General features: G+C 35.7%; 63 protein-coding genes and 2 tRNA genes (1 of these 65 only partly in view). 32 read left to right on the forward strand and 33 right to left on the reverse strand.

Going from position 1 to position 57,462, the window contains the following annotated elements; all coding sequences use genetic code 11:
• The 5 genes from Q0W04_RS01220 to Q0W04_RS01240 form a co-directional block, all read left to right on the forward strand.
• On the forward strand, positions 1-485 hold a 485-nt coding region (locus Q0W04_RS01220), incomplete at its 5' end, for an LLM class flavin-dependent oxidoreductase (protein ID WP_298499210.1).
• 138 nt (positions 486-623) lie between these two features.
• Positions 624-1,706: an archaeosine biosynthesis radical SAM protein RaSEA gene (locus tag Q0W04_RS01225; protein ID WP_298499213.1), complete on the forward strand. Its 1,083-nt coding sequence runs from the start codon at positions 624-626 to the stop codon at positions 1,704-1,706.
• A gap of 31 nt (positions 1,707-1,737) precedes the next feature.
• Positions 1,738-3,558 (forward strand): C69 family dipeptidase, encoded by a 1,821-nt coding sequence (locus tag Q0W04_RS01230; RefSeq protein ID WP_298499216.1) that lies wholly within the window; start codon positions 1,738-1,740, stop codon positions 3,556-3,558.
• 125 nt (positions 3,559-3,683) lie between these two features.
• The gene (locus Q0W04_RS01235) at positions 3,684-4,166 is read left to right on the forward strand and encodes a DUF308 domain-containing protein (RefSeq protein WP_298499219.1); all 483 of its coding nucleotides are present in this window, start codon (positions 3,684-3,686) and stop codon (positions 4,164-4,166) included.
• Positions 4,167-4,191: 25 nt separating this feature from the next.
• Positions 4,192-5,463, forward strand: coding sequence for a cytidyltransferase (locus Q0W04_RS01240; protein ID WP_298499222.1), 1,272 nt, complete (start codon positions 4,192-4,194; stop codon positions 5,461-5,463).
• On the opposite strand, the gene Q0W04_RS01245 is transcribed toward Q0W04_RS01240, so the two are convergent.
• The 6 genes from Q0W04_RS01245 to Q0W04_RS01270 are packed head-to-tail and all read right to left on the reverse strand — an operon-like array spanning position 5,450 to position 10,204.
• On the reverse strand, positions 5,450-6,187 hold the full coding sequence (locus Q0W04_RS01245) for an NAD(P)-binding domain-containing protein (protein WP_298499225.1): 738 nt from the start codon (positions 6,185-6,187) through the stop codon (positions 5,450-5,452). The genes Q0W04_RS01240 and Q0W04_RS01245 overlap by 14 nt on opposite strands.
• 9 nt (positions 6,188-6,196) lie before the next feature.
• Positions 6,197-7,057 (reverse strand): DUF89 domain-containing protein, encoded by an 861-nt coding sequence (locus Q0W04_RS01250; protein WP_298499228.1) that lies wholly within the window; start codon positions 7,055-7,057, stop codon positions 6,197-6,199.
• Positions 7,058-7,059: 2 nt separating this feature from the next.
• Positions 7,060-7,263, reverse strand: a complete 204-nt coding sequence (locus tag Q0W04_RS01255; RefSeq protein WP_298499231.1) for a MoaD/ThiS family protein — start codon at positions 7,261-7,263, stop codon at positions 7,060-7,062.
• Positions 7,264-7,267: 4 nt separating this feature from the next.
• Positions 7,268-8,185 carry a TIGR00269 family protein gene (locus tag Q0W04_RS01260; RefSeq protein ID WP_298499233.1) on the reverse strand — a complete coding sequence of 306 codons (918 nt, stop codon included), beginning with the start codon at positions 8,183-8,185 and terminating at the stop codon, positions 7,268-7,270.
• Between the two features lie 8 nt (positions 8,186-8,193).
• A complete protein-coding gene (locus tag Q0W04_RS01265; RefSeq protein ID WP_298499235.1) occupies positions 8,194-9,348 on the reverse strand; it encodes a VWA domain-containing protein in 1,155 nt (384 codons plus the stop codon).
• A gap of 1 nt (position 9,349) precedes the next feature.
• Positions 9,350-10,204 (reverse strand): MoxR family ATPase, encoded by an 855-nt coding sequence (locus Q0W04_RS01270; RefSeq protein ID WP_298499483.1) that lies wholly within the window; start codon positions 10,202-10,204, stop codon positions 9,350-9,352.
• 124 nt (positions 10,205-10,328) lie between these two features.
• On the opposite strand from Q0W04_RS01270, the gene Q0W04_RS01275 reads away from it, so the two are divergent.
• Positions 10,329-10,694 (forward strand): hypothetical protein, encoded by a 366-nt coding sequence (locus Q0W04_RS01275; RefSeq protein ID WP_298499238.1) that lies wholly within the window; start codon positions 10,329-10,331, stop codon positions 10,692-10,694.
• Positions 10,695-10,696: 2 nt separating this feature from the next.
• On the opposite strand, the gene Q0W04_RS01280 is transcribed toward Q0W04_RS01275, so the two are convergent.
• Complete coding sequence (locus Q0W04_RS01280; protein WP_298499241.1) at positions 10,697-12,298, reverse strand: dihydropteroate synthase-like protein; 1,602 nt, start codon at positions 12,296-12,298, stop codon at positions 10,697-10,699.
• A gap of 271 nt (positions 12,299-12,569) precedes the next feature.
• Here Q0W04_RS01280 and Q0W04_RS01285 point away from each other — a divergent pair, with 271 nt between their 5' ends.
• From Q0W04_RS01285 to Q0W04_RS01320, 8 genes are all read left to right on the forward strand, one after another.
• A complete protein-coding gene (locus Q0W04_RS01285; protein ID WP_298499244.1) occupies positions 12,570-13,091 on the forward strand; it encodes a pyruvate ferredoxin oxidoreductase subunit gamma in 522 nt (173 codons plus the stop codon).
• Positions 13,092-13,102: 11 nt separating this feature from the next.
• A complete protein-coding gene (gene porD, locus Q0W04_RS01290; RefSeq protein ID WP_292810361.1) occupies positions 13,103-13,345 on the forward strand; it encodes a pyruvate synthase subunit PorD in 243 nt (80 codons plus the stop codon).
• Between the two features lie 13 nt (positions 13,346-13,358).
• Positions 13,359-14,504, forward strand: a complete 1,146-nt coding sequence (porA, locus tag Q0W04_RS01295; RefSeq protein ID WP_298499246.1) for a pyruvate synthase subunit PorA — start codon at positions 13,359-13,361, stop codon at positions 14,502-14,504.
• Positions 14,505-14,506: 2 nt separating this feature from the next.
• A complete protein-coding gene (gene porB, locus Q0W04_RS01300; RefSeq protein WP_298499249.1) occupies positions 14,507-15,376 on the forward strand; it encodes a pyruvate synthase subunit PorB in 870 nt (289 codons plus the stop codon).
• Positions 15,377-15,386: 10 nt separating this feature from the next.
• Positions 15,387-15,887: a 4Fe-4S dicluster domain-containing protein gene (locus Q0W04_RS01305; RefSeq protein WP_298499251.1), complete on the forward strand. Its 501-nt coding sequence runs from the start codon at positions 15,387-15,389 to the stop codon at positions 15,885-15,887.
• Between the two features lie 11 nt (positions 15,888-15,898).
• Positions 15,899-16,141 (forward strand): 4Fe-4S binding protein, encoded by a 243-nt coding sequence (locus Q0W04_RS01310; protein WP_298499253.1) that lies wholly within the window; start codon positions 15,899-15,901, stop codon positions 16,139-16,141.
• 55 nt (positions 16,142-16,196) lie between these two features.
• Positions 16,197-18,062: a histidine kinase dimerization/phosphoacceptor domain -containing protein gene (locus tag Q0W04_RS01315; protein WP_298499254.1), complete on the forward strand. Its 1,866-nt coding sequence runs from the start codon at positions 16,197-16,199 to the stop codon at positions 18,060-18,062.
• Positions 18,063-18,145: 83 nt separating this feature from the next.
• Complete coding sequence (locus tag Q0W04_RS01320; RefSeq protein WP_298499256.1) at positions 18,146-18,988, forward strand: fumarate hydratase; 843 nt, start codon at positions 18,146-18,148, stop codon at positions 18,986-18,988.
• On the opposite strand, the gene Q0W04_RS01325 is transcribed toward Q0W04_RS01320, so the two are convergent.
• The 4 genes from Q0W04_RS01325 to Q0W04_RS01340 all read right to left on the reverse strand — a co-directional run bounded on the left by Q0W04_RS01325 (position 18,985) and on the right by Q0W04_RS01340 (position 21,049).
• A complete protein-coding gene (locus Q0W04_RS01325; RefSeq protein WP_298499259.1) occupies positions 18,985-19,875 on the reverse strand; it encodes a phosphate uptake regulator PhoU in 891 nt (296 codons plus the stop codon). The two genes, Q0W04_RS01320 and Q0W04_RS01325, sit on opposite strands and share 4 nt — an antisense overlap.
• Positions 19,876-19,883: 8 nt before the next feature.
• Positions 19,884-20,762 carry a hypothetical protein gene (locus Q0W04_RS01330; RefSeq protein ID WP_298499262.1) on the reverse strand — a complete coding sequence of 293 codons (879 nt, stop codon included), beginning with the start codon at positions 20,760-20,762 and terminating at the stop codon, positions 19,884-19,886.
• 91 nt (positions 20,763-20,853) lie between these two features.
• A tRNA-Thr gene (locus tag Q0W04_RS01335) sits at positions 20,854-20,926 on the reverse strand.
• A 40-nt stretch (positions 20,927-20,966) separates the two neighbouring features.
• Positions 20,967-21,049, reverse strand: a tRNA-Leu gene (locus Q0W04_RS01340).
• Between the two features lie 164 nt (positions 21,050-21,213).
• Between Q0W04_RS01340 and Q0W04_RS01345 the strand changes: the two genes are divergently transcribed.
• From Q0W04_RS01345 to Q0W04_RS01375, 7 genes are all read left to right on the forward strand, one after another.
• Positions 21,214-21,381 carry a 4Fe-4S binding protein gene (locus Q0W04_RS01345; protein ID WP_298499264.1) on the forward strand — a complete coding sequence of 56 codons (168 nt, stop codon included), beginning with the start codon at positions 21,214-21,216 and terminating at the stop codon, positions 21,379-21,381.
• 1 nt (position 21,382) lies between these two features.
• On the forward strand, positions 21,383-22,150 hold the full coding sequence (locus Q0W04_RS01350) for an adhesin (RefSeq protein ID WP_298499267.1): 768 nt from the start codon (positions 21,383-21,385) through the stop codon (positions 22,148-22,150).
• A 12-nt stretch (positions 22,151-22,162) separates the two neighbouring features.
• Complete coding sequence (locus Q0W04_RS01355; RefSeq protein ID WP_298499270.1) at positions 22,163-23,443, forward strand: oligosaccharide repeat unit polymerase family protein; 1,281 nt, start codon at positions 22,163-22,165, stop codon at positions 23,441-23,443.
• A 259-nt stretch (positions 23,444-23,702) separates the two neighbouring features.
• Positions 23,703-24,338, forward strand: a complete 636-nt coding sequence (gene cbiM, locus Q0W04_RS01360) for a cobalt transporter CbiM (RefSeq protein WP_298499273.1) — start codon at positions 23,703-23,705, stop codon at positions 24,336-24,338.
• A 1-nt stretch (position 24,339) separates the two neighbouring features.
• A complete protein-coding gene (locus Q0W04_RS01365; RefSeq protein ID WP_298499276.1) occupies positions 24,340-24,645 on the forward strand; it encodes a PDGLE domain-containing protein in 306 nt (101 codons plus the stop codon).
• A gap of 111 nt (positions 24,646-24,756) precedes the next feature.
• Positions 24,757-25,587, forward strand: a complete 831-nt coding sequence (cbiQ, locus tag Q0W04_RS01370; RefSeq protein WP_298499279.1) for a cobalt ECF transporter T component CbiQ — start codon at positions 24,757-24,759, stop codon at positions 25,585-25,587.
• Positions 25,588-25,595: 8 nt separating this feature from the next.
• On the forward strand, positions 25,596-26,435 hold the full coding sequence (locus Q0W04_RS01375; protein ID WP_298499283.1) for an energy-coupling factor ABC transporter ATP-binding protein: 840 nt from the start codon (positions 25,596-25,598) through the stop codon (positions 26,433-26,435).
• Here Q0W04_RS01375 and Q0W04_RS01380 read toward each other — a convergent pair.
• From Q0W04_RS01380 to Q0W04_RS01395, 4 genes are all read right to left on the reverse strand, one after another.
• Positions 26,432-26,632: a hypothetical protein gene (locus tag Q0W04_RS01380; RefSeq protein WP_298499286.1), complete on the reverse strand. Its 201-nt coding sequence runs from the start codon at positions 26,630-26,632 to the stop codon at positions 26,432-26,434. The genes Q0W04_RS01375 and Q0W04_RS01380 overlap by 4 nt on opposite strands.
• 51 nt (positions 26,633-26,683) lie before the next feature.
• Positions 26,684-26,914: a FeoA family protein gene (locus Q0W04_RS01385; protein WP_366938610.1), complete on the reverse strand. Its 231-nt coding sequence runs from the start codon at positions 26,912-26,914 to the stop codon at positions 26,684-26,686.
• A 153-nt stretch (positions 26,915-27,067) separates the two neighbouring features.
• A complete protein-coding gene (feoB, locus tag Q0W04_RS01390) occupies positions 27,068-29,122 on the reverse strand; it encodes a ferrous iron transport protein B (RefSeq protein ID WP_298499290.1) in 2,055 nt (684 codons plus the stop codon).
• A 553-nt stretch (positions 29,123-29,675) separates the two neighbouring features.
• A complete protein-coding gene (locus Q0W04_RS01395; protein WP_298499293.1) occupies positions 29,676-30,179 on the reverse strand; it encodes a hypothetical protein in 504 nt (167 codons plus the stop codon).
• A gap of 78 nt (positions 30,180-30,257) precedes the next feature.
• Between Q0W04_RS01395 and Q0W04_RS01400 the strand changes: the two genes are divergently transcribed.
• Positions 30,258-30,719 carry a MarR family winged helix-turn-helix transcriptional regulator gene (locus Q0W04_RS01400; RefSeq protein WP_298499296.1) on the forward strand — a complete coding sequence of 154 codons (462 nt, stop codon included), beginning with the start codon at positions 30,258-30,260 and terminating at the stop codon, positions 30,717-30,719.
• Here Q0W04_RS01400 and Q0W04_RS01405 read toward each other — a convergent pair.
• A complete protein-coding gene (locus Q0W04_RS01405) occupies positions 30,716-31,414 on the reverse strand; it encodes a hypothetical protein (RefSeq protein WP_298499299.1) in 699 nt (232 codons plus the stop codon). The genes Q0W04_RS01400 and Q0W04_RS01405 overlap by 4 nt on opposite strands.
• 160 nt (positions 31,415-31,574) lie before the next feature.
• Between Q0W04_RS01405 and Q0W04_RS01410 the strand changes: the two genes are divergently transcribed.
• From Q0W04_RS01410 to Q0W04_RS01420, 3 genes are read left to right on the forward strand one after another with little or no spacing between them, the layout of a single operon-like run.
• The gene (locus Q0W04_RS01410; RefSeq protein ID WP_298499302.1) at positions 31,575-32,828 is read left to right on the forward strand and encodes a tripartite tricarboxylate transporter permease; all 1,254 of its coding nucleotides are present in this window, start codon (positions 31,575-31,577) and stop codon (positions 32,826-32,828) included.
• 8 nt (positions 32,829-32,836) lie between these two features.
• Positions 32,837-33,601 carry an ATP-binding protein gene (locus Q0W04_RS01415; protein ID WP_298499305.1) on the forward strand — a complete coding sequence of 255 codons (765 nt, stop codon included), beginning with the start codon at positions 32,837-32,839 and terminating at the stop codon, positions 33,599-33,601.
• Positions 33,598-33,870 carry an STAS-like domain-containing protein gene (locus tag Q0W04_RS01420; protein WP_298499307.1) on the forward strand — a complete coding sequence of 91 codons (273 nt, stop codon included), beginning with the start codon at positions 33,598-33,600 and terminating at the stop codon, positions 33,868-33,870. The genes Q0W04_RS01415 and Q0W04_RS01420 overlap by 4 nt, the downstream gene beginning before the upstream one ends.
• On the opposite strand, the gene Q0W04_RS01425 is transcribed toward Q0W04_RS01420, so the two are convergent.
• The gene (locus Q0W04_RS01425) at positions 33,871-34,758 is read right to left on the reverse strand and encodes a methyltransferase domain-containing protein (protein ID WP_298499310.1); all 888 of its coding nucleotides are present in this window, start codon (positions 34,756-34,758) and stop codon (positions 33,871-33,873) included.
• Between the two features lie 92 nt (positions 34,759-34,850).
• Between Q0W04_RS01425 and Q0W04_RS01430 the strand changes: the two genes are divergently transcribed.
• The gene (locus tag Q0W04_RS01430) at positions 34,851-36,323 is read left to right on the forward strand and encodes a CpaF family protein (protein ID WP_298499486.1); all 1,473 of its coding nucleotides are present in this window, start codon (positions 34,851-34,853) and stop codon (positions 36,321-36,323) included.
• A gap of 4 nt (positions 36,324-36,327) precedes the next feature.
• Entirely contained in the window at positions 36,328-37,233 is a 906-nt protein-coding gene (locus Q0W04_RS01435; protein WP_298499313.1) for a type II secretion system F family protein, read from the forward strand.
• 23 nt (positions 37,234-37,256) lie between these two features.
• Here Q0W04_RS01435 and Q0W04_RS01440 read toward each other — a convergent pair whose 3' ends face one another.
• The 6 genes from Q0W04_RS01440 to Q0W04_RS01465 form a co-directional block, all read right to left on the reverse strand.
• Entirely contained in the window at positions 37,257-37,976 is a 720-nt protein-coding gene (locus Q0W04_RS01440; protein WP_298499315.1) for a DUF4012 domain-containing protein, read from the reverse strand.
• An 873-nt stretch (positions 37,977-38,849) separates the two neighbouring features.
• On the reverse strand, positions 38,850-39,119 hold the full coding sequence (locus Q0W04_RS01445; protein ID WP_292810782.1) for an elongation factor 1-beta: 270 nt from the start codon (positions 39,117-39,119) through the stop codon (positions 38,850-38,852).
• 23 nt (positions 39,120-39,142) lie between these two features.
• Positions 39,143-39,304, reverse strand: a complete 162-nt coding sequence (locus Q0W04_RS01450; RefSeq protein WP_292782670.1) for a zinc finger domain-containing protein — start codon at positions 39,302-39,304, stop codon at positions 39,143-39,145.
• Positions 39,305-39,306: 2 nt separating this feature from the next.
• Positions 39,307-39,975 (reverse strand): delta 1-pyrroline-5-carboxylate synthetase, encoded by a 669-nt coding sequence (locus Q0W04_RS01455; RefSeq protein WP_298499319.1) that lies wholly within the window; start codon positions 39,973-39,975, stop codon positions 39,307-39,309.
• A gap of 45 nt (positions 39,976-40,020) precedes the next feature.
• The gene (gene pth2 / locus Q0W04_RS01460; RefSeq protein WP_298499322.1) at positions 40,021-40,359 is read right to left on the reverse strand and encodes an aminoacyl-tRNA hydrolase; all 339 of its coding nucleotides are present in this window, start codon (positions 40,357-40,359) and stop codon (positions 40,021-40,023) included.
• Between the two features lie 5 nt (positions 40,360-40,364).
• Complete coding sequence (locus Q0W04_RS01465; protein WP_298499325.1) at positions 40,365-41,186, reverse strand: hypothetical protein; 822 nt, start codon at positions 41,184-41,186, stop codon at positions 40,365-40,367.
• Positions 41,187-41,415: 229 nt separating this feature from the next.
• Here Q0W04_RS01465 and Q0W04_RS01470 point away from each other — a divergent pair, with 229 nt between their 5' ends.
• Both Q0W04_RS01470 and Q0W04_RS01475 read left to right on the forward strand, forming a co-directional pair.
• Positions 41,416-43,194, forward strand: a complete 1,779-nt coding sequence (locus tag Q0W04_RS01470; protein WP_298499327.1) for a ribosome biogenesis/translation initiation ATPase RLI — start codon at positions 41,416-41,418, stop codon at positions 43,192-43,194.
• 153 nt (positions 43,195-43,347) lie between these two features.
• On the forward strand, positions 43,348-44,169 hold the full coding sequence (locus Q0W04_RS01475; protein ID WP_298499330.1) for a nicotianamine synthase family protein: 822 nt from the start codon (positions 43,348-43,350) through the stop codon (positions 44,167-44,169).
• Between the two features lie 655 nt (positions 44,170-44,824).
• Here Q0W04_RS01475 and Q0W04_RS01480 read toward each other — a convergent pair.
• The 5 genes from Q0W04_RS01480 to Q0W04_RS01500 all read right to left on the reverse strand — a co-directional run bounded on the left by Q0W04_RS01480 (position 44,825) and on the right by Q0W04_RS01500 (position 48,508).
• Positions 44,825-45,202, reverse strand: a complete 378-nt coding sequence (locus Q0W04_RS01480) for a putative zinc-binding protein (protein ID WP_298499333.1) — start codon at positions 45,200-45,202, stop codon at positions 44,825-44,827.
• Positions 45,199-45,936, reverse strand: coding sequence for a DUF362 domain-containing protein (locus tag Q0W04_RS01485; RefSeq protein WP_298499336.1), 738 nt, complete (start codon positions 45,934-45,936; stop codon positions 45,199-45,201). Before Q0W04_RS01485 ends, Q0W04_RS01480 begins: the two co-directional genes overlap by 4 nt.
• Positions 45,933-47,105 carry a pyridoxal phosphate-dependent aminotransferase gene (locus Q0W04_RS01490; RefSeq protein WP_298499339.1) on the reverse strand — a complete coding sequence of 391 codons (1,173 nt, stop codon included), beginning with the start codon at positions 47,103-47,105 and terminating at the stop codon, positions 45,933-45,935. Before Q0W04_RS01490 ends, Q0W04_RS01485 begins: the two co-directional genes overlap by 4 nt.
• Positions 47,106-47,159: 54 nt before the next feature.
• Positions 47,160-47,864 carry a DNA repair and recombination protein RadB gene (gene radB / locus Q0W04_RS01495; protein WP_298499342.1) on the reverse strand — a complete coding sequence of 235 codons (705 nt, stop codon included), beginning with the start codon at positions 47,862-47,864 and terminating at the stop codon, positions 47,160-47,162.
• Positions 47,865-47,926: 62 nt separating this feature from the next.
• On the reverse strand, positions 47,927-48,508 hold the full coding sequence (locus tag Q0W04_RS01500; RefSeq protein ID WP_298499345.1) for an L-threonylcarbamoyladenylate synthase: 582 nt from the start codon (positions 48,506-48,508) through the stop codon (positions 47,927-47,929).
• Between the two features lie 36 nt (positions 48,509-48,544).
• On the opposite strand from Q0W04_RS01500, the gene pgsA reads away from it, so the two are divergent.
• Positions 48,545-49,111 (forward strand): archaetidylinositol phosphate synthase, encoded by a 567-nt coding sequence (gene pgsA / locus Q0W04_RS01505; RefSeq protein ID WP_298499348.1) that lies wholly within the window; start codon positions 48,545-48,547, stop codon positions 49,109-49,111.
• Positions 49,108-49,350, forward strand: a complete 243-nt coding sequence (locus Q0W04_RS01510; RefSeq protein ID WP_292814812.1) for a DUF357 domain-containing protein — start codon at positions 49,108-49,110, stop codon at positions 49,348-49,350. Before pgsA ends, Q0W04_RS01510 begins: the two co-directional genes overlap by 4 nt.
• A gap of 199 nt (positions 49,351-49,549) precedes the next feature.
• On the opposite strand, the gene Q0W04_RS01515 is transcribed toward Q0W04_RS01510, so the two are convergent.
• Entirely contained in the window at positions 49,550-50,248 is a 699-nt protein-coding gene (locus Q0W04_RS01515) for an ABC transporter ATP-binding protein (protein WP_298499352.1), read from the reverse strand.
• Positions 50,249-50,257: 9 nt separating this feature from the next.
• Positions 50,258-51,367, reverse strand: a complete 1,110-nt coding sequence (locus tag Q0W04_RS01520) for an ABC transporter permease (RefSeq protein ID WP_298499357.1) — start codon at positions 51,365-51,367, stop codon at positions 50,258-50,260.
• 73 nt (positions 51,368-51,440) lie between these two features.
• On the opposite strand from Q0W04_RS01520, the gene Q0W04_RS01525 reads away from it, so the two are divergent.
• Positions 51,441-51,680, forward strand: a complete 240-nt coding sequence (locus Q0W04_RS01525; protein ID WP_298499360.1) for a DUF3781 domain-containing protein — start codon at positions 51,441-51,443, stop codon at positions 51,678-51,680.
• 47 nt (positions 51,681-51,727) lie between these two features.
• Here Q0W04_RS01525 and fbp read toward each other — a convergent pair whose 3' ends face one another.
• From fbp to alaS, 3 genes are all read right to left on the reverse strand, one after another.
• Positions 51,728-52,822, reverse strand: coding sequence for a fructose-1,6-bisphosphate aldolase/phosphatase (gene fbp / locus Q0W04_RS01530; protein ID WP_298499363.1), 1,095 nt, complete (start codon positions 52,820-52,822; stop codon positions 51,728-51,730).
• A gap of 833 nt (positions 52,823-53,655) precedes the next feature.
• A complete protein-coding gene (thiI, locus tag Q0W04_RS01535) occupies positions 53,656-54,810 on the reverse strand; it encodes a tRNA uracil 4-sulfurtransferase ThiI (protein WP_298499366.1) in 1,155 nt (384 codons plus the stop codon).
• Between the two features lie 150 nt (positions 54,811-54,960).
• Positions 54,961-57,462: the 3' portion of an alanine--tRNA ligase gene (gene alaS / locus Q0W04_RS01540; protein WP_298499370.1), read on the reverse strand. Its footprint extends 195 nt past the window's final position; only the last 2,502 of its 2,697 coding nucleotides appear in the window; its start codon lies beyond the right edge, outside the window — the gene reads right to left on this strand; the stop codon is at positions 54,961-54,963.

Genomic DNA, 57,462 nt, shown 5'->3' on the forward strand with positions numbered 1-57,462 from the left:
CCGCTGGAGAAATCGCAGATGGTGTATTAATTAACGCATCTAACCCTAAAGATTATGAAGCAGCTATGCCTATGATCAAAAAAGGTATTGAAGCAGCTGGTGGAGACAAAGCATTTGATGTAGGTGCATACACTGCAACTTCCATCGGACCTGACTCAGACGCAGCTAAAAACGCAGCTAAAATTGTAGTTGCATTTATTGCAGCAGGTTCCCCACCTCCAGTTATCGAAAGACACGGATTACCTGAAGGATTCAACACCCAAATGGGTGAATTCTTAGCTAAAGGTGACTTCGGTGGAGCTATCGGTGCTGTAACTGACGAAGCATTAGACGCATTCTCAGTATGTGGTACTCCTGATGAGTTCATTCCAAAAATTGAAGGCTTAGCTGAAATGGGTGTAACTCAATACGTAGCAGGTTCCCCTGTTGGTAAAAACGTAGAAGAATCCATTAAATTATTAGGAGACGTAATTGCAAGTTTCTAAACTTGCTTACTCTTTCTTTTTTTATTTTTTTAAACCATTATACACAACTTAACAACAAAACTATTTTTCAACAACAATTTTAATTATAAAAAAATCCTAATTATATAATATTATAATTATTATATTGCAGGTATTATAATGGAAATTGAAAATTTATGTAAAGACATTAGACAAAGAGCTTTTGAGAGAAAAGATCCAAAAACTCCAGAACAGGTTGGGGCAAGTTGGTATAATGATGACTTGACTTATGATGGTGTTTCAAAAACATTATTTATCATATTGCCTACACCAGGATGTGCTTGGGCACTTGGTGACAGTGGCGGATGCACAATGTGCAGTTACGTTTCAGACTGTACATTAGAGCCAATAGATACCGAAACAATTTTAAGGATTTTCAACCAGCATCTCGAAAGGCATCCAATAGCTGAAGAGGATAAGATTTCAGTGAAACTGTTTGCTTCAGGAAGTTTTTTAAACCCATATGAACTTCCAAAGGATGCTCGTGATGAAATTCTAAAAACATTGGTTAATTTAGGTAATGTGACTGAAATCATTGTCGAGTCAAGACCGGAATATGTTAAAGAGGATGTTCTGGATGAGATTTTTGAAATTATCGGAGATACACTGTTTGAAGTAAGCATTGGCCTTGAAACATCCAATGACTATACTCGTCTTAAAAAAATCAACAAAGGTTTTACCCGCCAGGACTTTGAAGATGCAGTGAAACTAATGCAGAATCTAAAGGAGACTAAAGGATACAATTTAAAATCAAAAGCATATATCTTTGTAAAACCAATTTTGGTATCTGAAAAGCAAGCCATTGAAGAAGCAATAGAAACTGCAAGATATTGCGATTCAATTGGAGTAAACCGACTTTCATTTTGCCCTGCAACAATACATGGAGGAACTGTAATTGAAAGGTTCTGGAGAAAGGGTGCATATCAGCCACCATGGATCTGGTCATGTATTGAAATAATTAATACCGTTAGGGATGAACTAGACATACCCGCCCTTTTAGATACTTCCGGATTTGGATCTAGACGTGGTCCATACAATTGTAAAAAATGTAATAAAGATTTAAAACATATGATAATAGCTAACAATTTAACTCAAAGTAAAATAGAGCATGATTGTGAATGTAAAAGAGAATGGTTAGCTGAAATAGAAAATTGCGATATGAATAATTCAACTGTTGAAATAAAGCATATCCCATTATATTAATTGATTTCTAGATTACTTAAGGAGAAATTCAATGTTGGAGTTAAAATATTCATCAAAAAAATTGATATTTTTAGTTTTATGCGTGCTGTTAATGTGTAGCATGCAGGCCTGTGCAGCATGTACTGCAGTATATGTGGGTCCAGAAGTTAGCGATGACGGTTCAATAATTGTTGCCAGAACAAATGATTATCCTCAAACTTGGGGAAATCATGTCACAGTGACTCCTAGAGTAGAGAATGAATCTGGTCGACTTATGCCCGTAAGTGTGGATGGAACCGTAAAAACAGAACTTCCTGAAACCACCTATCAATACACCGCAACACCATATATGAATAGTACAATAGCGTCCAACAAAGAGGCAGTTTATGATGCGGCTGCATGCACTAATGAATACGGTGTAGCCATGACCATGTCTGTTACAGCATTTCCAATCGATAATGCATTGGAAGCTGACCCATTAGTAGAAGATGGGCTTTGTGAAGATGCCGCTACAGATCTTGTGATTTGTCAGAGCAAAACGGCTAGAGAAGCTGTAGAGGTTCTTTTGGGAATCATTGATAAATATGGCAGTAGCGAGTCAAATATTGCTCTCATTGCTGATCAGAGTGAAGCGTGGTATGTGGAGATGTATACTGGACATCAGTATGCTGCAGTAAAATTGCCGGCAGACAAAGTATCCGTTTTTGGTAATGAGTATTGTTTAGAGTACTTATCTGATTTTGATGAATTTATTATATCTAAAGGATTAATTAGTCTTGCAGAGGAAAATGGTTTTGCCATATATGGTAAAAATGGTGAAATCAATCTGTTTGAAACATATTCCGGATTTACTCTAGATTACGGGCATCTGAGGACTTGGATTGGACACCAACTTCTAGCACCTTCAAAATTCAGTGCAGATTACAATCCTTACACCATATATCCGCTCTGTTTTACACCAGATAAGAAGGTTTCAGTGCAAGACGTCTGTCAAATTTTACGTAATAGATACGAAGGAACCGAATATTCTCCTGATGAGACCGGTAGAACCGATGTATATGCAATTGGAAATGATGTTACTCTAAGTGCCCATGTAATACAGGTGTTTCCAGACCTTCCAGCAGAAATGTCATGCGTTAGCTGGGTTAGTTCTGGTCCAGAACTTTATGGAGTGTTTGTACCAATATCCAATGCTTGTATAAATGTCAGTGAAGCTTATGGAGCTAATCAACCTGCAGAGGATATGGGAGTGTTTGATACAGATAAATACCCATATTATGTCTTTAAAGAACTTTGCACTCGCTGTATAGGACCCGACCGCTACAATATTTATGGTCAACCTGTGCAAGAGTACTGGTATAATTTTGAAAGTAATATGTTTGCTGGAATGAGTGAAGTACTCGCACAAGCGGCAGAAATGGAGGATAGCAATGCCCGAGCAATTTATATTACTTCATACTGTAATGATATGCAGACCAAAGCATTCAAAGAAGCAAAACAACTACTGAAAGTCATCCCCCCACTCGCACCTCCTGAAAAAACAATTGCTGAAAATTTAACCAGCAATTCTACTGAAATTGAATACGCTACTGCATTAAAAGACAATAATGGAATTGCGACAGCTAATGAAAGTACTACAACTGCAATTAATGATGCCAATGCCAACAGCAAAATCTATGATAAGCCGGCTAATGAAAGTACTATAACTGCAATTAATGGAGAAAATAACACACACAACCACGATGAAAATACGACTATTGCAATGAACATTAACTTAAACAATGTTGAATATATTATAGCCATGATTTCAATTATTACAATGATTATCATTGCGGCAATATTTCTTAAAAAATACAAATATTCAAGCAGTTAATGTCAATGTTTTGCCCATTTATATTGGTAAATCATTAAGAACGGATTTCATTGCAGAATTATGTTAGATTAATTTTATATAATTAAAAAATGAAATAATAAATTAAATACTTTGGAGAGAATTACATGAAAACTAAATTCATTAGTTTACTGGCAATACTATTAGGAATGGTAATTATCATATTTCCAGTGCTCGGAGTTATTGGGGTAAGTTCGTTAATTGGATTATCCGTATTGTTAGTATCCATTTATTTACTTGTATTAGGAGTATCCATAATAGACTATAATACAAGTGGTGCCATAATTGATTTGATTTTAGGTTTGCTGCTATTATTCTTAAGTATCGGTTTAATATTCAATCCAACACTCCTTGGATTTTTAACTGAAATCTCATTATACTTTGCAGGAATAATGTTAATAATCGTTGGACTAGCTTCCCTTATTAACAACCGCAGCAGCAGATATGGATTTTACATTGGCATATCAGGAATAATTCTTGGCGTATTATACATAATTATTGGAACCTACCTCGCAAATCCAATTATTCTCGGCTCATTAATTGGAATATGGTTGGTAATAAGCGGTATATTAAAATTAATGGATAGATAAACTATCCTTCTCTTTTTATTTTTTGGTGTTAATATTGATTGGAATTAGTGCAGATTTTGACCCCGTGCATAAGGGTCATGAAAGATTAATCAGAGAAGCTCAAAAAATTGCGGCTAAAGAAGATAAAAAAGTTGTTGTGTATTTGAACAAGGGCTATAGTGCAAATCATGCTCCATTTTTTGTTGATTATGAAGCTCGTCGTGAAATGGTGCTGGCTTTAGGTGTTGATGAAGTCAGGTCTTTTGAAGGCCTTCACCACAGGCTTGTTTTGTCATATAGCGTTCCAATCAGACTTAAACAAATGATTGATGATGGAGTTACTGACTACATCACCTCAGCAAGCATATCTCTAGATGAAATCAAATCAAAGGCCCAGAAGTTTATTGATGAGGGAAATTTTGTCGGAATGCCTAAGCACTACACAAATAGAAATGAAATTCGTTGGTATGCATTAAATGAATTTTTAGGCTCTAAACTAAAGTTTCACATTGTCACGGAACTTGACAAATCCAAATACTCCGGAAGGCTAATCAGGCAATCAATCATAGATAATGGAATGGCAATCCCCTCAAATGTTTATAAGCTAGTTCCAAAAACTACCATCGAAATTCTCGAACGCGAAATTGCTTTAGGAAATATTCCCGGCCAGAGGAACTGGAACGAGATTTACAAAAGAATGAATACCTACTCAAGAGGAAATCTCGAAAAGATAGCTTACCTTAATGGAAAAACGATTAATGAGATTATTAAAAGAAGAGTATATAGAGACCCCGAATCCATTTGGGCTGTTTTTAGAAGATCTGATTACGGACCAGTAATGACCCGTCTTGCAATCAGTGCAATTGAAGAAAATGTTACAAAAAGGGAAGTAATGGATTTGATGAAAAGCTATGAGGATAAAGGAGTAATTCCAGATAATCAAAAAGTTCAAAGGGTAATCGATAGAGCCTGGTATGTCTCAAACAGTGAGCTTCCAGCCAAAGAAGCAAATGAAAAATTTAGAAGTGAAAGTATTGTTGTTGATAATGCCCCTACAAGAATCGAGGCTGGATTGAATCTGACAAAATTTGAAACCAAAATTACAAAAGAAGGCATTGCTACCGATCTTTATGTTGATAAAAATGGTAAAATTTCCGTCCAGTTTAAAAGTGAGGGTAAAAAAATTAAAACTAACCTAAGATTGCCTGCAAAAGAAGTTACTTATTTAAGGTATATTATGGATTCCCATTTCATTCCGGTTAGCGGATTGATAAAACAAGCAAAAAGAGGATTTAAAGTTGAAGTTACAATTGGTTGAATTTTTCCAATGCGGCTTTAACCATTACCAAATTTTCATCATCAAAATAGTTAATTAACTCTTCTAATTCTTCAGACTTTCTTTTTGGATTATCTAAAGTGTTTTTAATCCTTGATAGGGAGTCATCTTTAAAATTATCTCCTTCAGTTATAGAAACTATATCGAAAAATTCATTTTCCAGATTATTATTTTTAGCAATGTCAAAGCTTTCGATTAAAAGTGCAGTAAGTGTTTTCGTATAGCTGCTTCTAAGTAATTTTAAAAAGGCTGCATCACCAACATTCTCACTGATTATATTTACATTTAAAAACTCATTCAAAAATAGCAATTTCGAAGCAGAAACTCCAGAAATATATAATGTAGGATTATCCGAATCTATTTTACCGATTATGGCCCCATCCACCAAATCATCAACATATTCATTGATTTCCAATGTGGTTTCAGGAGAAATGTTATTCAAATCCAAATATATTCCATTTGAGAATTTCCCATATCTTTTAGCTATGCTTAATGCTGTTTTGGGTGATGCTGCTGAAATTAAAATATCCGATATTTTGGCAACTTCTTCAAAGGTAGGCGCCACTCCAATATTGAAATCATCGATAGCTTCAATTGTTGATTTTGATCTATTCTCCGTAGAAGTGACAAATCTTATATCATTGGATTTTATTAATTGTACAATATTTTGAGAAACTTTTCCAAATCCAATCAACCCTATAATCATAAAATCACTTTATTTTTTAAAAAGAAGCATATCTTTTAAATCAACACCAATATCACGGGCAATAGTATTGCATTTTGCACATAACAAGAAATAAACATCCTTATCAGATAAATCAATTTCTGTTAATCCTTCATAATTTCCCATGCCTTTTGAAATTATGAATTCATGGGATTTGAAGATTTCTCTAAATTCATCTGAAATCTCACTATCAACATAACCTACAGTTCCGGCACCAATTTCAACAATTTCACCAAGCTCGTCAAGCCCGGCTTCCAATGCTTCAGCCATGCAGGCATCATTTAAAATCGGTTCTGATTTAACTGCAATTGTAATGTCCAAATCATATTCCTTGATTTTTGCCATTAATAACTTATCAAAAACGATCTCCCCAGTATTATCAACTAAATATAATACCTTATCATGTTTTTTAAGTGAATTTTCAAACTCTTCAATATCCTTAACAGCTAAATCATTGCCTAAAGATTCATTAATAATTGAATCGATATCATCATCAAGAGTAAATGCTCCGAAGTCCAGAATATTTCCAATAATAGCTATTTTTACATAATTTTCCAAACTGTCGTTTTCTTTTAAAATCTCCTTGACGTGAGGTAAATATTTTAGAGCTATTTCGTTTCCTTGAATCTTTTCTTTATAATACGGGTCTTCGCAACCAGTTTTGGTTTTGATAATATTGTGCATTATGGAACCTGTTTTATTAGAATTAGTGTCCTTTGAAAAATTATCCGCCAGAAAATCAAAAATATCATTCATGATTTCAATTTTAAGCAGATCATCGTCACAAGCCAAATCCATTGCCTCACGGGCCTGTCTTAAAAAGCATGCCCCACATTCATAACTAATTTTCAAAATTAGCCCCCATAAATAATTTGAACTAACTGAATTTCATCATCCTCATCGATTACAGTATCTTCAATTACAAGTTCCCCATTCTGTTTAGAGACAATTGTCTGAGCGGATAACTCCAAATCATTGAGCAAATCTTTAATAGTATAATTTTCACTGGGAATTTCCCTTTCTTCATTAATGTTTTTATATTTTAAAGTAAATGACATATAATCACAATCCTAATTCTTCTAAAAAGGAACATGCCTTGCAAAGCTCATTGGCTGAAGGTTCACCGCATATTGCGCATCTTCCATGGGCATAATCCTTTTTAAGTTCCTTTTTCAGAATGTTTTTAATTTTATCATAACCCCTAAGGGTTGAGTATTTAATTGTAGGATGTTTTTCTGAAAGCTGATTGATTAGTTCAGAAACCTCTCCTCTAAAAGACTGCATTGCATATGGGCAGCTGTCAAAGTGAACTTCCAACTCCTTTGCAACAACGTAAAGTCCGATTTCACGTTCAGGAATTTCTCTTAAAGGTTTGATTTTAACTGTGAACTCCTCTGCTTTTGACTCCGTTTTGGCACCAAGTTTAGTCAGATTATCAGTATTTCCTTCAAGATAATTCATCATGATTGCCTGGACTTCGTCATCAAGGTTATGGCCTGTTGCAATCTTTGTAGCTCCCATCTCACGGGCTGCCTTGTTAATGATGGTGCGTCTGAATACTCCGCAGTATGTGCAGGATCCCTTATGGTTATCTTTCTGCATTATCTCATCTAGAGTGATTCCATATTCGTCCTTAAGGGATACCACCTTATGTTCAATGCCCAGCCTTTCGGCATGCCTGAGAGCAATATCCACACCGTCCTGGCGGTAATTGTCAATTCCTTCATCAACAGTTACAGCGCAAATATCTATGATGTTTCGCTTTCTGTAGGAGTTTAAAATTTCCAAAACTGTCACGCTGTCTTTTCCGCCTGAAAGCGCTACCAAAACCTTATCTCCTCTGTTAAGCAACTTTTCTTTTTTGATTGTTTTTATAACTTTTTTTTCAATAGATTCAATGAAACAGTCTTTGCATAACAATTGCCCTGACTGCTGCTTTTTGATAATGACTTTAGGATTTCCACATTTACTGCACTGCATAATAATACCTACATCTGTTCTACAAATCTTGCCAACTGGTTTAGGGTGTTGACTTCAAAAACCTGTGCTCCCGCATCCCTATACAATGAAACACAACTGTCAACTACATCCCATTTATTTCTGTCTTCAGGGTTTAGAATAATAAGCTTTTTGGAATCTCTCACCATTTCCTCAACGAGTTCCACACTGGCAGGAACACCATGGACCTTCGGACCTGCCCAGTCCCTGCAGTCAGATAAAATAATTATATAAGACTTATTGTTAATATTTGCAACCTCCTGAAACTGCTTGAATGCGGAATACATATCGGAGGTACCATGAACCATCATGTTTTTTACACGCATATCCTTAACTTTTACAAATGAATCAATCAAGTATTCTTCCTTTAAGGCTTTGGTAGTTTCAATTACCTTATTGTCAAATTCGAATGTTCTTGAACGCTTAAAAGCAGTTTGCGCTGAAAACATCAGCATGAAAAACCAGCTACTGATCCATTCGCATGACCCGCTGATGTCATTTAAAAACAAATGCTCATTTTTATGAGGTCTAGGTTTCGCCTTTACAAGCTCCAACGGCACTCCACCATATTTTAAGTTAGCTCGGATGGTTCTTCGAATATCAATCTTGTTGGAATGGGTTTGAGTTTTTCTTCTTGAACGTTTATTTGCTATTTTTTTACCCAACCTTTGACATATTTCAAGCATTCTCGGGTCGAATCTATTCAGCTTTGTCAAATCCTTATTCATCAGCTCGCCGTCACGTTCAAGCTGCTTGACTTCATCCAAAAGAGGCTGGCCGGAAAGCATTTTTAATTTTTCATTTTCTGCCTTTTCCTTATTGATTTTTTGAAAAGTATTATTTTGCTTTTTGATAATATATTTATTTGATTTAGGGCCTCTTCCCCTATATGCTTTACCCATCTCCAGTTGCTGGTCAGATTCTTTTTTAACTTCCTTTTTAAAAATTTCTTCAAAAACCTTATTGAATTTAGGGATGTCATATCTGTCTTTAACATATATTGCCATCAAAGCTGTTTTTAACAGCTGCCTGTCATCTTCACCTAAATCCATATAAATCCTAACAGCTGATTGTGTGCTTCTAACACTTACTGGCAAACCTTCACTTCTAAGCTGAGAGGACAAATTTGCAATTTTTGAAATCATCTTATCGTTTATTTAAAATGTCCTTAATGACTCTTTTTTTATCACTTTCGGTTTTAATTGCCACACCAATACTGCTTTCCAGTGATTCATCCATGTTTTTAGTTCCCAAATTAGAAACTGATTTAACCCAATCAACAGTTCCTCTTACAGAAGGTTTTTTCATTAAATTAAGATTACGTATATCATGAACCAATCTAACAATCTTTGAGACAACTTCATCATCCGCTTCAGGTATTTTAGATTTGACAATTTCAATTTCCCGCTCAACAGTAGGATAAGGAATATATAAAAATAAACATCTGTCTTTGGTTTCATCAAGAAGAGACCTTTGTGAATTTGAAGTTAAAATCACTATCAAATCATTTTGAAGCTGGAATGTTCCGAGGTCATTGATAGTAATTTCCTGCTCACCCAATGCCTGAAGTAAAAAGCTTTCCACTTCCTCATCAGCCTTATCAATTTCATCTATCAACAATACTGAATCAGCATCATTTAAAAACGCATTAAGCAAAGGCCTTCTTATAAAGTATTCCTCATCAAATATTTTTTCTTCAGTGTTTGATTCATTTCTAGCGGCTTCAAGATGCAGCAATTGCTTTTGGTAATTCCACTCCCCTACAATCTGCTCAAATGTAATTCCCTCATAACATTGAATCCTGAAGAAATCTCTTTCAAATGCTTTAGCAATTACTTTTGCAAGTTCAGTTTTTCCAACACCCGGAGGCCCTTCAATAAGCATAGGTTTTCCTAAAAGAAAAGATAAATAAACTGTAGTTGATATCTCATTATTTGAGACATAATCTGAGTTTAAAAGTAATTTATCTATGTCTTTTATTGTCATGTTTTCTGTCTGCAAGATTTTACCTTCCATAATTTTATTGTTAAAATATAATTTAACACAGTTAAATATAAGATTTATGTAATTAGTTATATATTAGTTAATGATTAATATATTATTAATTCAAGGAGGTTAAAAATATATGGAAACTGATAATGCAATCATAATAATATTATTAATTCTTATTGTATTAGCATTAGGAGCATATTTAGTTATAAGTGGAACCGGATTAACATTAGTGCATAATGATGATCCTGTTGTAAATAATACCACCTATACAAATCATACTTCAATAAACAATAGTTCAACAAATTCAACTCAAACCCACGATACCGGAGCCACTGCACCAACTTCATCCGAAAGTAGCAGCAGTTCAAGTTCCAGCGCATCTGTTTCCCAGAGCAGTTCTCAGAGCAGCCAATCCAGCGTTGACACTTCAAGCCAATCCCAAGGCGCACAACAAGCCGGACAGGCCGAAGGAACTTATGACCCAAGTGACTTTGATTAGAACTAATTTTTAAACTCATCAGGATTTTTGAACAAATCAAAATCCTGAACATATTCTTTACCTGTAATCATTGCAATTTCTGCTTTTTGTAGTTCGGAACCAAGATAGGCGGCATGCTCCATTCTGGTTACCAACTCTTTTATTATTATTTCTTCATAAACTTCTTTTGCAGATTGCCCTACAATAACCAAATCCGCTTTATTTTTCTTGAAATGAGTTGCAATAATCCTACTGTCTTTTACAGTAGTTCCATAATCAACACTTATCTTAAAACTACCTGCCTTATCCCTTATGAACTTCAAAGGTTTTTGAAGCCTTGTTTCCTCAACACCATCCGTTTCATTTAAAATAATATCATTCCGTTTGTGCTTATCTTTAAATGCAACTAAATTTATTCCCAAATCTTTCGGAATTGATTTTCTGTGTTTTGCTAAAAACATCATTTTTGATGCTGTGGATAACTCATAAACACTGCCCCTTGTTTTACCACTTTCTTCAGGAGTAAATAATATGCTGACTCCCAATTCCATACCAATTCCAGCTAAAAGCACATTAACACCACCAGAATCAGCATCCATCAATTCTGTTACATTTCCAACGCCAAAAAACATCGGTGCAGGATTAACTTTATGAAAATCATGGCATGCTATAATTGACTCGACTATGCTGGAACTGTTCACCGGATCCAAAATCAAATCTGCAACATATCTCAATCCTTCGGTATCCTTAATTAGCTGATGCATTGATTCGACTCTCTGAGCAGGAGTTTCCGGAGAAATTCCCTGGGAAAAATTTGTTGGAAGCAAAACTGCAGGAATGTCTTTTTCTTTTAGAATTTCCTGAACTTCACCATTGTTACCCAAATCCAAACTTAAAACAAAATCAATTCCATTTTCTGCTGCGACTTTAATTTCCTTGGCATTTAACGTGTCTATGCTTAATGGCCTATCTCCAACAATAGGCCTCAATGTTTCGATTAACTCGGGAATTTTATCTGAAAAATCTTCACCTGCAGCCATACCTATATCAATCATGTCTGCTCCGGAGTCAACAAAATATTGGCATTTGTTAATCAGAGCTTCCTTTGATAAGAATGGTGCATTGGCAATTTCAGAAAGAACTCTCATTGGAAAATCTTCACCTACCGGGAGATTTCTTATTAGGATGTTATTAGGTTTTTTAAGAAGTTCTTTGATATGTTCTTCATCGTTTTCAAACTCTTCAATAAACTTGAATGCTTCTTTTCTTTTTTCTTCTTCAATCAATTTATCTGCAGGCTTGTCTTCCGACAGGGTTATGTCTTCTATTAAATTCAAAACCATTGCAAGGTCAGCACCGTCAGTGGATCCCTTGAATGTAGGAATTCCCAATTCTTTTGTGATTTCCCTTGTGCCTTTTTTAATTAAACCCGGAACCAAAATCAAATCGATTTCATCCAGTTTATCTTGAAAATGAGTTTTCACTTCTTTTATAATTTGTCTAGGAGTTAAAAATGCGGCAACCTGTGTTTCTGCAACATGTACAATAATGTTTTCTTTGGAATCTGCAACCACATCCTTTATTAAAGGATAAGCCAAGTTACCGGTAATAATCAAAACATTCATAATAACCATCAATTAAAGTCAATATATTAATTATTATATGAATTAATTAATATTTAATCTTTTTAGAAAAATTTGATTAAAAAAACATCTATTAAATCTTATTAATTGTTATTAATTAATCTGAATGCTCCGTTGAAAAAATAAACAAAAAACAATCAACTTAAACAAAATAATTTAAACAAATTTCTCAAATAATTAAAATTTAACATAAGATTTATATATTTTGTAATTTATAATGATTATACATGATAAATATATGGAGGAAAAATTAATGATTGAAATTCGTTTTCATGGAAGAGGCGGACAAGGTGCTGTAACTGCTGCTGAAATTTTAGCAAAAGCAGCATTCAAAGACGGCAACTATTCCCAAGCTTTTCCATTCTTTGGAGTTGAACGTAGAGGAGCTCCAGTTATGGCTTTCACAAGAATTGATGACAAGCCAATTGATTTAAGATATCAAGTCTATAATCCAGATTATGTACTTGTTTTAGATGATGGGTTATTAAATGTAGTAGATGTATTTGCAGGTATTAAAGACAATACTGAAGTAACAATAAACACCCAAAGCTTTGAAGGCAGTGGAGAACATGAAGTCTACAGTATTGACGCAACCGGAATTGCATTAGACATGTTAGGACGTAACATTGTTAATACTATTATTTTAGGATATTTCGCTAAGAAAACCCAAGCCGTGACAATCGATTCACTTCTTGAAGTGATTAAAGAAACATTCCCAGGCAAAGTAGGAGAACTAAACGTCGAAGCTACTAAAAAAGCTTACGAAATGGGATGAGGGTGATTATAATGGTAAGTATAGGATGTGTAATTAAAAACCCAGGCAATAGTAGAAATAACAAAACTGGAAGCTGGAGAACATTCAAACCTATCCTAGATAAGGAAAAATGTATTGATTGTGACAACTGTATTCTGTTTTGTCCAGATGCCAGTGTAAACAAACAACACGATATTGATTACGATTACTGTAAAGGATGCGGAATTTGTGCATACGAATGTCCTTCCGATGCAATCGAAATGGTAAAAGAATAGAGAGAGTGATGAAATGGTAAAAGAAGTAATGACCTCAAACAAAGCAGTTGCAGAAGCTGTAAGATTAGCTAAACCACAAGTTATTCCTGTTTATCCAATTACTCCACAGACTACAATCTCTGAATACTTAGCACAGTATGTTGCTGATGAAAAAATTGATGCTAAATATGTTAAAGTAGAATCCGAACACAGTGCAATAAGTGCTGCTGTCGGAGCCAGTGGCGCTGGAGTAAGAGTATTTACAGCAACATCTTCACAAGGATTAATGTTAATGCACGAAATTTTATTTGCAGCAGCAGGTATGAGAACCCCATTCGTATTGGCTGATGCAAACAGAGCAATTTCTGCACCATTAAATATTTGGAACGATCAACAAGACTCAATCGCACAAAGAGATGCTGGATGGTTACAGATTTATGTTGAAAATGCTCAGGAAGCATTGGATACCACATTAATGGCTTATAAAATTTCAGAAAATCCAAATGTTTTACTTCCATCAATGGTCTGTTTAGATGGATTTATTTTAACTCACACCGTTGAACCTGTGGAAATTCCAGATCAAGAAAGTGTAGACAAGTTCTTACCTCCATATGTACCAGAACACGCCTACCTTGATCCGAAAGAACCTATGTCAATCGGTAACTTCGCTGATCCGGATTACTATACTGAAGCAAGATATGCAATGGAAGTTGCAATGAACAATTCCATTGACGTCATCCAAAAAACCTGCGATGAATTTGCAGAAATATTCGGAAGACAATATGGTCTTGTGGATGCATACAAAACAGAAGATGCTGAAATAATATTCGTTGCAATGGGATCACTTTGCAGTACAATCAGAGTTATTGTAGACCAGCTAAGAGAAAAAGGTGAAAAAGTAGGTTTACTTAAAATCAGAGCTTACAGGCCTTTCCCTGTAGAAGCAATTAAGGAAGCTGTTGCAAATTGTGATAAAATAGCTGTAATCGATAAAAACTTCTCATTCGGAATTGGCGGAGCGCTTTATTCAGACATGAAAGTTAAAATCGATAAGGAAATCTATGGATTTATTGCAGGTTTAGGTGGAAGAGACATCACACCGGAATATATCCTGGAAGCTTACGAAAAAACCAAAGTGCCAGAAAAAGATGTCACATGGATTGGACTTAAGGAGGAATAGATATGGTAGATATACCTGATAAAGATTTATTAGCACCGGGACACAGAGGCTGTGCTGGTTGTGGAGCATCCATTGCTGTAAAATTAGCTCTTAATGCTTTAGGCGAAAACACTGTAGCTATTTCTGCTACCGGTTGTCTTGAAGTTATGACCACCCCATACCCAGAATCTTCATGGGAAGTCCCATTTATACACGTTGCATTTGAAAACTCAGGAGCAGTAGCATCCGGTGTTGAAAGTGCATTAAGAATTCAAGGAAAAGACGATGTTAATGTTGTCGCATTCGGTGGTGACGGAGGTACTGTAGATATCGGTTTACAATCATTATCCGGAGCTATGGAAAGAGGACACAACATGCTTTACATCTGTTACGATAACGAAGCTTACATGAACACAGGTATCCAAAGAAGTGGAGCAACACCATATGGTGCAAGTACAACCACTTCACCGCAAGGTAGTGCAAGTTTTGGAGAAGACAAACCTAAGAAAAACATGCCTATGATTATGGCAGCCCACGGAATTCCATATGTGGCTACAGCATCAATCGCATATCCTGAAGATTATGTCAACAAAGTGAAAAAGGCAGCTTCAATCAAAGGACCTGCATACATTCACTTGCAACAACCATGTACTACAGGTTGGGGATATCCTTCCGAAAGAACTATCGAAATGGGCAGATTAGCTGTTGAAACTGGATCTTGGATTTTGTATGAAATCGAAAATGGTGAATTTGAAATTACATACAGGCCTGAAGAAAGAAAACCTGTAAAAGAATACTTGGCACCACAAAAAAGATTCAGACACCTAGACGAAGAGCACATTGAAAAAATCCAAAAATATGTTGATGCAGAGTGTAAAGAACTAGGTTTATAGGAGGAGAACAATGGAAAGTATTCTTGTAAACAGCAATTTATGTGACGGATGTCTTAACTGTGAAAACATGTGTGCATCAGTCCATAGTGCTAGTAGGATAAAAATAATAGAACATGATTCTTCCTTTTATGCCATTGTATGTCAACACTGTGAAAGCGCACCATGTATAAAAATCTGTCCGACTGACGCTATTACCGACGAAGGTGTCGATAAAGAAAAATGTATCGGTTGCGGATTGTGTGTAATGGTATGTCCATTCGGTGCAATGACTTTCCAGTCAAAAATTGCTGAAAAATGTGATCTTTGTGCTGACAGAGAAGAAGGTCCTGCTTGTATAAAAGCATGTACCAAAAGAGCCATCAGCGTTGCCGACCCTGAAAAGGTCCGCGCTAAAAATCAGGAAAAATATCTTGCCAAAATGGCGGGATTATACGAACCTAGTGGTGGCAAAGGTGGATTTGTTCATGTCATTACAGGTCAAGCAAGAGCAAGACTCGTTTTAGACGAATAAAAAAAAGAATTATGTATAATATTAAAGGAAGTTGTACTGACTGTACAACCTGTGGAAGCTGTCAACAAACACCAGATGTTGACACTCCTATTTTATTTTGTATGCACTGCCAACCATCAGATGCCCCATGCATAAAAGTTTGCGGGGAAAATGCTATTTTTGTATTGGGCGGTGCAGTCACACTAGATTATGAAAAATGCACTAAATGTAGGGAATGTGTAGAAGTCTGCCCAATTGAAATAATCAAAATTTAAATATGAATAAAACCATATAAATATATTAAATATGTGAATAAAATGGGATGTTTAGATGAGAGTTGAAAAAGAATATAGGCATTTGGAAGGTATTGATGAAGTTCGAATTTTTAATGCTGCAAAAAAAGATTTCTACAAACCAACTCCAAAAGAGTTTGATCTAGAAGACATTACAGTACAAAATCTCATAAACAATATCCCTGTCGAAATTCATACATTGATTCCATATGAGGACGGGAAAGATTTTATTATTAACGGCATAGGCAATTTTACCCTTGAAAGATATGGTAAAACTCAAGAAGACGCGAAAGGCAGATTGTTAAGCAAACTTTCCCCATTATACTTTAACATATTATATGATTATTTATTTGATGTCTATACAAGCCACAACACCAAAAATATAAGATTTGTTTATTATAACAACAACAAAGTAACAAAAGTAAATACTACAAAAATAATTTATGATGCGAAAAGAATATTTATAACTGTCCATAATGTTGATGCAACAGTGAGTAAACGTATCGATGCAAATCATAGGACTTTTGATGAAGATAAAACTAATGTAATGGAAAGTTTTTCTCAAACCGGAAGTTATTACACAGTAAATGGAAAATATACCTGGTCACAAGGAATATATAATATCATCAACCGTGCAAAAGAAGAAGCCGATGAATACTACAATATCGTTTTTGATTTGGTGATACCGGAAGATAAACATATAGTCGATAAAATTTTCAATATTACCAACAACGAAACTGCAGAATGCGAAGAGGTTATTCGTATTCAAACTATGAATGGTGTTTTAAAAGTAATAGAAGTAAATATATATTCTTATTTTGATGAAAGCGGAATCATTATTCGTCAAGGATTAATAAATGACATTACAAAGTACTCCGATGATGATACTACCAAACCGGTTGATTTTTTATTGAAAGGGTTTAAAAACAGTAAAAAAATTGCTTTGTTAATTGAACCCCTAAACAGAAGACAATATGAATACTCCAAAGGATTTTATGATATACTTGAAACAGACCGCGAAACATATTATAATTCCCCAGGCATTATAACCAATATTGTTGAAAAAGACTCCTCTAAAATACTTAAAGATTTAATCGACAGAAAATCAACAAAAATCGATGAAACATTTACATATGCAGTCAATGGAAATCCGCATAATAAAAAAATTCTCAACTTGTACATTGAAAGCTTTGAATATAATAAAAGAAGACACAGTCTTGGATTTTTAACAGACCTTACCGATGATATGAAAAAACAAGATGAATTGGTTGAGTCAAATGAGCAAAAACTGATTTTAATTAAAGAAATACACCACAGAGTTAAAAACAATTTGCAAGTCCTTAACAGCTTTTTAAATCTTGAAAAGAAAGCTTATAAAAATAATCCTGAGTTAATTATTGAACATATGCAAACACGCTTAAGTTCACTTGCATTGCTTCATGAAAAAACATACAGAGCCAGGGATTTCAAAAATATTAATCTAAGTGAATATCTGATTGACCATGACAGGCAAACAAAAAATCTGGTTGATTTGCCTGTGGAAGTCGAGTTTGAAACATACGTGGATAAGGATTTAAATTTAAGTGTGGAAGTTATGACCCCATTACTTTTAATTATAGATGAATTAACCATGAATGCCGTCAAACATGCATTCCCAGACAAGACAGCACCAAATAAAAAAATAACTAAAGAAATAAAGAAATTAGATAATAATACTGCTCAGTTAATAGTTAAAGACAATGGTGTTGGAATTAAAGATACTTCAAAAATTACTAAAAATCTGGGATGTGAAATAATTAAAAGCCTAAGCAGGCAGTTAGGCGGAAACATCAGCTTAATTGAAACTGATAATGGAACCGCTTATAAACTAATTTTCCCAATTGAAATGGTACACACAATATAATCAGCCCAGACTTTAACATTTAATCAAAATTTAAATATTTTGAAATCAAAAATAAAATTAATTAAATTTTAAAGGGTTTTATTTTGATTACTAAAGATGTTATTAAAGATAGTGTTTATGAACTTTACAAACAGGCGGCTATCGTTTTAGGCAGTGACGTAAGAAACGCGCTTGAAGATGCATTAAAAATAGAAGAACATGACCTTGCAAGACTAAATCTTGAAGCTATTTTAAAAAATATTGAACTTGCAGAAGAAAAAGGCATTCCGATGTGTCAGGATACCGGTCTGCCAGTAGTTTTTGTTAAATTAGGGAATGTCGAAGTTGAAGATCTGCGCGGTGGAATCGAAGAAGGAATTAAAAAAGCTACAAAAGAAATTCCAATAAGACCAAATATTGTAGATCCAATAACCAGGGAAAATACAAACATTAACATTGGAGATTACATTCCACCAATCGACATTGAGCTAATTGATGAAGATTATATCGAAATAACAATATTACCAAAAGGATTCGGTTCTGAAAACAACAATGCTTTAAAAATGGCTTTGCCTGCTGAAGGAATCGAAGGAATAAAAGAGTTTGTTGTCGAATCCGTTCTTAAAGCCAAAGGCAAACCATGTCCTCCAACAGTAATCGGCGTGGGAATTGGCGGAACATCAGACCTATGTCTAAAACTCGGTAAAAAAGCATTGCTTGGAAAAGTGGGTGAGAGAAACCCCGATCCGGAAATAGCTAAACTAGAAACAGAAATATTGGAAGAAATCAATGCCTCCGGAATCGGCCCTATGGGATTGGGCGGGAAAACCACCGCACTTGATGTGAAAATCCTAAAGGCACATACACACACTGCAGGCCTTCCGATTGGCGTTTGTGTCCAATGCTGGGCTGACAGGCATGCCACAACAAAAATCTATGACAACTAATATCTGAAAGTCCTTGGAGTTGTTGGTCTTGGAATATTGTCATGAAACTCAATGGCCACATCCATCATTTCAACAGAAATATCTCCAATTCTTTCAAATGCCTTGATTACCCTAAACAGATATATGAAATAGTTTGACCTTTCCTTTTCATCAAATGAAGTTTCAGCCATTTGGGTTGCAATCAAATTAATTGCCTTTGATTGAAGAATATGAATTGAATCTTCAAGCTCCATCAAATCATCCTTAAGTTCAGTCCTGTTTTCAATGAAAGCATTCATTGACAGACGAATCATGTTTTGAGCTGTTTTATACATCTTTTTTAATTTTTTTAAGACATTCTCATCAATCTCATAAACATCATTTATAACAAATTTTGCAATATGGCCACAATAATCCCCAATACGCTCCAAATCATATGCCATTTCACTATAGAGCATTGATTTTGAAAATTCAGAATGCTTATTGATGCTTAAGATGGTTTCAACAGATGTCCTGATTTTTTCAACCATATTGTTTGTTGCAAAATCCATTTCCAAAGCCTTGTTTGCCTTGTCTTCGTCATATTCCAAAATGGCATCAAAGGAAGTTTCAAGCTGAGAGTGAACGTGCTTGGCCATATTGGCAAGCATGTCATTAACCAAAACATTGCCGGAACTGTTTCTAGACCGGGAGTAGTTACTGTCTAAAGACTCATTGAATTTTTCATAGCTTTTCAAATCAATCATGTATGCCCTTTTTACAGTACCGTCCTTAACCAGAGGCTGTAACAGTTGAGTTACATATCTGCGAGATATTCCTAATTTTTCTGCTATTTCCTCCTGAGTGGAGGGGTTTTCGTACAAAATGAAATCCAATATGTCCTTTAATGTCTTGTCCTTTTTACTCATTTTATCAACTATTTCCTATATTCATCCAAAAGATCATTGGATTCGAATTGGATATTTTGTGAAGATTCATTTATTTTGGCTGAACCGTTACCAACGTCAGACCTGAATTTTACGTTATGCTGTTCATGATTATTTACACGTTGAGGATTTCTGTTGTTACTCTTGCGGACAACCCTCCTAGGCTTTTTAACCCTCATGGATTGTCTGAATCTGTCATAATTTCCATCATCATTGTGACGATGAATTCTAGGATTTATTTCCTCATTTGATGACATCCTAACAACTTTCGGTTCAGTTTCATTCTTATTGGCTGACATTAAAATTCTAATTATGACGAATATCAATAATAACAATGCAATTATCGCTATCGGCAAATCAAAATTGGCAAATATCGTATCATATATGTTTGTAATTCTGTTTCCCAAATCTACAAAACCTCTTGCCAAAAAGATTAATGCAACAAATACCAGTATTACCCCATGTTCCTTTTTTACGAAATCCGGTTTTAAAACCAAAGGATATGCACTGATTACCAGCAAAGCCAATCCCAAAATCCTATATAAGTTATTGTTGGCCAAATCCTGAATTGAAAGGTAAACATTTACAAATGTGCCCGGCAAAAATCCTGATTCTGACAATAATGCAAAAATCAGCAATAATTGAATTAAAGCTATTACTGCCAACGGAAACACATATGCAATGTCCCACTCAAAATCGTGACTGAATGTTGCTTCAGATACTGGCTTTTCCAATGCTTCAGAAAGCATATTATAAAGAACAGATGAAATAACTGAACCTATAATAGTACCTGCCACTCCTAAAACAGAGGTTAAAACTGCAACAAAAGCAGAGATGAATCCGACTAGTATTAGCTTTTTATAATTCATTTTTTCACCTTCAAAAATAATTTTTTATTTTCTAATTAATATTATATTTTCAAATATTTAAAATTAGCAGTTGTTAAAAAAAATAGTTAAGAGCTTTAGGGGGGATTCGAACCCCCGACTTCCACCTTACCAAGGTGGCGCTCTACCGGCTGAGCCACTAAAGCTAAAATAGAGATTATAAAAATTTGATAGATACATAAAAAGTGCAAGGGAAGGGATTCGAACCCTCGAAGGCCTATGCCAGAGGATCTTAAGTCCTCCCCCTTTGGCCGCTCGGGCACCCTTGCATACAATAGTAATGTTTGATAACATAATATATAAATGTTACCCTTTTTCAAATATTTTTCGCAAATATGAAAAAACTATATTGTAATATTATTTAACAAACTATATAAATATTTAAGGTTATAAATAATCATATTCTATAAATTGATTTTTAATGGTGAATTAATTGCAAGTTGATATGGAAGAATGCGGAGTTTGTGAAGACTGTATTGATGTATGTATGGAAGAGGCAATTGTTAAGAAAGCCTATACAATTGTAATAGACAATGATAAATGTGATTCCTGCGGCGAATGTGTTGACGTTTGTCCGGTAGGTGCTATTTACGAAGATTAAAATGAAAATTAAATTTACTTTAATAGATTACATCATAATAATTTTAGTGATTTGTACTGTTGCATTTGCGTTTATCCACATCACAAGTGATGATTCATCAAATATTCAAAAAACTGCTTTTGATGCTTCCACAATAAATAAACTTCCCGAAACATATCTAAACTACTACAAAGATGGGCAGATAGTTAAGGCAACAGTGAACGGATTCAACTCCAGTACAGGCGAAGAGATTACAGTAAACGGTACTGTGAAGTGGGTTGATGAAGGATCATCGGTCAAGGTTTTGCTTGAAACCGAAAACGGAACATATTTAACCGGATTATATAAGAATACTCCTAATGCAGACATCTACCTGAAAACAATATCTATTGAAACAGATGGAAGCACTTATGACAATTCCGTTGAGTTTAAAATCAAACCTATGAATATTACATCCATTAATGATTTGAACAAAAATCTGACAGATGTTGACTATGAGATTTCCACTACTATTTCTCTTGATTCATTTGATACTAAACTACTCCAAGAGATAGAAAACAAGATTTTATCAAACAACAAAAGATTATCCGTTAAAGGGTCAAATAGTGAACTTGCAAATCAGATAGTTATTTCAAAGGCCAACAATCAAAACTTAATTGATGCTGATGCAATTTTAGGTTCAATTAATGGAATTACTGATGAAATCACCCTCAGGATTTATAATTGTAGCGATACGGAATTGAATAACATTAAAAATAACTACGAAGTTACAAATATCAGAAATTTTTAAGTTGGGCAATCTATGAGCGTAATTTATTCAACAATAACTTCTCTTGTAAACAGGATAAGTGATGAATTCCACAAATCCTTTTTATTTACAATAATTTTTACCATTCTTGCATTTATAGAGGACCAATGGGTCAATGGCTTTTTTAAAAAATTATATCCCGGCGAAAATTTTTTAAGCTTTTTGAATAAAAATGAGATTTTAAAAAGCCATATCTTTAATCCGTTGATTGTGCTGTTCCTGTTTGCGGCTTTTCTGTTGTTATCCCTGAACACACTTTCAGCCAGCCTGACTATAACACTTCTTATTGCATTTGCTGCATTTTTTATTGGAAGTACAGTTCTGCCAAGGTTTTTTCTAAACAAATCAACCGATAAAATCCTCAAATTTCCGGATGATGACATTTATTCACTTGGTTTCTGTTTGATATTGATAAGCATTGTATTTTTCTTCATAAGCATTGCAACCGTTGGTGGAATTCCTCTTTTAAAACCATCAATCAGATATCTGCTAAAACCAGTATTTACAATGCCTGTATTTTTAATAATACCTGGAACATGTCTGCTTGCAAGCGCATATCTGAAGGATTTTCAGGGCGAAAAAATCACCCGTTCACAGGCAAGATTCAGATTCCTATTTTTACTTGCAATGGACTGTGCATTTTTATTGCTTCTAGGTTATAGGACACCACTACTTGCAGCATTTCTCATCATAATTATCATAGGTTTCTATGGAAATATTGTTTCTCTATGGGAAGTTGTAATTGGTGCTCTGATTGGTATAGGTGCAATCATTGGAATTGGATATTTTCGATCACTTGGTGAGCTGACAATCACATCAGCAACAAATCCATTCTACACGCTCCAGTCCAGAGCTGATTTTACACTGCATGTTCTCGATTTGCTTGACTTCATTGGAGGAAACTTCGGCCTGACCCACGGCAAACTGCTGGCAAGCTCAATTCCGGGAAGTGATTTAGGTCCAAGAATGATGGTTGGAAAACTCATCGCATGGAGAACCGAAGTTACTGTCACACCGACACTGATAGGTCAGATGGTGGTTGATTTCGGAAAAGTCGGTGTTGCAGTCGAGATGTGCATTCTAGGTTTCATCTTAGGAATCGGATTTAAATTAATGAGAATTACCAAAGATTATTTCTATACTGGAATTTACTCCCTGATTTTAACATACTCCATTTTAGGCATTGAAACAGGAATATTGGACATTCAAGTTCTTCTATACTTCGCAATAGCCATTATCATCTATTTAACAATACTTGTAAAATCAAGAAATTAGCTGCTTTTTTTGACAATAAGTATTACAATAAACCTTGAATAATACTAATTTGTATTACTTTAATAACCTTTATATATAAATATACATTTAAAATATTAAATGTCAAGGAAAATCTCGGATTTATTAACCATTAAACTTAATAAAACTCCAAATTAACTTGATATTACTAAAAATAAACTAAAATAATACAATAAAGTAATACCTAGTTTATAAATAAAAACTAAAAAAGTATTACTTTTAGGAAAATGGAGGAATTTAATTGCATATACCTGATGGATTTATACCTATTGCACAGTGCCTCATTTACTATGTAATCTTAATAGTTGCATTGTATTTCTCTGTGAAATGGGCAAGATCTAACTTAGATGAAAAACGTATCCCTCTTTTAGCTGTGCTCGCTGCAGGTATCTTCGCAATCATGTCCATGAACATGCCTATCCCATTCGGTACAAGTGGACACATGGTTGGTGGAGCACTCGTAGCAATAGTATTCCTAGCTCCTGAAGCCGCTGTTTTAGTATTTACAGTAGTATTGCTAATCCAAGCATTAATATTTGGAGACGGAGGAATTACCGCTCTTGGAGCAAACGTATTGAACATGGCTATTGTTGGAGGATTTGTAGGATTATACACCTTTAAAGCACTACAAGGAATAGTTGGCAAATACCCTGCAGCAGGTATTGCAGCATGGTTGGCAACTGTTATCGCAGCTCTCGCCTGTGCTATCGAAATGGCAATTGCAGGAACTTTCCCAGTAAATGTGGGTATCCCTTCAATGGTATTATACCACTTCTTTATTGGAATAATCGAAGCAGTTTTAACTGTAATCGTCCTTGTAGCATTAGACAAATTTAGACCAGACTTACTGGCATGGAACAGTGAAGGAGATGCATAATATGGATAAAAAAGATACTTATTTAATCGCAGTAGCAGTAATCATTTGTGTCGTAATTTGCTGTCTTTCACCATATATTGCATCTGGTGACCCAGACGGTCTTGAAAAATCTGCAGAAGACTCCGGATTAGCTGAAGATTTTGCTGTTGAAGAAATCAATGGAATTCCCGAAGCAATCTTCCCTGATTATGCATTTGCAAATGACCCTGATAATCAAGTATTACAAATTGTAGCGCTGATTCTCGGAGCTATAATTACTTTAGGATTAGGATATGGAGTTGCTGCAATTTTAAGAAGTAGAAATTAAATCTTTTTAATTTCTACAACCCTTTTTTTAAAAAGAAATTGAAATTAGATTAAAATTAAATGAGCAAATAATAATATAGTACTATTTTTAATATTAAATTAGTGAATTGACATGGCAGACATAACACAGATAATGAGATTTGATGATTTGGCATCAAAAGACAGTCCCATCCACAACCTGGAAGGGAGAATTAAACTGATTTCAACATTGCTAGTCATTATTGTCTGTGTAGTATCAAAAGAACTTTTTATACCAATAGCATTGGAAATAATGCTGTTAATCATATTGAAAATAGCAAAATTATCTTATTTTGATTCATTCAAACGATTATTAATGCTTTTGCCTTTCGGTGGAGCAATCATTATATTTCAGCCTTTCATCCAACCAGGAAATATAATCTGGAGCTATTCCTGGCTGCACATTACCGATTTTGGACTTAACTGGGCAATTCTTTTGCTAGTCCGCTTAATCGTATCCCTTACTGCAATCATCATTTACTCATCAACAACACCCCTTCAGGAAATGGCAAGTTCATTTAGAAAACTGAAAATGCCAAGGGATCTGGCAATGATACTGTCGATTATGGTGAGATTTTTATTTTTATTCGTTGATGAGCTTGCTGCAATCAGGAAATCCCAAAAATCAAGAAATTTCAACATACACTCCAAAAAGGTTCCCTACAAATGGGTGGTAAAGCAGGTAGGATATACAATAGGAATGATGTTTCTAAAAGCATATGAACAGGGAGAGCGAGTCCACAGAAGTATGGTAAGTCGTGGATTTTCAGATGCTTCGGAAATGTTTAACGAGAAAAAATCACCTGCAAAAAGTGATTATCTCTACATAATTACAATCATAATCATCATAATAATACTTGAAATCATAATATTTAAATATTCAGGACAGTTAGGCTATTTCGGTCAAAACTTTTCAATTAATTAGGTGGGAAAATGACAGACATACATTTAGAGACAAAAAACTTATCTTTCACATATCATGACGGTACTCAAGCTTTAAAAAACGTGAATATCCAAATCAAAAAAGGAGAAAAAATAGCTATAATGGGGCCTAATGGTGCAGGAAAATCAACATTGTTTTCCCATTTCAACGGACTCTCCGAGCCAACATCAGGCCATGTTGAGATTGACGGTGAAAAAATCATATTTGAAAGGGAAGAACTGCTTAAGGTAAGGCAAAAAGTAGGAATAGTATTTCAGGATCCCAATGACCAGCTATTTGCACCTACCGTTAAAGATGACGTTGCCTTCGGACCAATGAATCTTGGTCTGGACTATGATGAAGTTGAAAGAAGAATCGCTGAATCGTTAGAGATGGTGGGAATGAGCGGCTTTGAAGATAAAACACCGCATCATCTAAGTGGAGGTCAGCAAAAAAGAGTGGCCATTGCAGGTATTGTTGCTATGAGACCTGACATAATGATTCTTGATGAGCCAACAGCAGGCCTTGACCCTGAAGGTGTTGATAAAGTTTTAGACATCTTAAATAAACTCAACAGTGAAGGAATGAGCATAGTAATTTCATCACACGACATAGAAATGGTAAATGAGTTTGCTGATAAGATATTTGTTTTATATAATGGAGAAATAATAGCTCAGGGAGACAAACACCAGATTTTTTCCGACAAGGAACTGTTAAAAAAAGCTCACTTAAAAGCACCGGTTACAACCGAAATACTGTATAAACTAAAAGAAAACGGATTAAATGTTGATACTGAAAAATTAAGCATTGAAGAAACAGTTGAAGAAATATTAAAAGCAACAAAAAATTAATTTGTAGCTTTTTTTCTATTTTTTAATTTTTCCTTGAGTTTTACAATAAACTCAAACTCATCGTCCAACTCAGGAGAGTTTGCAAATCCGCAGTTCGGACAATGTACGCTGTTACAGCCATGTTTACCACAACTGGAACATCCACGATTTTCCAATGCGGTTTCGTCAAATTCAAAACCACACATACGACATTTCATAATAACACCGCAAAAAAATTAGTTTAAAAAAAATAATAAAAACATTGAAGCTTATTCCACTTCAATATTTTTAGCTTCTTCTTTACGAAGACAAATATCATACCCTTTTACACTCATTTCAATAGGATCACCTAAAGTTGCAACCTTTTTGACTTTGATTTCTGCGCCTTTAACGAATCCCATGCCCAATAAGTGTCTTCTTAAACCTACATCACCTGAATCATGGTATTTTACCAATGTGACTGTTTCACCAGGTTTTACATCATTTAAGGTTTTCATAATATCACCATATATTAAAAATAAATTTTTAGGCATGCTAAAAATTATGTAATTAACATTATGTCAATACTCATATATAAATATTTAGTCATGACTAAAAAAAATTGATAAAATGAAGATTTTTCAAAAATCCCCATTTTCTGAATTGAATTTCAACTATCCGAATCCTGCTAAAAGACCAATGTTGTATACAAGGAATGATACAATGTAAGCAGTGACCAATGTTATTGCAGACATTATCAAAGGCCATTTGAAACCGTTGGTTTCCTGTTTGATTGCACCTATTGCTGCGAAACATGGGATGTAGAGAAGTGTGAACACCATGAATGCAAATGAAGATAATGGAGTGAATAAATCATGAACCATTGCATTCATTCCAGCTTCGTCATCCTCTTCAACACCAGCCAATGCACCGAATGTGGATACAACGACTTCTTTTGCAACCAAACCTGTGAGAATTGCAATACCCGCTTGCCATACGCCGAAACCGAGCGGTGCAAATATTGGTGAAATAGCAGTACCTATCATTCCTAAAACACTGTCGGCGGATCCGTATTCAACACCGAACGGCAAAATACTTAAAATCCAAATGACGATAGATGCACCGAGAATAATGGTTCCCGCTTTTCTAAGGAATCCTTTGGTTTTCTCCCAGGTATGCAATAACACACCTTTTACAGATGGTATTTTATATGTTGGAAGTTCCATAACAAATGGAGCTGACATTCCCTTAAACATTGTTCTTTTAAGAATCGCAGCTACAATTAAAGCAACGATAATACCAATTACATACATTGAAGTTGTTACAAGAGACTGTTGGGTTACAACAATCGGTCCGAGTACAAATACAGGAATTGCTGCGAAAAACACAGCTGTAAACATGGAATAAATAGGCATTCTTGCAGTACAGGACATGAAAGGAATGAGCATCATTGCAAGAATACGGTCTGATTCATTTTCCATTGTCCTTGTTGCCATGATTGCAGGCACACCACATCCGAATCCTAAAATCATTGGAATGAATGCCTTACCGTGAAGACCTACAAGCTTGTGCATGATGATATCCAATGTAAATGCTGCTCTTGCCAAGTATCCGCTGTCTTCCAAAATACTTAATAACAGGAACATGATGATAATCTGAGGCAAGAATACAAGTACTCCACCTACACCACCAATGAGCCCATTACAAACAAATGAAGCTAATGTCGGATCAGAAATTGCTGTTTCCGCCCATTCAGATAACATTCCAAATCCTACATCAATTGCATCACAGAACGGTGCTGAAATTGTGAATGTCAACTGGAACAATAAGAATATTACAAATAAGAATATAAATGGTGCTAAAAGCCTATTGGTTACAATCTTATCTATTTTATCAGTAGTTGTTTCTTTTTCTACAGCAGGCCTTTTGACAGCTTCAGCCATCAATCCGCCAATAAATGCATATCTTGCATTAGCAATAACTTCTTCTGCACCTTCTTTATAAACATCATGAAGGTGTTTTGCTACTTTATCGACTTCAATCATAATTTTAGAACCATTGCTGGATTTTTGAACTTTTTCTATTACGATTGAATCTTTCTCTAATAATTTGACTGCAGTCCAGACTGACGGAACGTCCAATAAATTTTTATCCTTTTCTATTTCTGCTTGAATTTCAGACAAATGACCTTTGATGTCATTTCCGTAGGACAATTTTTCACTGGAATCAACCGGTTTTTTGGATTGCTTTTCGACGGTTGTCAATAATTCGTCAAAACCTTCTTTGGTTTTTGCGTTTACTTCAACAACCGGAAATCCTAAAAGTTCACTCATTAAATTTATATCTATTATATGATCCTTTTTCTTTGCAAAATCATTCATGTTGAGAGCCATTACCAAATTGGCACCGAGCTCCATCATTTGAACTGTTAAATACAAGTTACGTTCTAAATTAGCAGCATCAACTACATTAATAATCACATCAGAGTCATCATCCACAATGAAATCCCTTGAAACGATTTCTTCCATAGAATGAGCACTTAATGCATAATTACCCGGCAAGTCCACAACGTCATATTCATAGCTGCCATGCTTGAAACTACCTTCTGCCCTTTCAACAGTTTTTCCAGGCCAGTTTCCTACATGTTGGCGCATCCCGGTTAATTGATTGAATACAGTAGTTTTCCCTACATTAGGGTTTCCTGCTAATCCTACAATTAATTTTGTCATTAACCATTCTCCCGTTTTTATTTAACTTTAATAGACCATTTTTAAAATGATCGAATACTAAAAAAATTTTTAGTTTAAGTTTATCAATTACCAAAAATTAGGTTAACCTAAACATGAATATTATTTTAAATTTTATATTATTTAAAGATTTAGGCATACCAAATAATAACATTTATATATTAAAATATACCAACTGTTATATAACAATAGTTATTTTTTCATGGATAATGATTCTAAAAATTTAGGTGTGCCTAAAAATTTAGAAACATTTATATACTATGACAACCAACTTTAATACAAGTGACATATATTTAGGCACGCCTAAATATTTCACTTCAACAAAACATATTATTAGTCAATAATAATACAATCTCCAAAACAAAACACACATATTAAATTAGCTTTCACAATTTTCTAATTTAATATCGGAAAATTATTCTGCCAAAAAATTTTCCAAAAAAACAATTCAGGTGTTTATAACTCTCTAAAAAGCATAAACACCTAAATCTCTCTTTTTAAATGATTTTATTTCTATAACATCTGGAATCTATCTTCAATATCCCTCGCCATCATAATTAGAGGCGTCATCGTAGATTTCTTCATCCCAATAGTTATATTCAATGTAATCATCGATTTTTTGATTCAAACCCCAATTGTTGCTGTCATAATAATTATATGCATCAAAACCTGAACTGGTGCTTGTAAGGGTTACGTATTTGCTCGCTGAAGCAGATTTGTACTTGCTGTCCCCTTTAAATTTGACTACGACATTATAACTGCCAGTATCATATTTTATGCGCAGCCCCTTGCTGTTATATGATTTATATTCCCATTTATAGTTGCCCTGCGAGTCGGTAATGGTGCAGTTAACCTTTCCGTTGCTTTTTATTTCATGACCCTTGCTGTCAACTATCTTTATTATGATTACACCCTTATTGTTCATCCACTTATCTGTGGATATTTTAATCTTTACGCTTTCCTTTGCAAAAACAGGACCTGAAAGCATAAGCAGACAAATTCCCATTATTGCCAAAATGATGATGATTCTTCTTTTCATGATAAATCCACCTAAGGTCTGATGTGTATAATTTGTTACAACCAATATTTAAATATTAATTTTTATAAAATGATTAGTATGATTGAATATGACGATATAATCAAGGATTCCCCCTTTTTGGCAAATCATTTAATTACATTAATTAAAACCCATGACTTTTTCATCAACAAACACATAAAAAAAGAAACGGAAATCCTTCCCAGCCAGTATTACATGCTGCTGTTTTTATATTATGAAATGGGAACCAACCAATCAGACATTGCAAAGGCCTGTCTGATGGATAGAAGTGGCGTTTCAAGAGCATTCAAAGACTTTGAGGAAAAGGGATTGATTACAAGAGAAGTTGATGAAAACAACAAACGTGCATATAAAATCACATTAACCCAAAAAGGAATCGAAACATCCGAATTTTTAATTGAAAAGGAAAAGGAATGGGATGACATGATTTGCGAGCAGTTAGACATCTCCCGTGATGATCTGCTTGAACTGTTAACTAAAATATCTCTCAAATCACTTGAATTCAACAGAAATCAGTTCTAGTCATATCCCTCGACTTCCAGATAATCGTCAATATCATAATCATCACCGTATTCATAATGGTCATAATATGAACCCGGATCGGTTCTTGACAACGTGTATCTGTCGGGAACTACAGTATGATAATTACTTTGAGAGCCGGAATAGCTTGAGGATGCTCCTGTATAAACCAAATCAAAGCCGGACCGGTTAAGACCCAGAACATCATACATCAAATCGGATTCGCTGTAATGGATATTGTCCGTCGAGAGGATAATGCCGTAGACACAATTGTTTTCCCAGGAATACTCTATGAAACATTTTGCGCCAATCCCAGTCAGATAAGCGGAAATATAAAGATTAACCTTTTCATGAGTGTTGAAACTGTATTTATCAGGTGTTGTCTTCCAAACAATCATATATCCTTTTCTGCCATAGCTGTCAACATATGTTATGTTTTTGGCATCATACCAACCGAATTTTCCGTCAGATGTCTTAAACGAACCGTCAGGAATCTTTTCCTCGCCTATTTTTAGACAGCCTTTCAGTGTAGCCACCAGAAAATCATCACCGCCAATGTCTTCAACCACCTCATCAGTCAAACTTGCTTTTGATGGTGGAAAAATAACGTTGGCTATTGAAGCTGTCGCAAATGTAATAATGAAATATGCAATAATTATACCCGCCAATATTAATGCTATTTTTTTGAGCTTTTCCATAATATTATATTAACACTTTATATACATTAACATTTCTGCTTCAGAACAATTTTTCAGTCCCCAAGCAATTTTACATAATCACTGCAATTTTACTAAATCAAGTAAATATTACTCTATGGCTTAAACAAAGTTTAAATTAAAGTTTAAACAATTAATAGGTATGATAGAATTAGTTATTGCTTGTTTTATAGGCATATTAATAGGAACAACTACAGGAATGATACCTGGAATACATGTCAATACCGCCGGAGCAATACTGTTTGCTTCATCAACCTTCCTTTTGGGTTTCCTAACACCCGAATTCCTATGCATAATAATGGTTTCGATGTCAATAGCACATGCACTCATTGAATTCGTACCGTCAATGCTTCTGGGAGTTCCTCAGGAAGGAACGGCCACATCCATACTTCCGGGCCATAGGATGGTTCTTCAGGGAAGATCAAAAGAAGTGATAAGGATTGTGTCAGTGGGAGGTTTTGGAGGGATTATCACAACAATATTAATGCTTCCGATATTTGCACTAGCTCTTCCGATGCTTCATGACATCTCAAAGCCGTTTACGTGGATTATACTTCTTGTTGCATCAATATATCTGACATATCGCCTGACTTCAAACTTTAGGGATTTTTTATGGTCGCTGCTTTTGTTTGTACTGTCGGGAGCGCTGGGATGGATTATTTTCCAGACCCCAATTTCATCCGGAGTTTCTTTGATGTGCACATTTTCAGGCCTGTTTGGAATAAGCACCATACTTTTCAGTTTAAACGACTCATCTACAATCCCCCATCAAAATCCATTCTACGAGCTTGATTTGGATTTCAACAAGTTCAAAAGCATTTTTGCAGGAGGAATAACAGGAGCGATACTGGGTTTCCTGCCCGGTTTTGGACCTGCACAGGGAACCGTTATTGCACAGGCCGCAAGCGGTACAAACGACAATGACGATGATGATACAGTGAACTTTCTTCTTGCAACCTCTGGGCTGAACGTCTCCGACTGTCTGTTTTCACTGATTGCAATCTACATTATTGGAAATCCGAGAAGCGGAATAGCGGTTTACATGTCTTATCTTATCTCCGAAATGACCCTAAACCATCTGGCAATATTCATTTTTGCATCGCTGATAGCAGTTTCGGTTTCATTAGTGCTGTCCTTAAAACTTGGCGATTCCTTTTCTAGACTGATGAGTGGTGTTGACTATAAGAAATTATCGATTGGAGTGATTTTACTTCAGATACTGATACTTTACATCTTTATTTTCTATTATAAGGCACCATTCGGTTATATGACATTGGCACTGATTACATCAACGGCCATGGGAATGCTTCCCCACTACATCGGCGTTGGAAAATCCCATCTGATGGGCGTTTTGATAATTCCCGCCATTGTCATTTACATGCAGATGTTTATTTAGGTGGAAAAATGACAAATACATTAAAAAAACATATTGACAAATTAAATACTGAAATTGAAAATAAAGAATTTCACAATCCTGATAAAACAACAATATTACCATTAATACAAAGTAATATTCAGGAAAATGAGTTTGATTTAGAAAAATTACTTGAAGATAATTGTACAGAGATTAAAAAATTAAAATTTTTTGAAATGAGCGATTTTTTAATTGAAAGTGAAAAAATTGAAGAATATCTGTCTAAGTTAACAGATGAAATTTTTAATATTCTTCCTGAAGATGCAGACCTACAAAGCATCAATTATCTTCTATATGAAATTTTAATAAATATATATAAACATTCCAGATTTGGAAATGCATATATTCAATTGGATATTTCAAAAAACAATGATAATATCGACATGTGTGTAATTGATGACGGCATTGGAATTTCCGGAAGTTTCAAAGAGGCATCATTATCTTATATAAACGATTGTGAATCTCTTTTTGAAGCAATTAATGGAAAAACTAGTGACAAAGAAAAATATAAATTACATGGAAGAGGTTTAAATTCCTGTGCAAGAATTACCACTCACGGATTTGATGGAGAAATGTTAATTGCATCCGGAAAAGGCATATGTGTAGTTACAACAAAAGGAGCGCAACTATATAAAAACAAATATGGAATAAATGGAACTTTTATAGTATTAAGAATAAATAATAACAAAATAGATAATATTTACGAATATTTGAAATATGAAAGAATTAATAAAATTCAAGAGGCAAAACAATGACTAAATTAGAAATTAATCTTGAAGAAAAATATTCAAAAAAATTAGGTGTTGGCCCAACAGCTGAAAAACTCTTCGATGAAATAAAAAATGAAGAAACTGTTGTGATTAATTTTAAAAACATTGAATTTATGAGCAGATCCTTTGCTCAGGAATATGTATTTCAAAAACACAACACACATGCAAAAATAGAAGAAACAAATATGGTCGACTCAATCCGTAATCTATTAGAAGTCGTTGAAGAGGATTTTAAAAGAAGTTGTTTAAAATAGCTAGATAATTACCACATTATCTGCTATTTCATCAGCTTTTTGCCTAATTTGTGAGATGTCCACACCAGGAAATGCATCAATTACGCACAAATCGGCGTGTTCCACATCCAAATCTTCAAAGGCACCCTGATGTATTTCATAGCCATCATCAATGCCGTTAATTTCCAGATTGTTTTTCAACGCTTCAATCATTTCGGGATTGATGTCATTGAATATTACCTTTTCAAACCCTAATTTTAGCAGATAGATTCCAAGAGCTCCCAAACCGCACATTGAATCAATTACAACCCCTTTTTTAATATCGTTATTGTTAATGTGGTTGTGCAGTCTGACCAGCTTGTCTTCGGTTGTTACAGCCACTTCAATATGGTGAACTGACTGGTTTTTGACAATTACCAACTTTTCACCGAGAAGCGTTCTCATCACATTGATTTGAGTGTCATCTCCCGCAAGAATTTCAAAGTGATTGATGGATGAATCCTTATCAAGTTGGCCTGCAACGTTTTGAGGACTTCCCTTAAGAACGCATTTGACTTCCGGAACTTCCCCAATCAATTTCAATGCCACCTCTTCGGTAAAGTCCGGATGGAGCAATATCAATGTATCTTCACCAATGAACTGAGGATTTAAGCTGCTGAAATAAAATTCAGACAACGGAACCGGCGAATTGCGTCTTAGTGTTGCCTTTTCAGGAACGATTTCAGATTCAATCATTATCTTCAGTATATGACTCATCACAACATCCAACGGCCTTTTGCCGCAACTGCATCTCATGTAGTCCCCATCATAATCATCAAAATTTATCAAATCCCTAAGAGGGGAAAATTTCTTTATCTGAACGTCCCGGCAGTTTTCACATTCATGCAGCGAGTTAATTTTTTCATCCAAATCAATGATAATATCACCCTAAAATTCTTCTTACAATACAATATTGATTTTGGAGTGTTATTATGCTTTCGCAAGTAATAAAAAATATATAAATTAGTAATACTAATCTAAAAACACCTAAAAAATTCTTAAAGGTGAAAAACGTGAACAATAATGAGATTATACCGCAATATGACGTTGTCAGACAAGATTACACTCAAAAGGAAAAAGTTCTCTTAGGAGAACTTCGTGAAAATTTGGTTGATTTGGCCATATCATCAGGTGAAAACTTCCAGCCCGATGAAGAAAAACTTCTAAACGACATCAAAAACTTCCTGTTTGCAAGGTTTACAGGCGACGGTGAAAAGATATCTGCCGAATATCTCGACAAGCTATCCAACAAAATCCTAAGGGATTTAATCGGATACGGTGAAATCGATTCACTGATACATGATGACGATTTGGAAGAGATAATGATCAACGGCATTGACAAGCCAGTATTCGTATACCACAGGAAATACGGAATGATGAAGACAAATGTCAAATTCAGCGATGAAAAGGAGCTGATGGATCTGATAGATTCAATAGCCAGACAGATTAACAGAAGAATTGACCAGGAATCTCCGATATTGGACGGAAGACTGGCTGACGGCTCAAGAATCAACGCAACAATACCCCCAGCATCAGCCGACGGCCCTTCACTTACAATCAGGAAATTCAAAAAAGACCCACTCACAATAATTGATTTGATAAAATCAAAAACAATATCAGTTGAACTTGCAGCATTCCTGTGGCTGTGCTTTGACGGTTTAGGCGTTAAATCCGCAAATGCAATAATATCAGGAGGAACAAGTTCCGGCAAGACAACAACACTGAACGCCCTTTGCGCATTTATTAATCCAAAGGAAAGAATCATAACCATTGAAGACACTTTAGAGCTTCAGATTCCTCACGAACACGTCATCAGAATGGAAACAAAACCTGCAAATGTCGAAAACAAAGGAGAGCTTACAATGAATGACCTTGTAAAAAACTCCCTAAGGCAACGTCCGGACCGCATAATTGTAGGTGAAGTTCGAGCGGGAGAGGCGATTACCCTTTTTACAGCATTGAATACCGGACACTCAGGATTTGGAACACTGCATTCAAATGATGCTCGTGAAACAATTACACGACTAACCAATGAACCGATGTCCGTTCCTGAAATCATGATACAGGCAATTGACTTTATAATAATGCAAAACAGGATTTACACATCAACAGGAGTTTCATACAGAAGAATCAGCGAAGTTGCAGAGGTTGTCGGAATCGAAGAGGGAGTTGTACAGCTAAATAAGATCTTTGAATGGAATCCAGAAACAGACAGGATTGAAAATGTCAGCATTTCAAGCAAATTCCTATCACAGATTGCAAACCTAAGCGGAAATACAATAAATGAGATTCACAGGGAAATTGAAAACCGGGAAACCGTGCTGAACCACATGGTAAAGCATGACATCCGTGATGTAGATGATGTCAAAACAATTCTGGATTTATATTTCAAGGACAGCCAGAAAGTGCTGAACAGAATAATGCTTGGCAGGTGAAGACATGTTAAACAGGTTTTTCATATTGATTGGGACAATAGTATTGTCCACAATCACATTTTTTAAAAACATTTCATTTAAAAGGCAATCTCCCAAAAAGGAGCAGGCAAATGAAACTGCAACATCAATCTTTTCTAGACTGAGCTTCGAAACAACACAACCAAAACATGATGACGACAAACTGGATAAAATAAGGGAACGTTTAATGCCTGTAATGCTTAAAAAAACATCAATAAAAGTCATGATTGCAGTCTGCATCATATCCCTAATCATATTGCCGTTGGAAATAAGCGGAATATTTTTAACAGCACTTGGAATGTTTTATGTATTTCTGATTTATTATCCCAAAATAAAACAGCAAAAAAACTATTCCGACCTAAATCAGGAGCTGCCCTATGCTCTAAGACATATGGGAATTGAGCTTAAATCCGGAAAGGGACTTCATGATACACTGATAACAATAAAAGAAGCAAACTATGGGACATTTTCCAAGGAAATCAACAGAGTCCTTGAGGAGGTTAAATTCGGAAAATCAACTGAGGATGCACTGCTTGAGATGTCAAAGCGGGTGAAATCCGAAGGGCTTCAAAGGGCAGTCCAGCAAATTGTAGGCACTTTAAGGGTTGGAGGAAATCTGGCCCGCAGCCTGGACATTATTGCAAATGACATTTCATTTGAGATGCAAATCAAACTGAAGGAATACGCGCAGAGATTAAATTCATTCATTTTAATATATACGTTCATAGCCATTTTAGCTCCTGTAATCGGTTTGATAATTCTGATGGCCGGTTCTACCGTAATGGGAGATGTGATATCCTCAAGTTTACTGCTGGTGATATATTCACTCTTTTTCCCGATGATTGTGATGTTTATGGGAGTGTTTATTAAAAAATTAGAGCCTAAAGTGTGAAAAAAAATAAAAAAAGGAAGGAATTAACCGAAGAAGGTTTCAATTCCTTTTGATGCCAGCAATCCTACGAAGGCACCTTGTTCATCCATTACAATATTTCCTTTGGAGTATTGGTCAATAGCCGCATTAATCATTCCTGATTTTACTGCAGGGTCTTTTGCAGCATTTGCAGCTGCCTTAACAATTTCAAGTACAGCGTCGCCTCTTGAAACACCGTTACCCCAATCCTCTTCACGTATGAAATCTATACCGCTTACCTGCATTTTGGATCCGTTTATTTCCAAAGGACCTGCAGCAGCAAGAACGGCATCCAATGCTTGGGTATTGACCGCTACAACAGAATCGATTTCAACATTGGTATTATATTGCACGATTTCCTTTGCATATCTCATTGCAACGGAATTGTCAGAGTCCCAGAATGCATCGTGAAGAAGCAGCCTTGATCCTGCTCCCTGAGACTGCGCTTCAGAAGGTTCTGATGCTGTAGGGTGAGTCATTCCACCAGGATAAATGGCTGTGTAATTTTTTAAAGTACCGTCTTCCAAGTGAACGATGAATGCCATGTCACATGCCCCCATACCCGGCCTTGTTTCACTTTCATCGATGGCACATACCAAAATATTTTTGCTTCCTTCAGTAAGTTCACTGTTGGTTCCGATAAACAATGCACCACCAATTATGGCAACAAGACCTATGAGAACAACAATTAAAATAACAAGTATTAATTTTCTAGTCCTATCCATAATTCCTACCTACTATAAACTTATTAAAATTAGTTGATAATATCTAGTTTATATTACTTAAATATTATTGGATTTCTAAAAGAAAAAAGAAAAGAATTTGATTAGTGGCAGTTACATCCAAAAAAGAAACACCATAATTTTTTTAAAATGCTTTTTTTCTCTTTGGATTCCTCTTTGATTTCGCAGCATTTTGCTTTTTTTACATCGTTTGCCATTAAAATCACCGTTTTTAAATGAATAAGATAGGTGAAATTAAATATGGATTTCATATTTAATTTCGTGAGAGTAGTTATATGCTTCACCAAATCAGAAAGAGAGTTAAACTAATTCAGTGAATCGGAGTAAGTAATTTGGTTTAACCAAAATACATCAGCAATCAAAATTAGATTTTTAGGTAGACCTAATTTTTATCACTATACATAATGTTATTGAAGGAAGTATATAAATGTTTAGGTTAACCTAAAAAAGGGAGGTGTTTAACATATTCTGTTAAACACCAAATTTGAGGAAAAATATAGTATGTGATCAAATTTTAAAAAAATAATGGAGAGGTGTTTATCTGGAGAGTCATAAACACCGAAATTCGTTTTGGAAAATTTTTGGCAGATAAGTTTCCCATATTAAATTAGAAAATTGTGAAAAGCTAATTTAATATCTATATTTTTGGAGATTGTATTATTATCGACTAATAATGTATGTTTTGTTTGAAGTGAATATTTAGGTAAACCTAAATATATGACACTTGTATTAAAGTTTGTCATCATAGTATATAAATGTTTCTAAATTTTTAGGTATGCCTAAATTAATTGCAAAATAATAAATTAATGAAAAAATAAGTAAAAAATGATAAAAAAAGAAAAGAAATTGAAAGATTTACATCAATCTTCCAACGCCAGTGATTTCAATACTTGCTACGCCTTCAATAGCTTGAACCATTTCTTCAACAGCTTCAGATCCGCCTTCACCGTCTTCGGTGATGAAGTTTAAGATAATTGCAACTAAACCAAATGCAATTGGTTCTTCAGCAATATCATGGATTTCAGCGCCTTCAGGCATTGAATCTTTAATGGTTGCTTTAATAGCTTCTAAATCTACATCAGGACTGTCTGGCATAATTTTCATAGTTGTTAATACTTCACCCATTCTAATTCCTCCATTTAATAAACTTATGGTCCTTCAAATCCGCATTCACATTTGTAAGCGTGACCAAAAGTACGGCATTTTTCACATCTTGCTATTTTTGCTCCACATTCAGGACATTCGAATTCAACGAATGGTCCTGTTAATGGAATTTCTTGTTTACATGAAATACATTCTACAGTTTTCATTTTCAATCACCTGTTATTTGTGTGTAATCGAAATTATAATCATTTACATTATCATCTATAAGAGATAAAACCCTTTCGGGATATTTTCCGTTCACAACATAACAATTAGTCCCAAACCTTAATAAAAGACTAGGCAACATTACATCAATCGATGACTCCTGAAAAGTTAGTAATTTTGTTGCATCGATTTTACTTATGAATGTTGAACCAGGCTCTTTCGGTTCTTGGGTATATATACCATTTACATTTGTTACTATTAAAAGGTTTGCATTTAAAAGGTGTGAAATGTATGCTGCAATCGAATCTGAAGTCACATCCCAGCTGCATTCAAAGGGATCTTCTGTTTTTAAAAACTTGGAAACTGCAAAAATAGGAGTTAAACCTTCATCTGAAATGTCATTAACCTCTTCAATCGTATAGGCTAGTTTTGCTGATTCCACCTTATCATTGACCAGCTTAGCTATTATGTCCATGCAATCAATGGCTGTCCAGTGGTTAACTTCCTCAGAAAAATTCTGTTCATCATTATATTTACGGATAAGATTTGCAAAATCGCCGCCCCCAAGAACAATGCATGAATTGGTGTTTTTTAGCTTTTTTGCCAAATCTATTGCATAATCCGGGAACAGACTTCCCCCAATTTTTACAACCTGTTTTATGATAATAATCACGACCCTGTTTAATTAAAAGTAGACCTCATCAAATGATAGTTTAGACTATAAAAGTTTCAAATCCCCTGTCACTTCGTCAAGTATTTCATCCTCATCAGGACCAAGCGCCAAAACTGTAATGCTTGATGTAGGTATCTGAGTGCGTCCAGCATCAACTACCAAATAATTGGCAATACCCTTTTCATCAGCCAACTTCTTAAGTTCAATCAGCTCCTCTTTGGTTTGAACCTTTAAAACAACTTTGGCATAAGCCTCATTTTCCCACTTTCGGATTTTACCTGCAGGTGATTTTTTATATGCTCCAATGGCTCCATGACAGCACTGTGCTGCAATTTTACCCTTGCGCATTTTTAAATCTGTTCTGACAATCATTACCTGTTTCATAATACTCACAAATTATGTCTTTCTTTAATTTCAAGGACTTTATCTAAAGGAATACATGATTTTTCAGCAATTATTTCAGGCTCATCACCTGATTTTAAAAAATTAACAATAATCTGTTCCATACCCGCCCTGTATTTGTTTTCGCCATATTCATCAATTAAGCTCATTCTATCACCTAATCTATCACAAATATTATTACGTTCCAAATCATCTTCAACGAATTTATCGGTTGTTAACCACAAAATACCCAATGCCAATTCCAATTGAGAAATAGACAAATTTTTCAATTTATAAATTAATTTAACAACCTTATAAATATATTCAACAATATTCTTACCTTTTTTGCTTAATGGAACTAAAGATAATAATATCACATCTTTACTGGTTGGAATCTCTTTATTTTTAAGTTTAGTTTCAACATTATTAATTATTTCGCTACTGCTCAAATTATTCAAACCGATAACAGTATACTTGAAAGAATTTAATTTGTTGCATTTGTATTCAACAATCTTTGAATCCTCATCAGTGCTTAAAACCACCAAATTAACTTCCTTATCATTCTCCTTATGCTGGTCAGTTATTGCAACATATGAATGTGCTCTTCTTGAGAAATCATCACCGACTTTTGTACTTTGAAACTCGACAATTAAGTTTTCATCATCCAAGTCCAAAATCAAATCAGGTTTGTAGGTAGTTGGATCAATTTGTCTTAGCTCTTTAGTCCAGACTTTAACGTTTTGAGATTCAATGCCCATAATATCCAAAAGAATACGGGCATCCACATCCGCAACATTTTTAAATAACATATCTTCTTGGAACTCTGCCATATATGACACCTCCAAAGTTAATTGATTATTATTAGTTAAAACTAGTTAAAATTAATTTATAATCAAATTAAAGCATATAATTTTAAATAAAATGGTTTTTAAAGAACAATTTTGCAGATTCAAAGCAATATTCCAAAATTAAAGCAATTTTGAAAACTAAATTCTTACAATAATTTAATTAAATAGAATTAACAAAATTATTTATGATTATATTTTTAAGGAGATTATAATGACTCGTATTTCAATTTTAGATAAAGACAGATGTCAACCGAAAAAATGTGATTATGTCTGCATCAATTACTGTCCTGGCGTTAGAATGGATGAGGACACAATTGTAATTGATGAAGACACCAAAAAACCGTTGATATCAGAAGAATTATGTGAAGGGTGCGGAATATGTACAAACCGCTGCCCATTTGACGCTATTACAATCATTAACTTACCTGAAGCGGCCGGTGAGCCAATCCACAGGTTCGGACAGAACCAGTTTGAACTGTTCGGCCTTCCATCTTTAGAAGAAGGAACTGTTTTAGGGCTTTTAGGTCAAAACGGTATCGGTAAATCCACAATCATGAATATTCTGGCCGGAAACCTGATACCTAACTTCGGAGACTATGAAAATCCGGCAGATAACTGGGATAATGTTATTGAATATTATAAGGGATCCGCACTTCAGAAGTATTTCAAAGACCTCTCAGAAGGCAATGTGAAAACCATATTAAAACCGCAGATGGTCGACAAGCTTCCGAAAGTCGTGAAAGGTAAAGTAAGAGACCTGCTTACAAACGTCAATGAACGTGACAAGCTGGACTACGTCACCAAGGAACTTCAGCTTGAAAATGTCCTCGACAGGAAAATGGAAAACCTGAGTGGTGGGGAACTTCAAAGGGTTGCAATAGCCGCAACAGTGCTTAGGGAAGGGGATTTCTACTACTTCGACGAACCTACCTCCTGGCTTGACGTATCCCAAAGACTGAATGCAGTTAAGGTTATCAGATCCCTTGCCGAAGAAGGCAAAAGCGTTCTTGTAATTGAACACGACCTTGCAACTTTGGATGCTCTATCCGACAATATTCACATTTTATACGGTACTCCCGGAGGATACGGTGTAGTATCCGGAAGAAAAGGAGTCAGATTAGGTATCAATGCATACATAAAAGGATTTTTAGCTGAAGAAAACGTGAGAATCAGAAGAAACCCGATTGAGTTTACAATCAGACCTCCGACTCCTGAAGATGAAGGGGATGCACTTGCAAGCTATACTGACCTGAGCAAAGACTATGACGGATTCAAACTGACTGCAGATGCAGGTGAAATATTTTATGATGAAATCGTAACAGCATTCGGTTCAAACGGTATAGGTAAAACCACATTTGCTAAAATGCTTGCAGGAGTGGAAGATCCTACAACCGGAGAAGTTGATGAGGAAGTGACAATTGCATACAAGCCACAGTACATAGTTTCCAACTTTGAAGGAAGCGTCAGTGACTTTTTATACATGAATGCTCCAAGTTTCGGAAGCAAAATCTTTGAAAGCGAAATAATGAATCCACTAACTTTAAATGAACTTTTAGACAAACCTGTCAAAGGACTGAGTGGAGGAGAGCTTCAAAGACTGGCAATTGCAGTAACACTTGCAAAGGATGCGGAAATATATCTTTTTGACGAACCTACAGCGTTTTTGGATGTTGAACAAAGACTTGTGGCTGCAAGAGTCATCAGAAAACTGGTTGAAAGCAGAAATGCAGCTTCACTTATTGTTGACCACGATATCGTATTTATCGATTATATCTCTGATAGAGCAATGGTATTTGACGGAACACCTGGTTTGAACGGTCATGCGTCAAAGCCTACTGATTTGAGAAGTGCAATGAATGAATTTTTAGGAAATCTGAACATTACATTCAGAAGAGATAAGGAAACAAAAAGGCCAAGGGTCAACAAACTCGACAGTTATAAAGACCGTGAACAAAAAGAAAAAGGAGAATATTACTACCTCTCCGATTAGATATTCCCTTATTTTCCATCACCACCCATTTATTAAAAGTATTACTTTTTATACTGATTTTAATGATTTAGTAATACTTTATTTTTAATTTAAAAACTTTAATATAATTTAACCCATAAACATTTATTCAACCACAATTTAAAAGTGATAAAGATGAGTTGTTATAAATACTGGGGAACAATTGAAGAAATTGCAAATAAACTCTCAAGTTATGGGGACTTGGACAAATACGGAGACTCGGCACTTGATAATGTTAATATCGATGAAATCATTGAAATTTTAGACGAAGTTGAAATCATAGCTCACGATAAAGAAATCGATTTTGACTCAGCAAAACACATTCTTGATGATGAAAAGATGAACAAGGCACTGAAGCTGATTCGTAAATTCTACGTTTATATTGGTGCAAGACTGGAAACCGAAAACGCATTAAAAATTCTGGAATCAGACAATCCTACAGAAACACTAGATTCATTTCATTTTTATGAAAGATACATCGGATTAATCAATAACGAAAGCCAATTGGCAAAATTCAATGAAAACAAAACCTTCGTGTTTTTAGGAAGCGGACCACTTCCACTGACTTTAATTATGTTCAACAAGGTCTATGGATGTAAATGTATCGGAATAGAACAGCAGGAAGAAGTGGCGGACCTCTCAAGAAAAGTATTGAAAAGATTAGGTCTTGACAATGATATAAAAATCATTACAGGTGATGAAAATTCAATAGCTGATCTTGAATATGATATCCTAATGGTTGCAGCACTTGCCGAGCCAAAAGAAAGAGTATTTGCAAACATCTGGGAGTTCATAGATGAAAAAACACCTCTGATTTACAGAACATATACCGGAATGAGAGCCATATTATATGCTCCTGTTTTGGAAAAGGACACACGAGGATTCCACAAAGAGGTTATGGTGCTTCCAACCGGAAAAACAAATAACACCTCAGTTTTAATTAGAAAAATAGTATAGCAGTTATTAAAGTTTAGGAGAACAACTTTAATAACCACTCAAAGAGAGTTCCAACCCTAATCTAAGATAGGTTCCTGAGGAGGGAAATATGGTTATGATTACTTTCATGACTTTACGAAAGATAATTCTTTAAATTATCTTTCTAACATTAGTAATTTTCATACTAATCTTAGAAAAACAACTGAAAGACAGAAAGTAAATAGTTATAATCTAACTATTTACTTGATTGTATGGCATATAATAATTGAGTGTTCCATATAAATTATCAGTTACTGATAATCTATACTATAATAACAAGTAATAACCATATAAATGTTATTAAATAAATATACTCCTAAATGCTTGTTAAATAACTAATTAAAAGCGAATCAAGAGTTATAGTGAATACCTAGACAAATTAACAAAAAATAAGATAAATAAGAAACGTATAATACTTTATTTAAAAAAAGTAATACAAAGTAAAATTAATCAAAAGCAGTTAATTCAAACAAAAAAATCATTAAATAGCTGATTTATGTTATAAATAATAAAAAATTTTATATTTAATAATTAACCTTTTTCTATTGTGGAATTACTTAAAAAAAACTTAAAGTGATGAAAATAAAAAAGTAATACTTTTTATAAAAATAATACTACTTATTCCCATCTCACCAACTTATAAATCTTCAAGTTCATTTAGAATATATTTTTTTAGGACTTCAACTGCCTTTTCGCCGTCATCATCCAGTCTTACAGCATCAAGTGGATTTAAATCATAAGTTTTAACGACCGCATCGGCAGAAATATTTTTAACTGCATCCACATCTTTTTCCTTTAAAATTACAGACGCACAGTCATCAGCGCAACCAGTTATTGTAACTATTTTTGCATCCTCCAAAATCGGTGCGCAATTGTTTGGCTGGGCAGAGTATTCAGTAATGCATGATGCAACAATATTATCATTTTCCAGGGCCAGCTCAACACAGGCTGCCCTTACAACCAAACCAAGCGGACTCAATCCGCTACATGAAACTAAAGCTATTTTATCATTCATTTTCTCACCATTCTATCATATCTTTTTTTAACTTTATCATGACCTCTTTTGTATAACGGACATTTTAAAATGCATTCACTACAGCCCTCCCTGTGGGCAGTACAGACTTTCCTTAAAACTTTTTCATCCTCATCAAAAGCGTTTTCAGGGCATCTTTCAATGCAGACCCCACATGTTCTGCAGAAATCTTTGACCCACAGCATGTCATTTTCCTTTTTGAAAGGCAAATTGTCAATTGATGTATGAATCATGAAAAAGCTATTGTTTAAACCGTCTTTAAAATAACACATATTATTCCGGGTTATAACACAGTCATTTGACTGCATTGCAATTGATCTTAAACTCAAACTGTCATCCAATGGATGTATCAAATCTGCCTTAAAACCATTTTTTCTTAAAAAATCGGCAAATTCATAAATGTGCACGCCGTATTCCTGAAATTCCATATCCATCTTCTTTCCCTTTTCACGGGATGGTGGCATGTTCAATATATCCTCGCCCATTAAAAATTTAAATATCAACACATTATCAATATCAGTGTTAAATTCCTTTTTAAAATCATCAGATAATTTAGAATAGCTTATTCCCGTAAAATTATGGCTGTGAACCAGTTGTATTAATTCATCAAGCAAGTCCTGAGCAATTTCTCTTTTGGGATTTTCAGGATTTTCTATTTTATAAAAATCAGGAAGAGGTTTATGGTATCTAAACCCCTCAAAATTCACTTCAATCATTTTCTTAAAGCTTCAACAGCTTTTGGGAACTCCTGGCAGAATACTTTAATTTCTTCTGTTGGAATGGAGAAACTTATACGCAAGTATCTGTCTCCAAAGTCTTCAGAAGTGTATTCACCTTCCCTTGTAAACAGTTTTTTCTCAATCAGATAATTTGACATCTCCTTCGGATTGATTCCGGCACCGGACAAGTCAATAACCATCATGTTTGCATCAGACGGATAAACCGGCAAAAACACACCTTCAATCGGTTCAATCATTTCGCTGATTAGCCTTTGGTTTTCAAAGCATGTTTCCCTCATATCTTCAAACCATTCAGGCTTTGATTTCAAACCTGCAATTGCACCATATTGGGATATGATATTCACACCCAAGTCATTAACTACAGCATTTTTGATGGCATCAATTATAGGTTTTGATGAGATTACACCACCTATTCTTAAACCTGCCATTCCGAAAATCTTTGAAAAGCTGTAGATTGTCAATGTCTGGCCAGGAGCATAGTTTTCCACCAGGAAATGTTCGCGTGCGAAATCCTTGTAGGTAATGTCATGCAATAAGTATAAGTCGTTTTCCTTTGCAATCTCTGCAAATTCTTTAAGCTCTTCTTCTGTGTATGAGGAACCGAGCGGGTTTAAAGGATCGATTAAAATAACCATACGAGTATTTTCATCCATGTTCTCACGCAACAGTTTTGGAGTCAGCTTATAGTCATTTTCTTCAAAGTATATCGGAACGTACCTTACTTCACCGGCGAAACGGTTTGCAAAGTCTCCGATGATGAAGTATCCCGGATCAGATAAGATTACATTATCTTCAGGCTCCAGAAGCGCCTGCATACATAAGTATAGGGATTCAGTTGCACCTGATGTCAACAGAACTTCCAGATCTTTGAAGTCCAAATCATCCAAAATCAGCTGTTTTAACTCGGAAAATCCTTCAGGGGCAGGATATTTGCAATATGTCTTTTGTCTGATTGCATCAATCATAGCATCAGATATAATATCTCCATGTAAATGGTTGGTATTCTGACCCATCCAGATCATGTCTTCATCCATATACATGTCTTCAAAAAAGTCATTTGCACATTCATAGCCTTCCGGAGGCACCCTTTCAGTTTTTTGAAACTTCTTTTTAGGGTTTTTAATATCAAAATCCTTATCCCTCATAATATCACACAATTCCAAAGTAAATATTTATTATTAATTATTTATAAAAGTAACCTAACTTATTCCCCTTGAAGTAATGGAAAACATTGCCTGCTTTCCTTCGGGAATGCTTCTGTGACGTATTAATGTGGCAACGCGCTTGTTTACCTCATCGCCACGTTCAAGCTGAATTATAACCTTGCTCCAGTACTGCAGGATTGTTCCGCCTACAGCCCTTATGTCATTGTTTCCCTCATCGTCAAAGGCGTTGTAAATCTGATTTGTCAAAACAACAGCAACATCATATCTGCGGGCAATTTTGGAGAGGATTCCCATCTGCTTACCCAGTTCCTTGTTTAATTTTGATGATTTCATATCATCAACACGGTAGAGTGCAACAGCCGAATCCAGAACAATCAAATCCACATCTGTGTGGTTTTTTCTAAGCCATACTTCAATTGCCTTCAGATTATCGTTCTGCTCTAAAAAATTAGTCGGTTCAAAAACTATAATGTTATTAGCCACATTTGAAAAATCAGGTCCTGAAATCTGTTTGATTCTGTCAATGGATATTCCGCCTTCAGTGTCAATGTATATTGCTTTTCTGTTGTTTTTAGCAACATTGACAGCCAGAGTTAATGTTATATTACTCTTACCAGAACTTGGCGGTCCGAATATTTGAGTTATCACACCTTTTTCAAAACCTCCACCCAAAAGAGCATCCAGAGAAGAGTTGGATGGAATTTTATGATTATCCTCAAAATTAGCTAATACTTTCATGATACAATATTGATTTTTATAAAATATATAAGTTAATGGCGGAAATCAAATTTCCAATGGAATTATTTCCTTATTATTTTAGGGTTTCTAGAAGTCAAATCAATTATTTTTGAAGGATGATTGGAATTCAGCTCACCAACATCAATAACCAAATCCACACCACATCCCAGCTGATTTAAAATTTCTTCGGGAGTGGATAAAACCTCTTCATCTGAAAGATTTGCGCTGGTTGTGGTTATCGGAAAAATACTGGCCAATCTGCATGCAATCCGATTGTCGGGCACTCTTACCCCAACATAGCGAGACCCGCTTGTTACAGCCCTGGGAACTATTTTCCTTTTGTCCAAAATGAATGTGTAGGGACCCGGAAGATGGCTTTTAATGATTTGCTTTTGTGAAATTGACAGTTTTGCAACCAGACCGATAGCTTCGATGTCTGAAACCAGAATTGACAATGGCTTAAGCAAACTTCTATTTTTTATCTCAAAAACTCTTTTAACAGCCTTATTGTCAAATATATTGGCGCCTAACCCATAAACAGTATCGGTGGGATATAAAACAACACCTCCGCCAGCCAATACATCAATGGCTTCAGCAATTATCTTTTCATCAATTTCATCAGTTCTTGTTTTCAGCACTTTCATTTAAATTTATATTGGATAAGATATCTAATATAAATTATGCTTCAAAGTTTAAGACCACTTTTAACAAAAATACTGAATCCGCTTGCAAAGCATTTGAATATTAATCCGAACATTGTAACTGTAATATCTCCTTTTGTCGCCGTTCTTGCGGCCTATGGTTTTGCAAACCATATGCTGATTTTGGGAACTGCTGCAATACTGATGTCAGGATTTCTGGACGTTGTGGACGGAGCAGTTGCAAGATACCATGAAAGGTCATCCAAATTCGGAGCGTTTCTCGACTCAACAATGGACCGCTTTGCCGATGCAATAATCTATATCGGAATAATATTTGGAGGATACTGCGACTGGTTTGTCGGAATTCTGGCGATTCACTCTGCAATTTGCGTCAGCTACGTTAGAGCAAGAGCCGAATCACAGGGAGTTGACTGCAGTATTGGAATAGCTGAAAGAGCTGTTCGGATGATTATCCTTATGATTGGAGCATTGATCGGATATTTCGCCGGAGACATTTACTTTACATATATAATTTACATCCTAGTTGTACTGTCATACTTTACCGTGGCTCAAAGAATATTACACGTTTGGAGGCAATTGAAATGAGTGAACTTGAAAGTCCCGAAAAAATAGCAAAAGACATTGCAAAACTTGAAAGAAACCTGAATCAGGTAGCTGACATTACCTTTGAAGGAAAGGAAAAAGAGGTATATGACAGGGCCGTTGATTACTGGAACGATTCAAAATATTACCTTGAAAAAGGGGATATGAGGACTGCATTCGGATGTATCGAATACAGCCATGGACTTTTGGATGCTTTAAGGATGATTCATGGAATCATCTAATTTGCTCCCTCAACTCTTTTTATTTCAATGATTAATTTGTCGAATCGTATGAGTTGTCAAAATTTTTTTGACAGCTGAATTTACCTTCAGCTTGAACTTATGTAATTTTTGCACAAGTTGAATCTTTAATTAAGTCACCACCATCAAAAAATATTGCGAAAAAAAAGCTTAAAAAAAAATAGTAAAAGTAAAATTGAAATTATACATCAATTTTACTGTTTATCAAAGATTCATCACCGGCAGATATTATCTCACCATCCAAAACTTCAATAACTCTGTCTGCAAGTTTGGCCACATCCATATCATGAGTTACAATTATCAAAGTTACATTTTTATCTTTGTGCAAATCGATTAGAAGCTTAAGGATTTTGCTACTTGTCTTTGAATCCAGTGATCCTGTTGGTTCATCTGCCAATATTATTGATGGTTCATTGGCAAGTGCTCGGGCAATTGCAACTCTCTGACGTTCACCGCCGGACAGTTTGTTGGGAAGGATATCTGCCTTGTCCTCAAGTCCGACATCACCGAGCAGTTTCAAGGCCTTGTCTTTCATCTCTCCTGATGACATCTTTTGAGTATACATCGGGATTTCAATGTTTTCACGAACGGAAATGTTTGGAATCAGGTTGTGCAGCTGGAAGATGAATCCAATTTTTTCACCTCTAAACTCATTTAACTTTTTAGAAGTTCTTAAATCATGACCCGCAACATTAATTGAACCGGAATCCGGAACGTCAAGTGCACCGAGCATATTCAGCAGTGTTGATTTACCGGATCCTGACGGTCCGATAATTGACACGAATTCTCCATCTTTGATTGTGAGGCTGACCCCGTTTAGAGCCTTGATTTTACCGTCTTCATAGCTTTTATATAGATCTTTTATTTCCACAGCATTCATCTTCTCACCTCACTCGTACCTCAATGCTTCTGTCGGAGGCAATTTCATTGCCTTGATTGCAGGATAAAGACCTCCTATGATTCCAACCACAATAGCTATTGAAAATGCCTGGATAAATATCTTAGGTGTAAACAGCGGGCTGATTCCCATTTGCGGACCTAAAAGAGTGCATGCTGCAAATCCGATTACAGAACCTATGATTGCTGAGACGATTGTAATCACTAATGATTCGCCGACAATCATGGTTAAAATTTTCTTATTTGACCATCCGACAGCTTTTAACACTCCGATTTCACGAGTTCTCTCAAACACTGACATCAGCATTGTGTTTATGATGCCGAGACCTCCAACAACAATAGCAAGAAGGGATATTGCCCATGTGGATGCCTGAAGCATGTTCAGCATATCTCCCATCTGCTGCATTTCCATGACTGATGTTATTGTTGCAATATCATCACCGTAAAGTTCATCAATCTTATCTGCAACTGCCTGAGGGTCTTCGCCTTTCTTGACTTTAACGTAGATGTTTGATATTGAATCCTCATCATCCATCAGGTCCCCAACCTTGGAAATTGATGTGAAAACGCCGCCGGCCATGTTCTGGTCACCGGTTTCATAGATTCCCACGATTTCGAATTCCTCGCCGTCTATCTTGATGTTGTCTCCGACTTTATAGTTATTGTCTTCAGCATATATTTCACCTAAAATTGCTTCTGAAGCATTGTCCTTGAAGATTCTTCCTTCCTTCATGGAAATATCCGCCAGAGTAGTTCCTTCAGGATCAATTCCTATCAAAGTATTCATATAGTCATCACCGACCGAAGTCAGGACAACGTAAATAGGATATGCCTCCTCAACTCCTGAAACATTAGCAATTTTTTCTGTCCAGTTTGCATCGATGGTGTTGGTTCCGTAAGCCGAATCCCCAGTTTCCTTACCTGAAATTGAAAAGTCGGCACCTCCCGCATGAATTGTATCTTCAAAGGTATTGACTAACCCATCTGTGATTCCACCAAGAGCAACTATCACTATAATTCCAATTGCAATTCCTACAATCGCCAGAATTGCACTGTTCTTTCTCCTGAATGGATTTTTAAGAATAAATTTTAAAAATGACATAATACTAAATAGTATTGTAATATATAAATAACTAATTACGCCATCTACCAAGATGCAAAAAACGGGTGTTGAAATGCATAAGCAGACTTTGATTGAAAATATTGATAAGATACATACGACTGAAATGGGAATTGGAAGAATTCAGAAGAACCTGGAAATTACAGACGAGCCAGTGAGCTACTGCATTTCCAAATTAAAGCAGGAAAATTCTGTTGTTAGTAAAGAAGGCAAAAATTACTATGTTGATGTTGATGACTGCATAATAACCATAAATTCAAGCAGTTTTACAATAATAACTGCTCATAAAAAATAATTTTAATAAAAAAAGTAAAAAAGAAGAGATTAAAAATCTCTTTAAATCTAATCCATATCTTCAAATCTGGATTCTAATTTTTCCATTACACCAGGAAGTGAAGTGTATTCCATTTCTTCAGCAGGTAATCTGTGAGGTTCGAATGGACCGTGTCTTCTGATGTAAGTTGCGATTTTAGCAGCTTGTTCACGGGTTGGGTCGAATGCAGGATCATCGAATAAGTCGACTGGTCCGATTAATTCACCGTTAGCTACTTGGAAACCTAATCCTACTACTCTAGGTGGTCCGTCAAATCTGATTGGGTTTGCTTCCATTTCAGATACAGGCATCATTGGACCGTTGTGGGATCCTCTCATCCATCCACTTACCATGTGTGGGAATGCAAATGGATCTACACATTCACCGTTTGCAGGGAAACCAGATTGTGCTCTTACGATACATACTGGGTCGTCTTTACCGACGTATTCTCCAGCCATTAAGTTTAATCTTTCGGTACTTATTGCAGCTGCGATTTCACCGTTTTTCTTCCATACTCTTTTGATTACGTATCTTCCGGTGGAACCGATTAATGCAAGCAAGTCGTACATTTCTTCAGGACAGTTTAAGATAACTTTTCTGTGTTCGATTACATCGAATACTTCAAATTTGAATCCATCGTGTAATGATGGGTCGATTACAAGACCTGCAGTGTTGAATGGATCTGCAAACATTCTGAATACTGGCAAGTTGAATGCACCAGGTTCGGTTTTGTCACAGCAGAATACTAAAACAGGATCAGATGGTCTTTCTTCGAATTCCATTTCTGCTACACCAGGACCCATACCTTTGATGTTACCAGAGAAAGTATCAGATAATAAGTCTTGACCTGCACCGTATAATTTTAATTCACGTGCTCTTTCAGTAGCTTTCATGAATGCATCATATGCGGTTTTGTGTACTTCTTCGTTTTCTTCCCCTTTATCGTGGGTCATGATTAAGTCTATGTCGTCTCCGCAACGGGAGATATAGTAATCTTTTAAGATATCGGTTTCTAAAGCTTCGTTTAAAACTTCATCACAGATATCCATTAATTCAGGGTGTGCGACACAGTGTCCGGACACACTTCCAATATCAGCTTTAATTACACTAACAGTAGTTTTCATTTTAATAACCTCAAAATAGTAAATTAATATTTACTAGACATTTGTTATTTTTGATTTGCATACTATTTAATTATTGTTGTCTTAAATATCATAATACTTAAAAAAAGGATACTTTTCATGCCCCCCCCATTATTTTATAGGATCATGGTTATGCCAACTTTCAATGTTTTAAGGCAAAAAACCGGAAAATATTATATTACATACTTGTCATGAAGCAGACAGTGAATTTGATAATGGAAATGGTATGCATTTTTCTTCATTAGCTGAAGTTTATATAACTTGGAAATGTTTGAACCTCTCCGGCTTAAAGAAGCTGGAGAATTCTTGCACAAAAATGTTAAATACTTACAGACACATAAACATTTAGTGAAAGATTGGAAGGTAAAAACCTTTTAGAGGTTCAGCCTACAAGTCCTTGTCGCCGCAGGTGACGACTTTCCATAATTCATTATGGTCAATTAGGTGGCTGTAGGTTCTTCATTCTTCATATACCCTTTTTATACTTTTGTTTTGAATTAAATCTATGAATTCGCTATTGTCTCGTTCTACACTTTGAAAAATGGACCCTGCCATTATATCAGCCATTGGCAAACCGCTGTAATGAATTGAATTAGTCTGCCTAAAAACCTAATTGGTAAAAATCTTATAAGGAAAGGTCGTAAATTCAGAATCATCAAAGTGAACTATTATGTCACAACCAACAAAAACGGAATTGTCCAAAAGATTTAGGTAAAAAAGGCAAAACCTACAAGGTCAAAGTGACTTTCGCCAAAGCCACAATAAAAACAAATGTAAAAGTAAAGTAGAAGAATCATCTCTTCTACTAAATTTTTTTAATATAATTTTCTAATATTTTCAAAAGCCTTTTGGACTTCCTCATCCTGGTTCATATCTTCACAGGCGTGTTTTACACGGTCCAAATCAGCGCGGGTTTCCGGATATCTCGGAACGGCACTGCATCCACCATCGTCAATCTTGGAGATTTCGAATGTTCCTATTTTCTTGGCGATTTCGGTAATCTCTTCCTTGTCAAGGCCTATCAGAGGAGACAATATCGGCATGTCAACACCATATCTGGTGGCCAATATGTTGGATAAAGTCTGTGAAGCCACCTGACCGACACTGCTTCCGTCAACGATTGCATCCGCCCCCAGTTTAACAGCCAACTTTTCGGCTATCTTATACATTCCTGATTTACATAAAACACAGGTCATCTTTTCGGGAGCCTTTTGTTTGGCAACTGTAAGATATTCCCCATAATCTATGACACGTTTCTTGATTGGTGTACCCTTCGCATAAATATTAAGCTGATTTACTAACGCATTGAAGTTTTCAGTGACTTTCGGGCCTGAAAAAGGATCATTGTTACAGTGCAGAGCGACAACCTCACAACCCCTTTTCATCATCAGATATGCTGCTACAGGTGAGTCTATTCCGCTTGAAAGCAAAACAACAACTTTTCCTTGAGTTCCCAATGGCAATCCGCCAGGACCTTTAATCTTTTCATGGAAAATGAAGGTATCGTCTTCCCTGACTTCAACAAAAATGGTCAAATCGGGATTTGTCAGGTCAACCGGAGCTAGAACCTTATTTCTGACAACCCCTCCACAGTGCGCTGCCATTTCCTGTGAAGTGAAGTCATGTGTTCCCACACGGCGACATTTAATGGCAAATTTCGTATTCTCATCCAATATGTCTTCAGCCATCAGCTCTTCAACATATTCGCCTAAGGTTTTATCAATGTCCTCATAGGTTGTTTTTGTTGAGGTTGCCGGAGAGTATGAAACGACTCCGAATACCCTGTTTAACTTTTCAATTCCATCATCAAAGTCTTCAGGATGAATATAGATTCTTCCCTGATTTCTGTCAACTTCGCATTCAAAAGTAGCTTGAATATTTTTAACTAGCTTTCTTTCAAAACGTGACCTTATTTTAGGACTTTTAAGACCTATTTCACCATATCTTGCAATAATTAAATCATAATTCATTTAAACAACTCTCAAAATTTAAGTGCACGCTGAAAAAAATAGCAATCCCTTCTATACTAGTTTTTAAATATAACAGCAAGTATAATTTTAATTTGACACACTAATAAATATTATGTTTGATTAATGAAAAAAATAAGAAAGGATAGAAAATTATCCTTTGATAAAATCTATTGCTGTCTGGATTGCTTCATCCATCTTGTCTGTGTTTTTACCTGCGCCCTGCGCTAATGTCAGACGGCCTCCGCCGCCTCCGCCCAATACGCCTGCTGCGGTTTTGATAATTTCATTGATTTTGACTCCATTATCTATTGCGGTATCTGAAGCTGCACCGACAATGTTACCGTTATTGTTTCCCATGATAACGACATCTGCCTTTCCGTTGTCTGTGAAGTCTGTGGCCATCTTTTGAAGTTCCTTGAAGTCCGCTTCAATCAATTGGCTGACAACCTTCATGCCGTTGATTTCTTCAAACTCATCAGCCAATGAGTTCATTTTCAGGCTGGCGATTTCTGATTTTAAGCGGTCGATTTCGTTTTTCTGTGATTTCCATTCTGTAAAGAACCTTTCACATGTTTTCGGCAATTGGTCATTGTCGACGCTGAACACTGAAGCGCTTGACCTTAAAAGTTCGCTGTCATGCTGCATTGAATCGATTGCTGCAAGGCCTGCTGAAAAGTCAATCCTTTCAACACCGTCCTGAACCCTTTCTGTCTTGTTGATTTTGATAGGTCCGACGACACCTGTCCTCATGACGTGTGTACCTGCACATGCCTGCACGTCAACACCAGGTATTTTGACTACACGAATCATCTTGCCCGGAACGATACCTCCCTGATAGAGCACGAATCCGTACAATTCCTGTGCCTCATCCCTTGTGTGGAACTGGATGTCCAAATCGATGTTGTCCATGACGTATTCGTTTGCAAGCTTTTCGATTTCGTTTAATTCCTCTTGAGTTATACGCTTGTAGTGTGACAAGTCTATACGTGCCCTTGTAAGGCCGTTTTGAGAACCTGCCTGCCAAATGTGCTGGCCCAGTACCTTCCTTGCAGCGGCGATTACAAGGTGTGTTCCTGTGTGGTGGCGCGCAAGGGTGATTCTTCTTTGCCAATCTATTTCGCCTGCGGCTTTCTTGCCGACCACATCGTTTTCAAGCTCGCCATCTACATGATGAAGGACAACATTGTCAACCTTTTCAGCATGTTTTATTTTAATGACATTTCCGTCGATGGAAACTTCACCTATATCGGAAGGTTGACCTCCTCCTTCAGGGTAGAATGTTGTTTTATCGAAGATGAGACATTGGTCCCCGTCCTTTTCAACCATGCCCAAAACTTCAGCTTCAAAATCCTTCTGGTAGAAATCCTTATAGAACAGCAACTCTGTTTCTGGGAAGTCGACTTTGAATGTGGCTTTTTTATTGGTTGTATCCTTTTCGTGGGCTCCTGCAACCTGGGTGAAGAAATTGTCCGGAACATTGACGGTGAAACCGTCACCTGCCATTTCAACAACTGTTTCCGGAGGAATTCCGTGTGCATCATACAAGTCTATTAAAATATCAAGAGGCATTTCTGATTTGCCCTCTTTTTTAAGCCTTTTGATTGTTCTTTTGACAATGCTTTTTCCTTTCTTGACTGTGTTTGCATACCTTTCCTCTTCAAGAGTGATGATGTTCATGATATGGCCTTCACTGTCACGGATTTCAGGATAGAACTTTGAGAGGAAATCAAGCTGGATTGCCATGACATCGGCTAAGGACTCTTTCATGTTCAATTCTTTCATGAAGCGGATGGTTCTTCTTAAAACCAGACGTGCGAGGTATCCTTCTTTAACGTTGGACGGAATGATTCCGTCTGCAAGCATGAAAGCAAGACATCTTGTGTGGTCTGCAATGATGTAAATAGCTTCCATCGGTTCTGCGGCTTTCAGGTATTCCTCCAAGGAGAGATTTAAAGATTCAGCCACTTGAGCTCTGAGCTCCTTTAAATCCCCAATATCTTCAATGTCCATCATACCTGCAATCTGAGCGTTTCTGCCCTGAATGTCCTCATTGATTTCGACTCCAGTGAGCTCTTTTAACTTGTCCACGACCGGTGCGAAACATGCATCATACGCTGTCGGGGTTCCCTGTGAAATCCATGCTATCCTTTCAAGACCGTAACCGGTATCAACAACCTTGATAGGAATTTCCTTTTTGGTGCCGTCTTCCAGGGTTTCGTATTGTATAAATACTAAAGTTGCAAGCTCCACTCCCCTGCAGCACACCTCATAACACGGACCTTCATTACCTCCGCCTGCCCACCAGGACTTGATGAAGGTAATCTCTTCTGTGTTGATTCCAATGTGTGCAAAGAACTCATGACATAGCCTGATGGTTTCATCCTCCCAGTAGATGAAATCGTCCTCCTTGTTGATGACTGTGTGGGTTCCCATTGTAAAGCAAGTCATGTGACGGCCTGTTCTTCCGACATTGTCAACGTCGTTGAGTCTTATGGATGGTTGGGCCATCTCGATAGGGTTTGCCGGTGGCTTTACAAGGCCTGATGTAATCCAAGGCTGGAAACAGAAGATGGATGCGCCTACAAGGAATACGTCATCCCTCCATCTTTTAGCCAAAACGGGATATCTGTGGACATGAGTGTGCCCTTCGCT

This window comes from uncultured Methanobrevibacter sp. (assembly GCF_947170395.1).
Taxonomy (GTDB): Archaea; Methanobacteriota; Methanobacteria; order Methanobacteriales; family Methanobacteriaceae; genus Methanocatella.

What these genes read in the sequence shown, in the direction of transcription:
- Q0W04_RS01265 (WP_298499235.1), bottom strand. Translation starts at nt 9,348, where the DNA reads ATGATTTCAAAAATTGCAAATTTGTCCTCTCAGCTTAGAAGTGAAGGT.
- radB (WP_298499342.1), bottom strand. Translation starts at nt 47,864, where the DNA reads ATGAAAGTATTAGCTAATTTTGAGGATAATCATAAAATTCCATCCAAC.
- Q0W04_RS01400 (WP_298499296.1), top strand. Translation starts at nt 30,258, where the DNA reads ATGATTGAATATGACGATATAATCAAGGATTCCCCCTTTTTGGCAAAT.
- Q0W04_RS01315 (WP_298499254.1), top strand. Translation starts at nt 16,197, where the DNA reads ATGAGAGTTGAAAAAGAATATAGGCATTTGGAAGGTATTGATGAAGTT.
- Q0W04_RS01490 (WP_298499339.1), bottom strand. Translation starts at nt 47,105, where the DNA reads ATGAGGGATAAGGATTTTGATATTAAAAACCCTAAAAAGAAGTTTCAA.
- Q0W04_RS01350 (WP_298499267.1), top strand. Translation starts at nt 21,383, where the DNA reads ATGAAAATTAAATTTACTTTAATAGATTACATCATAATAATTTTAGTG.
- Q0W04_RS01330 (WP_298499262.1), bottom strand. Translation starts at nt 20,762, where the DNA reads ATGAATTATAAAAAGCTAATACTAGTCGGATTCATCTCTGCTTTTGTT.
- Q0W04_RS01375 (WP_298499283.1), top strand. Translation starts at nt 25,596, where the DNA reads ATGACAGACATACATTTAGAGACAAAAAACTTATCTTTCACATATCAT.
- Q0W04_RS01500 (WP_298499345.1), bottom strand. Translation starts at nt 48,508, where the DNA reads ATGAAAGTGCTGAAAACAAGAACTGATGAAATTGATGAAAAGATAATT.
- Q0W04_RS01435 (WP_298499313.1), top strand. Translation starts at nt 36,328, where the DNA reads ATGTTAAACAGGTTTTTCATATTGATTGGGACAATAGTATTGTCCACA.
- Q0W04_RS01310 (WP_298499253.1), top strand. Translation starts at nt 15,899, where the DNA reads ATGTATAATATTAAAGGAAGTTGTACTGACTGTACAACCTGTGGAAGC.
- Q0W04_RS01325 (WP_298499259.1), bottom strand. Translation starts at nt 19,875, where the DNA reads ATGAGTAAAAAGGACAAGACATTAAAGGACATATTGGATTTCATTTTG.
- Q0W04_RS01395 (WP_298499293.1), bottom strand. Translation starts at nt 30,179, where the DNA reads ATGAAAAGAAGAATCATCATCATTTTGGCAATAATGGGAATTTGTCTG.
- Q0W04_RS01415 (WP_298499305.1), top strand. Translation starts at nt 32,837, where the DNA reads ATGACAAATACATTAAAAAAACATATTGACAAATTAAATACTGAAATT.
- Q0W04_RS01230 (WP_298499216.1), top strand. Translation starts at nt 1,738, where the DNA reads ATGTTGGAGTTAAAATATTCATCAAAAAAATTGATATTTTTAGTTTTA.
- porD (WP_292810361.1), top strand. Translation starts at nt 13,103, where the DNA reads ATGGTAAGTATAGGATGTGTAATTAAAAACCCAGGCAATAGTAGAAAT.
- Q0W04_RS01525 (WP_298499360.1), top strand. Translation starts at nt 51,441, where the DNA reads ATGCATAAGCAGACTTTGATTGAAAATATTGATAAGATACATACGACT.
- Q0W04_RS01405 (WP_298499299.1), bottom strand. Translation starts at nt 31,414, where the DNA reads ATGGAAAAGCTCAAAAAAATAGCATTAATATTGGCGGGTATAATTATT.
- Q0W04_RS01305 (WP_298499251.1), top strand. Translation starts at nt 15,387, where the DNA reads ATGGAAAGTATTCTTGTAAACAGCAATTTATGTGACGGATGTCTTAAC.
- Q0W04_RS01520 (WP_298499357.1), bottom strand. Translation starts at nt 51,367, where the DNA reads ATGTCATTTTTAAAATTTATTCTTAAAAATCCATTCAGGAGAAAGAAC.
- Q0W04_RS01450 (WP_292782670.1), bottom strand. Translation starts at nt 39,304, where the DNA reads ATGAAAACTGTAGAATGTATTTCATGTAAACAAGAAATTCCATTAACA.
- Q0W04_RS01465 (WP_298499325.1), bottom strand. Translation starts at nt 41,186, where the DNA reads ATGGCAGAGTTCCAAGAAGATATGTTATTTAAAAATGTTGCGGATGTG.
- cbiQ (WP_298499279.1), top strand. Translation starts at nt 24,757, where the DNA reads ATGGCAGACATAACACAGATAATGAGATTTGATGATTTGGCATCAAAA.
- Q0W04_RS01280 (WP_298499241.1), bottom strand. Translation starts at nt 12,298, where the DNA reads ATGAATGTTTTGATTATTACCGGTAACTTGGCTTATCCTTTAATAAAG.
- Q0W04_RS01440 (WP_298499315.1), bottom strand. Translation starts at nt 37,976, where the DNA reads ATGGATAGGACTAGAAAATTAATACTTGTTATTTTAATTGTTGTTCTC.
- pgsA (WP_298499348.1), top strand. Translation starts at nt 48,545, where the DNA reads ATGCTTCAAAGTTTAAGACCACTTTTAACAAAAATACTGAATCCGCTT.
- fbp (WP_298499363.1), bottom strand. Translation starts at nt 52,822, where the DNA reads ATGAAAACTACTGTTAGTGTAATTAAAGCTGATATTGGAAGTGTGTCC.
- Q0W04_RS01255 (WP_298499231.1), bottom strand. Translation starts at nt 7,263, where the DNA reads ATGTCATTTACTTTAAAATATAAAAACATTAATGAAGAAAGGGAAATT.
- Q0W04_RS01475 (WP_298499330.1), top strand. Translation starts at nt 43,348, where the DNA reads ATGAGTTGTTATAAATACTGGGGAACAATTGAAGAAATTGCAAATAAA.
- pth2 (WP_298499322.1), bottom strand. Translation starts at nt 40,359, where the DNA reads ATGAAACAGGTAATGATTGTCAGAACAGATTTAAAAATGCGCAAGGGT.
- Q0W04_RS01410 (WP_298499302.1), top strand. Translation starts at nt 31,575, where the DNA reads ATGATAGAATTAGTTATTGCTTGTTTTATAGGCATATTAATAGGAACA.
- Q0W04_RS01470 (WP_298499327.1), top strand. Translation starts at nt 41,416, where the DNA reads ATGACTCGTATTTCAATTTTAGATAAAGACAGATGTCAACCGAAAAAA.
- Q0W04_RS01260 (WP_298499233.1), bottom strand. Translation starts at nt 8,185, where the DNA reads ATGCAGTGCAGTAAATGTGGAAATCCTAAAGTCATTATCAAAAAGCAG.
- Q0W04_RS01275 (WP_298499238.1), top strand. Translation starts at nt 10,329, where the DNA reads ATGGAAACTGATAATGCAATCATAATAATATTATTAATTCTTATTGTA.
- Q0W04_RS01235 (WP_298499219.1), top strand. Translation starts at nt 3,684, where the DNA reads ATGAAAACTAAATTCATTAGTTTACTGGCAATACTATTAGGAATGGTA.
- Q0W04_RS01365 (WP_298499276.1), top strand. Translation starts at nt 24,340, where the DNA reads ATGGATAAAAAAGATACTTATTTAATCGCAGTAGCAGTAATCATTTGT.
- Q0W04_RS01445 (WP_292810782.1), bottom strand. Translation starts at nt 39,119, where the DNA reads ATGGGTGAAGTATTAACAACTATGAAAATTATGCCAGACAGTCCTGAT.
- feoB (WP_298499290.1), bottom strand. Translation starts at nt 29,122, where the DNA reads ATGACAAAATTAATTGTAGGATTAGCAGGAAACCCTAATGTAGGGAAA.
- Q0W04_RS01515 (WP_298499352.1), bottom strand. Translation starts at nt 50,248, where the DNA reads ATGAATGCTGTGGAAATAAAAGATCTATATAAAAGCTATGAAGACGGT.
- Q0W04_RS01510 (WP_292814812.1), top strand. Translation starts at nt 49,108, where the DNA reads ATGAGTGAACTTGAAAGTCCCGAAAAAATAGCAAAAGACATTGCAAAA.
- Q0W04_RS01485 (WP_298499336.1), bottom strand. Translation starts at nt 45,936, where the DNA reads ATGATTGAAGTGAATTTTGAGGGGTTTAGATACCATAAACCTCTTCCT.
- Q0W04_RS01355 (WP_298499270.1), top strand. Translation starts at nt 22,163, where the DNA reads ATGAGCGTAATTTATTCAACAATAACTTCTCTTGTAAACAGGATAAGT.
- thiI (WP_298499366.1), bottom strand. Translation starts at nt 54,810, where the DNA reads ATGAATTATGATTTAATTATTGCAAGATATGGTGAAATAGGTCTTAAA.
- porB (WP_298499249.1), top strand. Translation starts at nt 14,507, where the DNA reads ATGGTAGATATACCTGATAAAGATTTATTAGCACCGGGACACAGAGGC.
- Q0W04_RS01225 (WP_298499213.1), top strand. Translation starts at nt 624, where the DNA reads ATGGAAATTGAAAATTTATGTAAAGACATTAGACAAAGAGCTTTTGAG.
- Q0W04_RS01420 (WP_298499307.1), top strand. Translation starts at nt 33,598, where the DNA reads ATGACTAAATTAGAAATTAATCTTGAAGAAAAATATTCAAAAAAATTA.
- Q0W04_RS01285 (WP_298499244.1), top strand. Translation starts at nt 12,570, where the DNA reads ATGATTGAAATTCGTTTTCATGGAAGAGGCGGACAAGGTGCTGTAACT.
- porA (WP_298499246.1), top strand. Translation starts at nt 13,359, where the DNA reads ATGGTAAAAGAAGTAATGACCTCAAACAAAGCAGTTGCAGAAGCTGTA.
- Q0W04_RS01245 (WP_298499225.1), bottom strand. Translation starts at nt 6,187, where the DNA reads ATGATTATAGGGTTGATTGGATTTGGAAAAGTTTCTCAAAATATTGTA.
- Q0W04_RS01480 (WP_298499333.1), bottom strand. Translation starts at nt 45,202, where the DNA reads ATGAATGATAAAATAGCTTTAGTTTCATGTAGCGGATTGAGTCCGCTT.
- Q0W04_RS01380 (WP_298499286.1), bottom strand. Translation starts at nt 26,632, where the DNA reads ATGAAATGTCGTATGTGTGGTTTTGAATTTGACGAAACCGCATTGGAA.